We start from the raw sequence: 57,671 nt of genomic DNA, 5'->3' as shown, positions 1-57,671 counted from the left end.
GCATGACGCACGCCCCGGCACAGGCGGGGCTGACGCACGGTCCCGCCTGTGCGGACGGACGGACGGGGCCGTGGCGCTGGGCTCAGGGGGTCGGGTCGGGGTCCCCGCCCCGGGGCGGGCCGTCCTGCGGCGGGGTGGGGTCCTTCGGGGCGCCGCCCGAGGCGAAGCCGCCGAAGCCGCGCCGCACCCGGCCGCCCAGATCTCCCGCACCGCCCGCGAGGTCGCTGACCAGCTTCATCAGCGGGTCCTTGGAGTTCTTCACATCGCTGGCGTAGCTGGCCGCCGACTGCCGGAAGGAGTCCGACACCGAGGTGTCCTTGTCCTCGGTGCGCCGCGCGTAGTGGCCGTCCATGATCCGCTGGTAGTCGCGGGACTCCGCCCACTTCTTCAGCTCGGCCGCGCGCACCGTGGTGAACGGGTGGGACCGGGGCAGGGCGTTCAGGATCTTGAGCACGGAGTCGCGCAGGTCGCCGCCCGCCTCGTACTCCTCGGCCTGTGCGAGGAACGCGTCCACGTTCATCTCGTGCAGGTGGTTGCCGCCCGCGATCTTCATGAGGCCGCGCATCGACGCCCGCAGGTCCTGGCCGACGAGGAGTCCGGCGCGGTCGGCCGAGAGCTCCGACTTGCGGAACCACTCGCGCAGCGCGGTGACGATCGCCATGATCGCGAGATTCCCGAGCGGGATCCAGGCGACCCGGAGCGCCAGGCTGGTCAGGAACAGCAATATCGTGCGGTACACGGAGTGGCCGGACAGCGCGTGGCCCACCTCGTGGCCGACGACCGCCCGCATCTCCTCCTCGTCCAGCAGCTCCACCAGGCCGGTGGTGACGACGATGATCGGCTCGTCGAGGCCGATGCACATCGCGTTCGGCTGCGGGTCCTGGGTGACGTACATCGGCGGGACCTTCGCCAGGTCCAGGATGTAGCAGGCGTCCCGCAGCATGTCGTTCAGGTGCGCGAACTGCGCGTCCGAGACCCGTACCGAGTCGGACAGGAACAGCAGCCGCAGACTGCGCTCGGGGAGCAGCCCGCTGAGCGCCTTGAAGACCGTGTCGAAGCCGCTGAGCCGGCGCAGCGCCACCAGCGCCGAACGGTCTGCCGGGTGCTCGTACGCCCGGGAGGAGATCTCCGGGAAACGCCTGCGCGACCTGCTCGGCACGCTCTCGTGCCCGTTCCGCTCGTGGCTGTCGTCGGACATGTGGTCCCCCATGCGTCTGATTGCCCTGTGTGCCCCCGAAGCGGTGCCCAGCCTAGGCGGAGATACGGTGGCAGGGCAGCACACCGTGAGGAGCAAGCCATGGAGCACATCCCCGCAGCCGACTGGCTCACCGAGGCCGCGAGCGCGGCGGACCAGCAGGGACCGGGCAATCTGCTGCGGGTCGTGCTGATCGTCTGCGTGGTCGGGATCGTCCTGCTGGCCTGGTTCCTGCTCCGCGGATACAAGCGGGACGACGACTGACCCCGGCGGGCGGCCACCCGGACCCGTGCGCGCGACCGGGCCTCCCCAACGGCGGAGTCGGGGTGATGGGGGCCGGAGCCCCCGCATACGATGGCCCGGACGTCTTTATCCCGCCCACACCGGATAGGTCCTGCCGAAGATGAGCTTCCACAGCACCGCTGCCCAGTTGGTCACCCTTGCCGCAGAGGGCGAGGAGCACGGCGGCAACCACGAGAGCCTCAGCCCGTACCTGACCGGTGGCGGCGCCTTCGTCGTCCTGCTTCTCCTGCTGTGGATCACCACCCGCTTCAACCGGGACCGCTGAGTCCCCCGCGGGCTTCCGGGCCGGGGCCGGGGGGCCTGTCGGCCGAAGCCCGTCGGCCGGGCCGGTAGGGTCTGCACGCATGGGAGAGCAGGACATGCCTACCGGTCCGGCGGATGACACGGTGAGCGGCACCGCACACCGCGCGGCCGGCCGCCTGGTGCCGGGCACGGACAACGGCCCGTCGAGTCCGGGCAAGCGCCGCCTCGGCGTCATGGGCGGGACGTTCGACCCGATCCACCACGGACACCTCGTGGCGGCCAGCGAGGTCGCCGCTCAGTTCCACCTCGACGAGGTGGTGTTCGTGCCGACCGGGCAGCCGTGGCAGAAGACCGCGCGCAAGGTCGCACCGGCCGAGGACCGCTATCTGATGACGGTCATCGCGACCGCCGAGAACCCCCAGTTCTCGGTGAGCCGCATCGACATCGACCGCGGCGGCCCGACCTACACCACCGACACCCTGCGCGACCTGCGGGCGCTGAACCCCGACACCGATCTGTTCTTCATCACGGGCGCCGACGCGCTCGGCCAGATCCTGACCTGGCGGTACACGGAGGAACTGTTCTCCCTCGCGCACTTCATCGGCGTCACCCGGCCCGGCCACACGCTGACCGACCCGGGTCTTCCGGAGGGCGGTGTCTCGCTCGTCGAGGTCCCCGCGCTCGCCATCTCGTCCACGGACTGCCGTGCCCGGGTCGCCAAGGGCGACCCCGTCTGGTACCTGGTGCCGGATGGTGTGGTGCGCTATATCGACAAGCGCGAGCTGTACCGCGGCGAGTGAGCCGAGAGGGGCACCGGTGAACGACCGATACGACGGATACGCGGGCGGCGACCAGTACGAACTCGTCGGCTACGACGAGTTCGGGCAGCCTGTGTACCGGCAGGTCCCGCAGCAGCAGGGCTACGACCCCTACGCGCAGCAGCAACAGCAACAGCAGGGGTACGGCTACGACCCCTACGCGAGCGGCCAGGAGCCGCCCGCCCCCTCGTACGACACCGGCTCCCAGCAGCCGGTGAGCCCCTACGACACGGGCACGCAGCAGCCGGTCCCGCCGTACGACCCGGGGAGCGGCTACGACACGGGCACACAGCAGCCCGTCCAGCCCTACGACACCGGCACGCAGCAGCCGGTGACCTCCTACGACGCGTACGACTCCTACGGAGCCTCGTCCACGGGGACCGCGTACGACGCCTATGGACACAGCCAAGGCCAGGGCCAGGGCACCGGGCGGCAGCCGCGTGTCGTCGAGCAGACCGCGTACATCCCGCAGCAGTCGAGGTCCGCCGAGGAGAACGAACCGCGGGCCGACCGCGACTACCGCACCGAGCAGTTCGCCTTCGTCGAGGACCCGGACGGGGACTCCGAAGACGTCATCGACTGGCTGAAGTTCACCGAGAACCGCACCGAGCGACGCGAGGAGGCCAAGCGGCGGGCCCGCAGCCGCGTCGTCACGCTGGTCGTGGTCCTCGCGCTGGTCGCCGTCGGCGGCGTCGGCTACCTCTGGTACGCGAACAAGCTGCCGGGCACGATCTCGGACGGCGGTACCGGCACCACCACGGCCGCCGGCGCGCAGAACCGCGACGTGATCGTCGTCCACCTGCACAACACCAAGAAGGGCGGCACCTCCACGGCGCTGCTCGTCGACAACACCACCACGAAGCAGGGCGCGACCGTCCTGCTGCCCAACTCCCTCGCCCTGACGGACGACGACGGCACCACGACCACCCTCGCCAAGTCCGTGGACGACGACGGCTCGTCGGGTACGCGCGACGCGATCGACACGGTCCTGGGCACCGACATCGAGGGCACCTGGCGCCTGGACACCCCCTACCTGAACAACCTCGTCGAACTCGTCGGCAACATCGACATCGACACCGACGCGGACGTGCCGGACCCCGACGCCAAGTCGGCCAAGAAGGGCGCCGCACCCCTCGTGCACAAGGGCGAGGACCAGACCCTCAGCGGCAAGATGGCCGTCGCCTACGCCACCTACCGCGCCCCCGGCGAGGCCCCGAACGCGCAGCTGGAGCGGTTCGGCCAGGTGATGCAGGGCGTGCTGCGGAAGCTGACCTCGGACCCGCAGGCCGCCACGACCACCGTGCAGACGCTCGCCCAGATCCTCGACCCCTCGCTGAACGACAAGGACCTCGGCACCTTCCTCGCCAAGCTCGCCGAACACGCCAAGGGCGGCGACTTCAGGACCTCGATGCTCCCGGTGCAGTCCGACGGCACCCTCACGGCGAAGACGAGCGACAGCGTCGTGAAGAACGTCCTCGGCGGGTCCGCCCGGAGCCCTCAGCAGGGCGACGCCGTCCGCGTCGGCATCACCAACGCCACCGGCACCAAGGAAGGCACCGAGAAGGCCCGCGTGGTCCTCATCAACGGCGGCTACACCTTCGTGGACGGCGGCACCGCCGAAGCCACCGAGAGCGTGTCCCGGATCACCTACGCCGACGCGAAGAGCAAGGACGACGCGGTCGAGGTCGCCAAGACCCTCGGCCTGCCCACCGGCTCGGTGAAGAAGGGCAAGGTCACGTCCAACGCGGACGTGTCGGTCGTGCTGGGGCAGAACTACCGCACCTCTTCGTGACGGGGAGCACGTCCCGGCAGGTCCGGGGCGTGATCCCGCCATCACGTGGGGTGCCGTCGGCGGGCCGTGAGACCCTTGAGGAGACCCGTGAGGGTTCCTGACCGCCGACGGGCTGCGACATGCGGGGGCGACCCCGCACCCAGCCGACCCCTGTTCCCGACCGAAAGCTTCGTAGTGACCGCCACTGACCGTTCGATCGAGCTCATCACCACCGCCTCCCAGGCGGCCGCCGACAAGCTCGCGCACGACATCATCGCCTACGACGTCAGCGACGTGCTGTCGATCACGGACGCCTTCCTGCTGGCCTCCGCACCCAACGACCGCCAGGTCAAGTCGATCGTCGACGAGATCGAGGAGCGGCTGAACAAGGAGCTCGGCGCCAAGCCGGTCCGCCGCGAAGGCGACCGCGAGGCCCGCTGGGTGCTCCTCGACTACGTCGACATCGTCGTCCACGTCCAGCACAGCGAGGAGCGCGTCTTCTACGCGCTGGAGCGCCTCTGGAAGGACTGCCCCGAGCTGGAGCTGCCCGCCGACGCCAAGGCCACCCGCGGCAAGGCCGAGGAGCACGCCAAGCTGCAGGCCGAGGAGGACTCCGCCGACTTCGGGGAGCTGCGGTGAGCGGCCCCGCCGGAACCGCCGAGCGCAAGAAGGGCCGGGGCCGCCGCGTCATCCTGTGGCGGCACGGCCAGACCTCCTGGAACGTGGAGCGCCGCTTCCAGGGCACCACGGACGTCGAGCTCACCGAGACCGGCATCGGCCAGGCACGCCGCGCCGCCCGGCTGCTGGCCTCGCTGCGCCCGGACGCCATCGTCGCCTCGGACCTCAGGCGCGCCGCCGACACGGCCGCCGAACTCGCCGCGCTCACCGGCCTGGAGGTCACGCACGACGAGGGTCTGCGCGAGACCTACGCCGGCGTCTGGCAGGGACTGACGCACACCGAGATCATCGCCCGGCACGGCGAGGAGTACGCCGCCTGGAAGCGCGGTGAGCCGGTCCGCCGTGGTGGCGGGGAGCTGGAGACCGAGGTCGCCGACCGGGCCGCCCCGGTCGTGCTCCGGCACGCCGACAAGCTTCCCGAGGACGGCACCCTCGTGGTGGTGAGCCACGGGGGCACCATCCGCACGACCATCGGCCGCCTCCTCGGTCTCGAATCGCGGCACTGGGAGAGCCTCGGCGGGCTCTCCAACTGCTGCTGGTCCGTCCTCGGACAGGGCGCGCGCGGCTGGCGCCTGCTCGAGCACAACGCGGGCACGCTGCCCGAACCCGTGCTCGGCGACGACGACTGAGCACCCCTTTCCGCACCCGCTCGAGGGGTCGGGACCCGGATTTCACTTTCCGGCAGGTCACCGGTTAAAGTTCTTCTTGTTCGCCCGCCGAGCGGGAAGAACGCAAGGGGCTATAGCTCAGTTGGTAGAGCGCCTGCATGGCATGCAGGAGGTCAGGAGTTCAATTCTCCTTAGCTCCACAGATCGACTCTCTGTTGAGTTGTCAAAGATCGGTGATGAAGATCCCGTTCCCGTGAGGGGACGGGATTTTTCGTGTCCCCGCCGGTCCCGGGCGGGTGCGTCAGGCGTCGGCCCCCACCGGCCCGGCGTCCATCGCGTCGGCCGGTGGCCAGAGCCGCTCCCGCCACTCCCGCAGCAGCGCCACCCCCTCGCGCGCCGACGCGTCCTCCGGCGTGTACGCCACGATCCGGCACTCCGGCATGCCGTCGACGGACAGCGACAGCGAGGTCATGCGCAGCTCACCCACCACCGGGTGCCGGAACGTCTTCACGCGGGGTCCCGGCGGTATGACCTCGCCACCGGCCCACAGCTCCACGAAGTAGGGGCTCGCGTCGGACAGCCGGCGGATGAAGTCCTCCCAGGCGGGCTCGCCGACGTGTCTTCCGTACGCCGCGCGCAGGGTGGCCACCATCACCGGCAGCTCACGGTCCGGGTGCACCAGGGGACAGGACTCGTCGGAGACCGTGAACAGCGTCCACAGCACGTTCGGTACGCCGATCTGCGCGCTCGTCGGCACCATGAACAGGTCCCGGTAGGCCGGGTTCGTGGCGAGCACGTCGTACCGCGAGGTGTAGACGACCGCCGGATGCGGGTCGAGGGCGTCGATGATGTCCTGCACGTCCGGCCCGACGGTCTGCGCGAGGCTCTCCGGACCGGACTCGTAGGGCACCTCCGCCAGGTGGTACAGGTGCTCCCGCTCGGCCCGGTCCAGTCGCAGCGTGCGCGACACCGCGTCCAGGACCTGCGGGGACGCGTTGATCGGCCGTCCCTGCTCCAGCCAGGTGTACCAGGTGACGCCCACGCCCGAGAGCTGGGCGACCTCCTCGCGGCGCAACCCCGGCGTGCGGCGCCGGAAGCCCGGTGGCATCCCCACGTCGGCCGGTGTCACACGGGCCCGCCGGCTGCGCAGAAAGGCGGCCAGCTCCGGCCGGCGCCGCTGTGTCGTGACCATCGTCATCACATCCCCCCGCTCCATCGTCGGTGCCGGAGCCCTCGGCTGCCAGGTGCTGTCAGTACCAGCATCGGCGGGCTCTCGTCACCCGGATCCGCTCCTCGCCAGGCTCGGCGCATGACGACCACAAGCCCGGCAGGGCCCGCCCCGCAAGCGGGTCCGAGTCCTGCGACCAGTAAAAGCCCAGGCACTGACAACGGCTCCGGACGGCTGCTCGCCGTCGTGCTCGCCACCCAGTTCATGGCACTGCTCGACGTCTTCATCGTGAACGTCGCCGTGCCCACGATCGGTTCCGATCTCCACGCGTCCGGCGCCGGCCTGCAGCTGGTGGTCGCCGGCTACTCCGTCGCGTACGCCGTCCTGCTGATCACCGGCGCGCGCCTCGGCGACCGGCTCGGTCACCGCCGCGTCTGGCTCACCGGACTCGCCGTCTTCACCGTCGCCTCGCTGGCCTGCGGACTCGCCCAGGGCACCGGCGAGTTGATCGCCTTCCGGGTGGTGCAGGGCGCCGGATCCGCCGTGATGATCCCGCAGGTGCTCAGCCTGATCCAGCGCCACTTCGCCGGCGAGGGCCGGGCGCGGGCGCTCGGTGCCTACTCCGCGGTCCTCGCGACCGGCGCCGCGGCGGGCCAGGTGCTCGGCGGGGTTCTCGTCAGCGCCGATCTGTTCGGCACCGGCTGGCGGCCGGTGTTCCTCGTGAACGTGCCGGTGGGCGTCGTCCTCCTCGCCGTCGGAAGCCGGGTGCTGCCGCGCGACGACACCCGGGCGCTGGAGCGTACGCGCGGCCTCGACCTGCCCGGGTTGGTGCTGCTGGGCGCCGCCGTCTCCCTGCTCACGGTGCCGCTCGTGCTCGGTCAGGAGGAGGGCTGGCCGCTGTGGTCCTGGCTGTCGCTCGCCGGGGCCGCCGTCCTCTTCGGTCTCTTCTGCGCCTACGAGTCCCGGCTCGCCCGCCGCGGCGGGGCCCCGCTGATCGCGCCGCGGGTGCTGCGCCATCCCGGCATGGGTCTCGCGGTGTTCCGGATCACCGCCGTGATGGCCGTCAACGGCGGGTTCCTGTTCGTCCTCACCCTCCACATCCAGGGTGGCCTCGGCTACAGCGCCCTGCGCGCGGGGCTGACCTTCGCGCCGACCGCCGTGGTCTTCGGCCTGGTCGGCCTGACCTGGCGAAGCTGGCCCGCGAGGTGGCAACGGGCCCTCGTCCCGGCCGGGTTCGCGCTCGCCGGGGCCGGCGTGGCGGGCGTAGGGTGGGCGCTGCGGGACGGCGGTGACGGCGGCCTGTGGCTGTACGCGGCGTTCACCGGCGTGGGCATGGGCCTGGCGCTCGGCTTCAGTCCGACGCTCACCGGGGCCCTGGCGACGGTGCGGGCCGAGGACGCGGCGGACGCCGGCGGACTGCTCGCGACGGTCACGCAGCTCGGTCAGCTGATCGGTGTCGCGGGCTTCGGCGCACTCTTCCTGGATCGGCTTGAGTCACTTGGGGCTCCCGGGGCGTATACCTCAGCGGACGGGCTTCTGGCGTGCACGTACGCCCTGGCGGCCACGGCCGCGCTGGGTGCCGTGGCCGGACTGGTACGCGGGCGTCGCTGACCGTATCGGCCCGGCCGTGGCAGAATCAGACGGCCGGAAGGGGGCGCGGCCCGACGGGAGGGAGTAGCGATGCCTGCGAGCATCCTCGAGGAGACCGACCGGCTCCTCGAAGCGTCGACGACCCGGAAGACAGCCACCCTCCTCGACTGCCCGTCCTGCGGTTCCGTCCATGTCGCCCAGGTCCTCGGGGACAACGGCGGGATCTCCTACGTGTGCACGGCCTGCGGCCACAGCTGGAGCTGATCGATGGGTGCACACAGGCGGAAGTGCGATTGGTGCGGCAGCGGCACGCCGATCGTCCGCGACATGGAGCCGCTCAACCACGACTACCAGTACTGGTGCGAGGAGTGCGCGCGGGCGCTGATCATAAAAGGCGACCCGATCGAGACGTACCGGGAGCTGGAGGGCGAGCCGATCTACGGACGGCTGCTCGACGAGCACTGCACACTGAAGCGGTTCTACTCGTTCGCGACGGCCTGAGCGCATCGAAGCGCCCGGACCGTCCCGTCCGGGCCACGGCAAGGGCGAGGACGGCGAGAGCGGTCACCCCGTAGAGGGCCGACAGCGTCAACTCGGCGCCTCCCTGACGCAGTTCGGGCCGGCCGGGGCCGTGCGGCACCCACCACAGCGCGTACGAGCAGAAGACCAGCGCCGAACACCCCGCCGAGGCCCGGTGTCCGGTGGCCAGGACCAGGGCGAACGGCACGCACCACACCCAGTGGTGCGACCAGGAGACCGGACTGACCAGCAGTGCCGTGGCCGCGCAGGCCACCGTCGCCCAGGCCCGGCTGCCGCGCAGCTCGGCGGCGACCGACACGGCGAGGCCCACGGCGCCCGCCGCCACCGCGGCGGCCACCCACCACAGCCCCGGGTCGGGGGTGTGCAGCAGCCGGGCCAGGATCCCGCGCAGCGACTGGTTCGCGGTGTCCTCCGCCCGTCCGACCCGTCCCGCGTCGAACACCACCCGGGTCCAGAACCGCCAGGAGTCCTCCGGCAGGACGGCCGCCGCCGACAGCGTGGCACCGGCGAAGGCGGCGGCCGCCCGCCGCGCGTGCCGCGTCCACGGCTCCGCAGAACCCCCACGCGCGCGTGCCACCACTCCGGTGACCAGCAGGAAGAGTGCGAACAGAGCGGGCGTCAGCTTGATCGCGGCGGCGAGTCCGATGCCGAGACCGGCCCACCGGTGGCCGGGTCTGCGGGTCAGGTCCCACAGCACCAGCACGGCGATCAGCAGGTTGACCTGCCCGTACCGCAGCGTCGTCCACACCGGCTCGCACCACACGGCGACGGCCGCCAGCCACCAGACGCCCTCCACGCGCGCGTGCCCCGCCAGCCGCAGCGAGAGACCGGCGAACGCCACCAGGAGGAGGAGGTTTCCGGCCGTCGCCAGGGTGCGCGCGGCATCCGTGCCCGGCAGGGTCAGCGGGACGAACAGCAGGGCCCCGAAGGGCGGGTACGTGCCGGGCAGGCGGGCCTCGGTCGTGCGCAGCGCGTACAGGTCGCCGCCGTCGAGGACCGTCGCGCCCTCCGCGCGGTAGACCATCAGGTCGATCATCGACACGTGCGCGGCCCGCTGGGCCGCCCAGAACACCGCGAAGGACAGCAGGCACGTCCCCAGGGCGAGGCGCGCGCGGCGGTCACGGGGCAGGGCGATCAGAGTCACGAAGGCCGACACTATCCGCCGTATCCGTACAGAACGGAAACGATTTGGTGGTGCACCCGGGAGACCGTGTAATGTTGGCGTCGCCGCCGGGGAAACCGGGCGGAACACCGCAAGGGGCTATAGCTCAGTTGGTAGAGCGCCTGCATGGCATGCAGGAGGTCAGGAGTTCAATTCTCCTTAGCTCCACAGCAGTTGAAGGCGGGCCACTCGATTCGAGTGGCCCGCCTTCTTCGCGTTCAGCGTCCGCTGCCCAGTGCCCGCCGCCCGCGGCCCTGGGAGAGGACGGGCAGGTTGTTGCGGGCCGGGGCGGAGGACCTGGTGTCCTCCTCGATGCGCAGCGCGAGTGCCGGGCAGCGCCGGACCGCGCGCAGGGCCTTGGCCTCCGCGTACCGGGGCACCTGCGCCTGCGCGACGGTCGGGAAGCCGTCGGCGCCCAGCTCGAAGACCTCGGGCAGGATGTCCGCGCACAGGCCGTGCCCGCGGCACAGGGTCCAGTCGACGAAGATCTTCTGGCGGCTGGGACCGGCCTCCAGCTGCCCCTGGCCGCCCGGGATGCCGGTGGGGGTCTGGCCGCCCTCGAAGAGCGGCAGGACGCCCTCCACGGGCCTTCCGCAGCCGTTGCCGAGGACGTGGGCGGCGAGGTCGTCGGTGAAGGCCTTGATCGTGGACTCGATGAACATCGCCGAGCCGTCCGGGTGCGAGCACGCACCGCGCCGCTTCACGGCCTTGGCGACCTGCTTGACGGCCTCCAGCGCGGCCGGGCCGCCGCCGTTGAGTATGTCCTCCAGGCCGCGCGCGGCGGCGGGCAGGCCGAGGTAGCAGGGGCCGCACTGCCCCGCGCTCTCCTCGGCGAGCCACTGCGCCACGCGCAGCGATTCGCCGAGCGGGCAGGTCGCCTGGCTGATCGGGAGGATCGCGCCGGCGCCGAGGGAACCGCCCACGGCGTCCAGGGAGTTGCGCGAGACGATCGCCCCGTCGAGTGCCGCCGCGTCCAGCCACTTGCCGTGGTAGCCGCCGGTCAGCACGCCCTGCGGCATGGGCGGGGCGCCGGCCAGCTGGAGCACGTACCGCAGGGGCACTCCGGTGGGCACCTCGATCACCATGGGGCGCGCGACGGCGCCCGAGACGGTGAGCATGACGGTGCCGGGCTCGTCGTACAGGCCGGTGTTGCGGTAGCGGTCGGGGCCGATGCGGGCCGCGATGGCCAGCTGGGCGAACGTCTCGGCGTTGGACAGCAGGGTGGGGGCGCCGCCGACCCCGCTCTGCGACGCGCTGATCTTGCGGCCGGGCGGGATCGCCGGGCCGCCGTCGATGGAGCGGATCAGGGAGGCGGCCGCTCCGGTGACCATCCGTACCGGGTTGCGCTGCACGCGCGCGCGGAGGGCCGATCCACGGCGGTTGCTCAGACCGCGTTCGGCCAGGGCTGCCTCCATGGAGGCCTGCGTCGACGCCCGGGTCACACCGATGACCAGGGTGCGGGCGCCCATCGCCTCGGCGGCCAGGAGGGCGCCGTCCAGGATGAGGTGCGGGGCGCGGTTGATGAGCACCGTGTCCTTGCGGCAGGCGGGTTCGTCCTCGCTGCCGTTGACGACCACGACGGGCCGGATGCCTTTCTTGATGGCCGACTCCGCGACCGAACGCAGTTTCTTGGCGAAGGGGAAACCCGCGCCGCCGCGGCCCTTCAGGGAGATCGCTTCGGCGAGGCCCGCGAGTTGTTCGCCGCCCATCGGTTCGAGCGGTCCGTGCACCTTGAGGTGCATCGGCAGGTCGAGTCGTTCAACCAGGTCGAAGCCCGACGTGAGCTGCGGAAGTCCGACCACGCGGACTTCCGGGACGTCGGGCAGGGCCTCGTTCACTTAAAAGCCTCCGGAAGGGGCGTTCCATGGTTCACCGGAGCCAGGAGCGTCGAAGGCGCCCGGCAGTACGTCAGGCGTGGGACCGCTGTCGTACGTGTCGTTGGTGTTGTACGTGCCGTAGAGGGGGTTCGTCTCACCGGTGTCGTACACATCACTCGCGACGTATCCGTTGTCGCCCGGATTGCCATAGACAGGGATGGTGTATCCCGTGTCGTTGAGCGGGTCGTACGCGGAACGGGGGGCCTCGCCGACGGGCGGCGGGGACGGGATGGGCCAGTCGCCGGAGGTGCTGCCGTCGAAGCGGGGCATGGCCTGCGTGGGCTGCGTGTCCAGGGGGACCTGGATGCGCTCCGTCGGGTCGATCAGCGGGTCGCCGGTGGGCGAACTGCCTCCCACGGCGCGGTAGGCGGCGGCGAAACCGCCGCTCGCGGCCTCGGCGGCCTGGGGCGGAGTGGCGTAGAGCGACTGCGCGGCGGACGGCATGCGCTGCGGCGGCACGAACGTGTCCGGCGGGGACTGCCGGGACCCGCGGGAGGCGAAGCCGGGCAGGGAGCCCGCGGCACGGGGTGCCTCGCGGTCCTCGCGGGGCGTCCGGGCGCCGGGGCCGCCGGCCTCGCCCATGATCAGCAGGATCCGGTCCGCGACCTTGCGCTTGAGGGGTCCGGAGGCCGAGCGCAGGGCCAGCGCGGCCATGACGGCGACCAGGCAGAGGCTGTAGAGCACCGTGACGTAGGTCTTCGCGGGGCGTCCCGCGTACAGGCCGTGCACCAGGGCCGAGCACCAGGCGGGGTAGGCCAGCATGTGCACGGCGCGCCAGCGCGCGGCGATCGGCGCGGGGGAGGCGAACGCGCTGCGCAGCGCGCCGGTGACGGCGGTGAAGATCATCAGCAGGCCGGCCAGGGAGCCGAAGCCGATGAGCCCTGCGGTGCCGGTGACGCCGAGGCCGAAGGGGACGACGGCGGCGATCAGCGTGGTGTGGTCCAGCGCCAGCTTGACCGTGACGTGCAGCAGGAGGAAGGCGACCGAGGAGACGGCGGTCGTCCGGTGCACGGCCTGGGCGATCAGGCGCTGTCGCGTGTTGAGGAACAGGCGGTCGGTCGCGACCAGTCCCCACACCACGGAGCAGGTGAGGGCGACCAGTGACAGCACGCCGGCACCGAAGTTGAGGAAGTCCCTGACTCCGTCACCTCCGAGCAGGACGATCAGGGGTATGAGAAGCAGAGCGGCAGCCGATGCCGCCCCATAGACCGACCGGCCCGGTTGGGGGAGCGAGCTGTTGTTGCGACGAGGGTTCATGGGGGTACTCCCAAGGAGTTTCGGGGAAGCGGTCCCGAAGCGGCACTCTAAGTCGAGCCATACCTATGGATACGGGGTTTCAGTTATTGCGTCGTTATCCAAGGGCCGCGAGAGGCTTGTGTTGTCCCTTAGCGGCCGTTACGCGAAGTAATCTTTGAACTTTGTTCAGCTTTTTCGGTCTTCGTGGGGGTGGCACGGCGTGCCCTGAGGTGGCCGGAAGGCCGTCGCGACGCGCGTCGGGCCTGGGGTACCCTGGCGCCATGCGTGCCGTACGCCTTCTGCTTAGCGAGCCGCGCTGATCAGTCCCGGCCACTGAAGAATCGTGGTCGGCATCGGCGCGGCGTCCCCTCCTGTGCGAGGGGCTTTTTCATTTCCCCAGCGCTGGCAGAGACGACCGATGGAGCTTTGAGATCATGAGCGAGACGAACGCCTCCCCCGCCGCCGAAGGCGCGGGCGGTGCCCCCGCCGCCTCCGAGGTGGCCGCGCCGCACCGCTACACGGCCGCCATGGCCGCGGACATCGAGGCACGCTGGCAGGACTTCTGGGACGCGGAGGGCACCTACGCGGCGCCGAACCCGACCGGTGACCTGGCCGGCGACCCCGCTCTGGTCGCCAGGCCCAAGAAGTTCATCATGGACATGTTCCCGTACCCCTCGGGTGCGGGACTGCACGTCGGGCACCCCCTGGGGTACATCGCCACCGACGTGTTCGCCCGGTTCCAGCGGATGACCGGCCACAACGTCCTGCACACCCTGGGCTTCGACGCCTTCGGCCTGCCCGCCGAGCAGTACGCGGTGCAGACCGGCACGCACCCGCGTGTCTCCACCGAGGCCAACATCGAGAACATGAAGGTCCAGCTGCGCAGGCTGGGCCTGGGCCACGACAAGCGCCGGTCGTTCGCGACGATCGACCCGGAGTACTACAAGTGGACCCAGTGGATCTTCCTGCAGATCTTCAACTCCTGGTACGACCAGGAGGCCGGCAGGGCCCGCCCGATCTCCGAACTGGTCGCGCAGTTCGAGTCCGGTGAGCGCGCCGTCCCCGCCGCCGACGGCTCCACGCGCGCGTGGAGCGAGCTGACCGCAGCGGAGCGCGCCGACCTGCTGGGCGAGTACCGCCTGGCGTACGCCTCCGACGCGCCCGTCAACTGGTGCCCCGGCCTGGGCACCGTGCTGGCCAACGAGGAGGTCACCGCGGACGGCCGCTCCGAGCGCGGCAACTTCCCCGTCTTCAAGGCCAAGCTGCGCCAGTGGAACATGCGCATCACCGCCTACGCCGACCGGCTGCTGGACGACCTGGACGCGCTGGACTGGCCCGAGGCCATCAAGCTGCAGCAGCGCAACTGGATCGGCCGCTCCGAGGGCGCCCGGGTCGACTTCCCCGTCGACGGCCAGGCGATCACGGTCTTCACGACCCGCCAGGACACCCTGTTCGGCGCCACCTACATGGTGCTGGCCCCCGAACACCCCCTGGTCGACACCTTCGTGCCCGACGCATGGCCCGAGGGCACCCACGACGTGTGGACGGGCGGCCACGCCACCCCCGCCGAGGCCGTCGCCGCCTACCGCGCGCAGGCCGCCTCCAAGTCCGACGTCGAGCGGCAGGCCGAGGCCAAGGACAAGACCGGCGTCTTCACCGGCGTGTACGCGACCAACCCGGTCAGCGGCGAGCGCATCCCGGTCTTCATCGCCGACTACGTCCTGATGGGCTACGGCACTGGCGCGATCATGGCCGTCCCCGCGCACGACAGCCGCGACTTCGCGTTCGCGCGCGCCTTCGAGCTGCCGATGCGCTGCGTCGTCGAGCCCTCGGACGACCGGGGCACCGACCCCTCGACGTGGGACGACGCCTTCGCCTCGTACGACGCGAAGATCGTCAACTCCACGGGTGAGGACATCACCCTGGACGGCCTGGGCGTCACCGAGGCCAAGGCGCGCATCACCGAGTGGCTGTCCGGCAAGGGCATCGGCGAGGGCACCGTCAACTTCCGGCTGCGCGACTGGCTGTTCAGCCGCCAGCGCTACTGGGGCGAGCCCTTCCCGATCGTCTACGACGAGGACGGCATCGCCCACCCGCTGCCCGAGTCCATGCTGCCGCTGGAGCTGCCCGAGGTCGAGGACTACTCGCCGCGCACCTTCGACCCGGACGACGCGGACACCTCCCCGGAGACCCCGCTGTCCCGCAACGAGGACTGGGTCAACGTCACCCTGGACCTGGGCGACGGGCCGAAGAAGTACCGCCGCGAGACCAACACCATGCCCAACTGGGCCGGTTCCTGCTGGTACGAGCTGCGCTACCTGGACCCGCACAACGACCGGAAGCTGGTCGACCCCGAGATCGAGCGGTACTGGATGGGCCCTCGCGAGGGTCAGCCGCACGGCGGAGTCGACCTGTACGTGGGCGGCGCCGAGCACGCCGTGCTGCACCTGCTGTACGCGCGCTTCTGGTCGAAGGTCCTGTACGACCTGGGCCACATCTCCTCCGCCGAGCCGTTCCACAAGCTGTTCAACCAGGGCATGATCCAGGCGTACGTCTACCGCGACGCGCGCGGGATCGCCGTACCCGCCGCCGAGGTGGAGGAGCGCGACGGCGCGTTCTACTTCGAGGGCGAGAAGGTCTCCCGGCTGCTGGGCAAGATGGGCAAGTCCCTGAAGAACGCGGTGACCCCGGACGAGATCTGCGCCGAGTACGGGGCGGACACCCTGCGCCTGTACGAGATGGCGATGGGCCCCCTGGACGTGTCGCGGCCGTGGGACACGCGCGCGGTGGTGGGACAGTTCCGGCTGCTGCAGCGGCTGTGGCGCAACGTCGTCGACGAGACCACGGGCGAGGTCACGGTCGTCGACACCGAGCCGGACGAGGCCACGCTGCGTGCCCTGCACAAGGCGATCGACGGCGTCCGCCAGGACCTGGAGGGCCTGCGCTTCAACACCGCCATCGCCAAGGTCACCGAGCTGAACAACCACCTGACCAAGGCGGGCGGCCCGCTGGCGCGCACGGTCGCCGAGTCCCTGGTGCTGCTGGTCGCCCCGCTGGCCCCGCACATCGCCGAGGAACTGTGGCGCAAGCTGGGCCGCACCGGCTCGGTCGTCCACCAGGACTTCCCGGTCGCCGACCCCGCCTACGTGGTCGACGAGGCCGTGACCTGCGTCGTGCAGATCAAGGGCAAGGTCAAGGCGCGCCTGGAGGTCTCCCCGGCGATCTCCGACGAGGAGCTGGAGAAGGTCGCGCTGGCCGACGAGCGGGTCGTCGCCGCCCTGGACGGCGCCGGTATCCGCAAGGTCATCGTGCGGGCGCCGAAGCTGGTGAACATCGTCCCGGCGTAGTCGAACGACGCCGGCCGGGCACCTTCGTGTCCGGCCGTCGGGGTAGTCCCCTACGGGCAGGTTCGGGGTTCTTGTGGAACTCCGGACCTGCCCGTTGCGTTTACCGTTGAAGAGCCGCGGCAGCCGCCGCGCCGGACGGAGGAGGAGCGTGGTGGAAGCCGTGGTCGCAGTGATGGCACTGCTCTTCCTGCTGTTCGTGGTCCTCGGCGCGTACGCCACCGTGAAGGTCGTCGGCGCCGCCAAGCGCGGCGTGGACCGCACGCTGACCCAGGCGCGCCGCACCGTCGAGGACACCACCCTGCGCGCCAGGACCCTCGCCCAGCCGGGCCCCACCGGCGAGCTGGCCCAGCTCCGGCTCAAGCTGCGGACGTCGATGCGCGCCACCCAGGACGCCCTGCACGCGGGCGTGACCCACGACGAGTCCCTGAAGGAGTCGCTGGGCCTCTTCGAGCGGCTCAGCGCTCACGGACACGAACTGGACGGCGAGCTCAAGCGCCTGGAGACCGAACCAGACCGGGGCACGCTCGTCTCCCGCCTGCCCGGTCTCCGCGAGCGCACCGAGCAGATCACGCGCTCGGCCGACGCCCTGCGCTGGGCGGCCCGCGACCGGGCCCGCCGCTTCGCCGACGACGACCTCGACTCGCTGAGCACGCAGATAGACATGGAGGCGGGCGCGCTGCGCCACTGGACGACGGAGCCGACCGGCACCTCGTCCTGGCCCCAGGCGCCGGCACCCGAGGACGCGACGTCCGGCCGCCAGACGTGGCCCGAGACACCCGGGGCCCGCGCGGCCGAGGAGCCCACCCGGTCGGCCATCACCCCGCCGGCACCGCGGCCCGTCCACCCCTGGCAGAAGAAGCCCCGCCCCGAGAGCACCACTTGATCCGGTCGGCCCCGCTCCCGGCGCCCGGGGCCGGACTGCCGCTCGCCCGCCCCGACAGGTAACCTCCAGCTCATGTCCCGCCATGTCGCGATCGTCACCGATTCAACGGCCTACCTGCCGCCACGGACGATGGAGCGCCACGGCATCACGGCGGTGCCCCTCACCGTGGTCCTCGGTGACCGGGCCCTCGAAGAGGGCACCGAGATCTCGGCCCGCTCCCTGGCCCAGGCCCTGCAGAAGCGGCGGTCCGTCACCACCTCCCGGCCCAGCCCCGAGGTCTTCGCCGAGACCTACCGCAAGGTCGCCGAGTCGGGCGCCCCGGGCATCGTCTCCCTCCACCTGTCCGCCGAGTTCTCCGGCACGTACGACGCCGCCGTCCTCGCGGCGCGTGAGGCGCCGGTGCCCGTGCGCGTGGTGGACACCGGCATGGTCGCGATGGCCCTCGGCTTCTGCGCACTGGCCGCCGCCGCGTCCGCCGAGGCGGGCGGCACCGTCGACGACGCGGTCACGGCAGCGGAGAAACGGGCCGCGGGCACCTCCGCCTTCTTCTACGTCGACACCCTCGACTATCTGCGCCGAGGTGGCCGGATCGGTGCCGCCCAGGCCCTGCTGGGCTCCGCCCTGGCGGTGAAGCCCCTGCTCCAGCTGGACGGCGGGCGCATCGAACTCCTGGAGAAGGTCCGGACCGCGTCCAAGGCGATCGCCCGCCTGGAGGAGATCGTGGCCGACCGCGCGGGGGCCGCGCAGGTGGACATCGCGGTCCACCATCTCGCCGCCCCCGAGCGGGCGTCGGCGCTGGCCGACCGGCTGCGGGCACGGGTGCCGGGCCTCGCGGATCTCCATGTCAGTGAGGTCGGAGCGGTCATCGGGGCGCACACGGGACCGGGGTTGCTGGGAGCGGTCGTCTCCCCTCGGTGAGACGGCCGACGGGGTGGGATTTCCCCCGTACGAGTGAGCGAGTTATCCACAACGGGGCCGTCGTCCACGGGAATTGACCAAGATCATCGCGGGAGCCGTGGGTTGGCTCATCCTCGGCGCATGGCACTTCGATCACGCTCACGTACAGCCATCGCGACCAGCGGCCCGGGCAGGGGTCCCGTCTCCGACGGGCGCACCCGTCATCGGCGGCACCACGCCCGCGGCCGGGGCGGACGACATCAGACATCGGCGGAGGTGCTCCGCCGACGGGCGGAGGCGCTCTTCGCCGAAAGAGCAGGGGAACCGGGGGGTTCGGGGGTTGGGCCGTCGGTCGGTTCGGATGGGCCGCCGGCGGATTCAGAGGTTGGGCCGTCCGTTGATTCGGACGGGCTGCTGGTCGGTTCGGAGTTTGGGCCGCCTGGAGGGTGGGCCGGGGAGGTCCGTGGGAGCGAGGGGCGTCGCGGTGGTGCATCTCGTCGCGGCGATGTCAGTGCGGGTCCGGGTGCTGGCGGTGGTGCTTATGAGGGTGCGGTCGCGGGGGTTGGCTCGGGGACGGGTGCCGATATCGGCGGAGTGCCCGGTGCGTGGCGCGAGCGGGTGGGGCCCGCGGTGCGGGAGCGTCTGCCGCTGTGGCTCCAGTCGCGGTGCGGACTGGAACGGCGGAGTGTGGTCGCACTCACCGTCGTGCTCGTCGTCGCCGCGGTCTTCGCCGCCCAGCACTTCTGGACGGGACGCACTCAGCAGGTCCGCGCACCGGAAGTCGTACGGGCGGCGGTTCCCTACGGGGAGGAGAGCGGACGGGAGGGCACGAAGCCCGAGTCCTCGACCGGCGCGCCGACTCCGGGCGGAGGCCCCGGCAGGGCGATCTTCGTGGACGTCAGCGGCAAGGTGCGCAGTCCCGGTGTCCAACGGCTGCCGGCCGGTTCACGGGTCGCCGACGCTCTGCGGGCGGCCGGCGGGGTGCGTCCCGGCACGAAGACCGAGGGCCTGAACCGGGCACGCCTCCTGGTCGACGGCGAGCAGGTGGTCGTCGGCGGCCCCGCGCCCCCGGCCGGTGTCGGCTCCGGCCAGGCGGGGACTTCGGGCGGCGCTGGGTCCGTCACCGGGTCGGTGCCCGGTGGGCCTCCCGCGGCGCCGGTCTCCCTGAACGCCGCCACGGCGGAGCAGTTGGACACCCTGCCGGGAGTCGGGCCCGTTCTGGCCCAGCACATCATCGACTACCGCGCCCAGCACGGGGGTTTCCGCTCGGTCGACGAACTGCGCGAGGTCAACGGCATCGGTGACCGCCGCTTCGCCGATCTGCGAAATCTCGTACGCCCATGAGCGGGGCAGGGACCACGGAACCCGGGGCACCCGACCGCCCGGCGGTGCACGCCGTCTCCGGCAAGCGGCTGGGGGCGTCGCACCCCCGCCAGGAAGGGGCGACGGACCTGAGGTTGGTGCCGCCCGCCCTGGCGGCCTGGGCGACGGCGGCGCTGACGGTGCACGTGTCCGGCGCGTGGGTGACGGGCCTGGTCGTGGTCTGCCTCGCGGGGGCGGCCGTGCTGTTGCTGATGCGGTGGCGAGGGGCGCATGGGGTGCAAAGGGGAGCACCGTCGGACGGGGGAGTGGGCGGCGAGGGGGCGGTGGTCGGGGCGCCTGTTGCATCGCCGGGGCGGCGACGAGGAGACGGCGTCCGGGGTCCGTCGGGGGCGTGGCCGCAGGTTTCGGCGGCCGCCGTGCTGTTGTGTGTCGCCGCGGCCGCCACCTCCGCCGGAGTGCACGGGGCGGATCTGCGCCGGGGCCCCGTGCCTGACCTGGCACGGCAGTACGCGCGGATCACGGCCGAGGTGCAGCTCACCTCCGACCCCCGGCTCACCCGGCCCCGCGTCAGGGGAGATCAAGCGGCTCCCACGGCGGTGCTGCTCGACGCGGAGGTGCGGCGGGTGAGGAAGCCGGACGGGACGGTCGTGGCGACCCGCACGCCGGTGCTGGTGATCGTGGACGCGAGCGGCTACCGGAAGCGGGGAGGCGCGGGGCGCTCACGATGGCTGGAGCTGCTGCCGTCCACGCGGGTACGGGTGTCCGCCCAGGTCGTGCCCGCCCTGACCGGCGGTGACCGGATCGCGGGTGTCCTACGTGTCCGCGGCGGAGGGGCACCCGACGTCGTGGGGGAGCCGTCGGGGGTGCAGCGCCTCGCGGGCCGGCTGCGCGGCGGGCTGCGGGAGGCGACCGAGGGGCTGGACCCGGACGCGCGGGCGTTGCTGCCGGGCCTGGTCGTCGGCGACACCTCACGCGTCTCCCCGGAGCTGGACGAGGCGTTCAAGGCGACCGACCTCGCCCATCTGCTGGCGGTCAGCGGCGGCAACCTCGCTATTCTGCTCGTCCTGTTCATCGGACCACCGGGGCTGGCGCAGCGGGCCGAGCGCCGTGGTCTGGCGGCCGGACTCGGAATGTCGTTGCGGACGACCGCGCTGTTCGGCGGTGCGCTCACGGTCGGCTTCGTGATCGTGTGCCGACCGGACCCCAGTGTGCTGCGGGCCGCGGCGTGCGGTGCGATCGTGCTGCTCGCCATCGCGACCGGACGACGCAGGTCCCTGATCCCGGCGCTGGCCACCGCGGTCCTGGTGCTGGTGCTCTACGACCCCTGGCTGGCGCGGAGTTACGGCTTTCTGCTCTCCGTGCTGGCGACCGGCGCGCTGCTCACCATCGCCCCGCGCTGGAGCGCCGCGCTCCAGAGGCGCCGGGTCCCGCCCAGGGTGTCCGAGGCGCTGGCCGCGGCGGCGGCCGCCCAGGTCCTGTGCGCGCCGGTGGTGGCGGTGCTGTCCGCCCGGGTGAGCCTCGTGGCGGTGCCGTGCAACCTCCTGGCCGAGTTCGCGGTCGCGCCGGCCACGGTGCTGGGTTTCGCCGCCCTCGCGACGGCGCCGGCGGCGATGCCGGTCGCCAAGGCACTCGCCTGGTGCGCGAGTTGGCCCGTCGGGTGGATCGCGGACATCGCCCGCACCGGGGCGGCGCTGCCGGGCGCGGGGGTGGACTGGCCGGGTAGTTGGACGGGCGCGTTGCTGCTCGCCCTGGTCACGGCGGTCGTCGTACTGGTGGGGCGCAGGCTGGTGAGACACCCCTGGCTGTGCGGAGTCTGTGCCGTGCTGTTCCTGCTGGCCGTGGTGCAGCCGCCGCCGCTGACCCGGGTTATCACGGGCTGGCCGCCGCCGGGCTGGCGCTTCGCGGTCTGCGATGTGGGACAGGGCGACGCGACCGTACTCGCGGCGGGCGACGGTACGGGCGTGGTGGTGGACGCGGGACCGGACCCGGTGCTCGTCGACCGGTGCCTCAGCGAGCTCGGCATCACGAGGATCCCGCTGGTCTTGCTGACCCACTTCCACGCCGACCACGTGGCGGGGCTGCCGGGCGTGCTGCGGGGGCGTTCGGTGGGCGCCATCGAGACGACCGGCCTGGAAGAGCCGCCCGAGCAGGCAAGGTTCGTGCGGTCCCAGGCGGCGGCGCGGCACATCCCCGTGACCCGTGCCGCGGCGGGGGAGCGGAGGCGTACCGGAGACCTCGACTGGCGGGTGGTGTGGCCGCCACCGGGTCCCGCCCCGCCGGCCGAGGGCCCGAACGACGCCAGTGTCGCCCTGCTCGTGCGGTCGGCGGGACTGTCCCTCCTGCTGCTCGGCGACCTGGAACCCGTCGCCCAGCAGGCCCTGCTGAGGTCGCCCGGCGGCGCGGGCCTGGGCGCCGTGGACGTGCTCAAGGTCGCCCACCACGGCTCGGCCTACCAGGATCCGGAGCTCATACGCAGGGTGGCTCCGAGGCTCGCGTTGATCTCGTGCGGCGAGGACAACCCGTACGGACACCCGGCACCCAGCACGGTCGCCGCGCTGCGTTCCGGGGGTGCGGCGGTGATGCGCACGGACAAGGACGGGGCCATCGCGGTCACGGGCTCGGGTGAGGGACTGCGGGTGGCCAGGGGGTGAGGGGCCGGGAGGGGAGGGCGCAGCCGAGGGTGGGGCGGGCCGGAAGGAGGGAATCAGTCGGAACGGTGGTTCGGGACGGGGTGTCCGGTGGTCGCGGAGGGAGACTGGGCTCATGAATTCCGCACAGATCGACGCCTATCTCCGTCGTATCGGGGCCGCCCGCCCCGAGCGGCCCACCGCCGAAGCGCTGCGTGAGCTCCAGGTGCGGCATCTGCGAACCGTTCCGTTCGAGAACCTGTCGATCCACCTCGGTGAGGAGATCGTGCTGGAGGAGAAGCGGTTGCTGGACAAGGTGGTGGGGGCCCGCAGGGGCGGCTTCTGCTACGAACTGAACGGCGCCTTCGGGATGTTGCTGGCTGGTCTGGGATTCGACGTGACCCTGCTCGCGGCGCGGGTGCACGGGGCGGGCGGCCGGCTCGGGATCCCCTACGACCACCTCGCGCTGCGGGTGCGGACGTCGGACGGGGGCGACCTGCTGGCCGACGTGGGCTTCGGGGCGAACAGCCACTGGCCGCTGGCCTTCGGGGAGAGGGACGACCAGGTCGATCCGGCCGGCACGTTCCGTGTGGAAGAGGCGGAGGAGCCGGGCTTGGACGGTGCGCCGGAGTACGGGGATCTGGATGTGCTGCGGGACGGAACCGCGCAGTACCGCCTGGAGACGCGCCGGCGTGTGCTCGGGGACTTCGTGGCGGGGGCCTGGTGGCACAGCACGTCACCGGAGTCGCACTTCACGCAGTCGCTGGTGTGTTCGCGGGTCACGGAGGACGGAGGGCGGATCACGTTGAGCGGCCGGGTCTTCACGGTGACCGGAGTCGACGGCACGAAGGAGGTGTCGGAGCTGGGTACGGACGAGGAGGTGCTGGGGGTCTACCGGGAGCGGTTCGGGATGGAGCTGGGCCGGGTTCCGGTGGTGCGGGAGGCCTGATCGGCCGAGGTCGTCCCAGGTCGTCATGGCCACCCGGGGCAGCCCGCGATTGTTGAGGCTGTCCGGGATGCTCCGAGGCGCCCAGAGCGGTCCCGATGCCGCGCCAGGCTTTCGTGAGTTGCCGGGGGCGTCGGGGTCTTCCGGCGCTGTCCGGGGTCGTCCGACGTTGTCCGAGGCCATGCGGGGCCGGCGCCGGCGGCCGGTGAGGAGCGGCTGGGCGTCAGGTGCCGTCGGTCGGAGGGCCCGGCGAAGGGTGTTCCCGGCGTTGGGTGGGCCCGGCGTCCGGGGCCGATGGCCGTCGCGGAAAATGTCTCCGTGAGCGATGTGAGACATGTGCTGGTGCTGCCCGACCGCGATGCGGCGGAGGAGGCGCTGGAGGCACTCGGGGACCGGTTCGGCCTGGACGAGGAGCCGCAGCTCGTACGGGACGCGCTGGCCGGTGAGGACGATGCCGAGGACGCGCAGTGGCTGGTCGTGCTGCGGGACTTGGACGGGCGGCTCGTTCCCGCGGAGCTGGACGAGTTCGCGGGCGAGTGGGACGGCTGGCGGGAGGAGCCGTAAGCGGGGGCCGACGCCCGCTTACGTCCTGTGGACCGGCCGGTCGACGTCGCCGCGTATTGGTGACCAGGCGCCCTGTCGGAACTCCCTGGCCGCCTGCTCAGGGCTGCGTGGGTCCGCGATGCGGTGGGTTGTCAGTGGCGCGTGGGATGCTTGGCGCGATGGCCAGGAAGACTGCACAAGACGACCCCCTCGCCCCTGTCACGCTAGCCGTGGGACAGGAGGATCTCCTGCTCGACCGTGCCGTGCAGGAGGTGGTGGCCGCTGCCCGGGCCTCCGATGCCGACACGGACGTGCGGGATCTCACGCCGGACCAGTTGCAGCCGGGGACGCTCGCGGAGCTGACGAGTCCGTCGCTGTTCGCCGAGCGCAAGGTGGTCGTCGTACGGGATGCCCAGGATCTGTCGGCCGACACGATCAAGGACGTGAAGGCATACCTCGGGGCGCCCGCGGAGGAGATCACCCTGGTGCTGCTGCACGCGGGCGGGGCCAAGGGCAAGGGGCTGCTCGACGCCGCGCGCAAGGTGGGAGCGCGCGAGGTTGCCTGTCCGAAGATGACGAAGCCGGCGGACCGGCTGGCGTTCGTGCGCAGTGAGTTCCGGGCGCTCGGCCGGTCGGCGACGCCCGAGGCGTGTCAGGCGCTCGTCGACTCCATCGGGAGCGACCTGCGGGAGCTGGCGTCCGCGGTGTCGCAGCTGACCGCGGATGTCGAGGGCACGATCGACGAGGTCGTGGTCGGGCGGTACTACACCGGGCGGGCCGAGGCGTCGAGCTTCACCGTGGCCGACCGGGCCGTGGAGGGGCGGGCGGCGGAGGCGCTGGAGGCGTTGCGCTGGTCCCTGTCGACCGGGGTCGCGCCGGTGATGATCACCAGTGCGTTGGCGCAGGGCGTGCGGGCGATCGGCAAGCTGTCGTCCGCGCGGGGCGGGCGGCCCGCCGATCTGGCCCGGGAGCTGGGGATGCCACCGTGGAAGATCGACCGGGTGCGGCAGCAGATGCGGGGGTGGACTCCCGACGGGGTCGCCTATGCGTTGCGGGCTGTGGCCGATGCCGATGCGGGGGTGAAGGGGGGTGGGGATGATCCCGAGTACGCGCTCGAGAAGGCGGTCGTCGCCATCGCCCGGGCGGCTCGGTCCAGGCTGGGCTAGCCCCGAAACCGGGGTGACTTTCCCGACCCCTTCGGCTCGCGCTGCGGGTGCCGGATGCCGGGTGCCGCTGGCCGACGGTTGCCCCGGGTCCCGGGTCCCGGGTTCGTGCTGAGGGTTGGATTCTCAGCCCATCCAGCGTTTGAGGACCTACTAACTCCAGCTACCGCCTCGCCCCGCCCGCAGGCACTCGTGCCACCTCACCTCACACCTCTGCGCCGCCCCAGCGGACCCGCCTCTGGGCACCCGTCGCCCCAGGCGCTCGCGCCCAACGCCCGCACGGCGGCCCCCCCGGCACCCGTGGCCCACCCCGAAAACCCAAAAGCCCCAGCCACCCCTCCTGGGGAAGGAGGGGGTGCCGGGGTTCTTGGAGCAAGCTCTGTGGATCCACGCCCGCGTGGCGAACGCAGGTCGCGCGTGGGTCCGGGGGTGTCGGGTGGGAGCGGAGAGAGAGGGCCCGCTCGGGTCCAGCCGACGGTCAAGTCAGGGGTCGAGCCCGCGAGGGCTCAGCCGACTCAGCCCTTGAGGGAAGCGACCTTCGAAGCAAGCGCCGACTTCTTGTTGGCGGCCTGGTTCTTGTGGATGACGCCCTTCGAGACGGCCTTGTCGAGCGCGCGCGACGCGTCGCGCGTGTACTCCGTGGCCTTCTCGACGTCACCCGCGGCAGCGGCCTCGCGGGCCTTGCGGATCGCGGTCTTCAGAGAGGACTTGACGGCCTTGTTGCGCAGCCGGGCCTTCTCGTTGGTCTTGATCCGCTTGATCTGGGACTTGATGTTCGCCACTGATGAGCCTTTTCAGGTTCAGGCGCGCGAGGGCAGGCCTCACGCGCCGATGATTGATCTTCGAGTAGCTCCCCGGCGAACCGGCGGAACTGCTGCCCCGCTGGTAGCCCGGCGGAGCCGATACCCCTCCGGTCACCCGGTGGAGCCGTCTGTGCCTCGTGCAGAGAGGGCATGAGACACAGCCACCCAGGCTACCAGTCGTCGCGGGGGCGGCCCAAACCGGTCGCAGCTCCCCGCCCGTGGGACCATGGAGCCTACGTATCGATCCGACCCGAGGCGACAGGCGCCTCAAGAGACAGGACCCTGCGTGCCCGCGACCCCTAACAATGTGCCCGAGCCGAGCCGTACCGCCCCGGCTCTGATCCGCAATTTCTGCATCATCGCGCACATCGACCACGGCAAGTCCACGCTCGCCGACCGCATGCTCCAGCTGACCGGGGTGGTCGACCAGCGGCAGATGCGTGCTCAGTACCTCGACCGTATGGACATCGAGCGCGAGCGTGGCATCACGATCAAGTCCCAGGCGGTCCGGCTGCCCTGGGCTCCCACGGAGGACCCGGGCAGGACCCACATCCTCAACATGATCGACACCCCCGGGCACGTCGACTTCACGTACGAGGTGTCCCGGTCCCTCGCGGCCTGTGAGGGCACGGTCCTGCTGGTCGACGCGGCCCAGGGCATCGAGGCGCAGACTCTCGCCAATCTCTACCTGGCGATGGAGAACGACCTCAAGATCATCCCCGTACTGAACAAGATCGACCTGCCGGCGGCGCAGCCGGAGAAGTTCTCCGAGGAGCTGGCCAACCTCATCGGGTGCGACCCCGACGACGTGCTGAAGGTCTCCGCGAAGACCGGCATGGGTGTCGAGGCGCTGCTCGACCGGGTGGTCGCGGAGGTGCCGGCCCCGGTCGGTGTCGCCGACGCCCCGGCGCGCGCGATGATCTTCGACTCGGTCTACGACTCCTACCGCGGTGTCGTGACGTACGTGCGTGTCATCGACGGGCAGCTCAACAAGCGTGAGCGCATCCGGATGATGTCCACCAACGCCACGCACGAGCTGCTGGAGATCGGCACCAACTCGCCCGAGATGCTGTCGGCCGACGGCCTCGGTGTCGGCGAGGTGGGGTACATCATCACCGGCGTGAAGGACGTCCGTCAGTCCAAGGTCGGTGACACGATCACCACCCTGAACAAGGGTGCGACCGAGGCGCTCGGCGGTTACAAGGACCCGAAGCCGATGGTCTTCTCGGGGCTGTATCCGCTCGACGGGTCCGACTACCCCGAGCTGCGTGACGCGCTCGACAAGCTCCAGCTCAACGACGCCGCCCTGGTGTACGAGCCGGAGACCTCGGCGGCGCTGGGCTTCGGCTTCCGCGTCGGCTTCCTCGGACTACTGCACCTGGACGTCATCCGCGAGCGGCTGGAGCGCGAGTTCGGGCTCGACCTCATCGCCACGGCGCCCAACGTGGTCTACCGCGTCCTCATGGAGGACGGCAGCGAGCACACGGTCACCAACCCGAGCGAGTTCCCCGAGGGCAAGATCAGTGAGGTGTACGAGCCCGTCGTACGTGCCACGATCCTCGCGCCGTCGGAGTTCATCGGCTCGATCATGGAGCTGTGCCAGACCCGGCGCGGTGTGCTGCTCGGCATGGACTACCTGTCCGAGGACCGGGTGGAGATCCGGTACACGCTGCCGCTCGCGGAGATCGTCTTCGACTTCTTCGACCAGCTGAAGTCCAAGACGCGCGGTTACGCCTCGCTCGACTACGAGCCCACCGGCGAGCAGACGTCGAGCCTGGTCAAGGTCGACATCCTGCTGCACGGCGACAAGGTGGACGCCTTCTCGGCGATCACCCACAAGGACGCGGCGTACGCCTACGGCGTGCGGCTCGTGGCCAAGCTGCGCGAGCTGATCCCGCGGCAGGCCTTCGAGGTGCCGATCCAGGCCGCCATCGGCTCGCGCGTCATCGCCCGCGAGACCATCCGCGCCATCCGCAAGGACGTCCTCGCTAAGTGCTACGGCGGTGACATCTCCCGGAAGCGGAAGCTGCTGGAGAAGCAGAAGGAGGGCAAGAAGCGGATGAAGATGGTGGGTTCCGTGGAGGTCCCGCAGGAGGCCTTCATCGCCGTGCTCTCCAGTGACGACAACGCCGGCTCGGGCAAGGGCAAGAAGTAGCCACCCGGATCGAGAAGCAGCCGTCCGAAAGACGGACGACGCCCGGAAACGGACCGGGCGGCAGGGGCCCGTTCCGCTCGCCGGCGGCGGGCCCCCTGTGCATGCGGCCGGTTGCTCTCTGTAGGAAGTGACAGGCCGCTGCCTCTTACATACCAGGCGGTCGGGCCTTACTCTGATCTCTGCTCGGTAGTTACTCACGAGTTAAACAAGGCTTCGTGAGTGACGACAACACAGCCGCAACCAGCCAGCCGCACAGCAGTCGATCGAGCCAGTCGCACGCACTGTCGCGGGCCCCGGAGGATGTCGTGAGCGACACACAGACCCTGATCGAGAACCGTCCGCCCTCCGTGGCGGCCGTCTTCCTGGAGCGCGTGGCGGCCACGCCCGATGCCGAGGCCTACCGCTATCCCGTACCACCGGCCGCGGGCCAGGGCCCGGACGAGTGGAAGTCGCTGACCTGGGCGCAGGCCGCCGAGCGGGTCTACGCCATCGCGGCGGGCCTGATCGAGCTGGGGGTGCGGCCGGAGCAGCGTGTGGCGCTGGCCTCCTCCACCCGCGTCGAGTGGATCCTCGCGGACCTCGGCATCATGTGCGCCGGCGCGGCCACGACGACCGTGTACCCGCAGACGAACGCGGAGGAGTCCGCGTTCATCCTCTCCGACTCGGAGAGCAAGGTGCTGATCGCGGAGGACGCCGCGCAGCTCGCCAAGGCGCGCGCCAAGCGGGCCGACCTGCCCGAGCTGACCCATGTCGTGGTCGTCGACCCCTCCGGCCTGGACGCCGACGGGGACGAGGGCGACTGGGTGCTGTCGCTCGCCGAGCTGGAGGCGCGCGGCGCCAAGTACCTGGAGAAGAACCCCGACCTGATCAAGGAGAAGGTCGGCGCGATCACCGCCGCCCAGCTCGCCACGCTGATCTACACCTCGGGTACGACGGGGCGCCCCAAGGGTGTCCGGCTGCCGCACGACAACTGGTCGTACATGGCCAAGGCCACCGTCGCCACCGGTCTGATCAGCGCCGACGACGTGCAGTACCTGTGGCTGCCGCTCGCCCACGTGTTCGGCAAGGTGCTCACCTCGGGGCAGATCGAGGTCGGTCACGTCACCGCCGTGGACGGCCGGGTCGACAAGATCATCGAGAACCTGCCGGTGGTGCAGCCCACCTACATGGCGGCCGTGCCGCGCATCTTCGAGAAGGTCTACAACGGGGTCGCGGCCAAGGCGCGGTCCGGTGGCGGCGCCAAGTACAAGATCTTCCAGTGGGCCGCCGAGGTGGCCCGCGAGTACGCGAAGGTCAGCCAGGACAACTTCCGGCGCACCGGCGTCGCCTCCGTCCCCTTCGGGCTCGGGGCCAAGCACAAGGTCGCCGACACCCTGGTCTTCGCCAAGATCCGCGAGGCCTTCGGCGGCAACCTGCGCGCCTGTGTCTCCGGCAGCGCCGCGCTCGCGCCGGAGATCGGCTACTTCTTCGCGGGCGCCGGCATCCACATCCTGGAGGGCTACGGGCTCACCGAGTCCTCCGCCGCCTCCTTCGTGAACCCCGGCGAGGCGTACCGCACCGGCACGGTCGGCAAGCCGCTGCCCGGCACCGAGGTGCGCATCGCGGACGACGGCGAGATCCTGCTGCGCGGCCCCGGCATCATGGAGGGCTACCACGGGCTGCCCGAGAAGACCGCCGAGGTGCTGGAGTCCGACGGCTGGTTCCACACCGGTGACATCGGCGAGCTGTCCCCGGACGGCTACCTGCGGATCACCGACCGCAAGAAGGACCTCATCAAGACCTCCGGCGGCAAGTACGTCGCGCCCGCCGAGGTCGAGGGCCAGTTCAAGGCCGTGTGCCCGTACGTCTCCAACATCCTCGTGCACGGCGCCGACCGGAACTTCTGCACCGCGCTCATCGCCCTGGACGAGCCGTCCATCCTGGACTGGGCGAAGGAGAACGGCCTGGAGGGCAAGTCGTACGCCGAGGTCGTCGCCGCGCCGGTCACGGTCGAGATGGTCGAGGGCTACGTCAAGCAGCTCAACGACGGTCTCCAGCGCTGGCAGACCATCAAGAAGTTCCGGCTGCTGCCGCGGGACCTGGACGTGGAGCACGGGGAGATCACCCCGAGCCTGAAGCTGAAGCGCCCGGTCGTGGAGCGGGAGTACAAGCACCTCATCGAGGAGATGTACGCCGGCTCGCGCGAGGCGTAGCCGTACGGCGGTGCGAGGACCGGTGATCGCCGGCCCTCGCACCGCCAAGCCGTGAGGGCCGGCGGTTTCCGCACCGCCAAGCCGTGAGGGGTCGGCGGTCCCCGGCTCCCCGTACCCGCACGGCGTGACGGGCCGGACGGTCGACGTCTACAGGCCTCGCCCGCGTCGCATCTCCGTGAGCAGCTCCTCCATCTTCCGGATGTGGCCGCGCAGTTCGGCGACGTCCGGGGTGCCGCCGTCCACCATGTGGGTCTCGACCGTGTGCAGGCGCTCGGCCAGCTCGTCGAACTGGGCCTGCTCGCGGGCCAGCATCCGCTCCAGCTGACGGCTCTTGCGGTGCAGGTCGAGGAAGACGGTCACCTTGGCACGCAGCACCCACGGGTCGAAGGGCTTCGTCAGGTAGTCCGCTGCGCCCGTCGCGTACCCGCGGAAGGCGTAGCCCGCGTCGGCGTCCGTGCCGGTCAGGAAGATGATCGGGACGTCCTTGGTCTGGTCGAGCCGCTTGATGTTCGCGGCGGTCTCGAAGCCGTCCATGCCCGGCATCCGGATGTCGAGCAGGACGACGGCGAACCGCTGCCGCAGCAGCGCCTTCATCGCCTCCTCGCCCGAACGCGCCCGCACCAGCGGCTCGTTGAGCGACCCCAGGACGGCCTCCAAGGCGACCAGGTTGTCCTCCATGTCGTCCACCAGGAGGATGCTCGCGCGCTCGTCGGTCCTTGCCTCAGCGCTCATGGTGACTGTGCCTCACTCGGTCAGCGGCGGGACGGCGGGCTCCTCCGAGAGGCCCGGTCCCGGGACGGCGGACCCGGCGGAGGGGTCCGGCGCACCGCCGGGGTCCGTGCCCGCGGGGTCGAGCAGCGCGCAGACGACGGTCAGCAGCTGATCGACGTCCACCGGCTTGGGTACGTAGTCGTTGGCGCCCCGCGCGATGGACTTCTCGCGGTCTCCCGGCATCGCCTTCGCGGTCAGCGCGACGATGGGCAGCCCCGTCCAGCGGGGGGTGCGGCGGATGGCGGCGATCGTCTCGTAGCCGTCCATCTCCGGCATCATGATGTCCATCAGGACGAGTTCGACGTCCGGATTGCGTTCCAGTGTCTCTATGCCCTCGCGCCCGTTCTCCGCGTACAGGACCGGCATGCCGACCCGGCCGAGGACGTGGGTGAGGGCGAAGACGTTGCGGATGTCGTCGTCCACGATCAGTACGCGCCGGCCGGGCAGGACCTGGCCGGCCCGGCCCGCCTTCCACGCCTCCAGCTTGGTGAGCGTCGGCCAGGAGTCCTCGGTGTCGTGCGCCGTGTAGGGCTCCGTCGACAGCTGCTCGGGCACGGGCGGCCTGCGGTCCTCGGCGACCGCCCCGGTGGCGGCGTGCCCGGGGCTGATGACCGGGACGTACAGCGTGAAGGTGGAGCCCTGGCCGGGGGCGCTCTCGGCGATGATGCGGCCGCCGAGCAGCCCGGCGATCTCGCGGCTGATGGAGAGTCCGAGGCCGGTGCCGCCGTACTTGCGGTTGGTGGTGCCGTCGGCCTGCTGGAACGCCTCGAAGATCACCGGGAGTTTCTCCGGGGCGATGCCGATGCCGGTGTCGGAGACCGCGAAGGCGATCACGTCGTCGCTGTTCTCGCGGGTGAAGACGTGCTCGGGGTCCTTGAGCCGGCTGACCCGCAGCTCGACGCGCCCGTTCGCGGTGAACTTGATCGCGTTCGAGAGGAGGTTGCGCAGGATCTGCTGGAGCCGCTGCTCGTCCGAGTACATCTCCCGCGGTACGTCCTCGCCGACCGTGACCTCGAAGGCGAGCCCCCGGTCGATGGTGAGCGGGCGGAAGGTGGCGTGCACGTAGTCGAGCAGTTTGATCAGCGGCAGCTTCTTCGGGCGTACGTCCATCCGCCCGGCCTCGATCTTCGACAGGTCGAGGATGTCGTTGATCAGCTGGAGCAGGTCGGACCCCGAGCGGTGGATGGTGGTCGCGAACTGCACCTCCTGGTCGGAGAGATGGCCGTCCGGGTTGTCGGACAGCAGCCGGGCCAGGATGAGCAGGGAGTTCAGCGGGGTCCGCAGCTCGTGGGACATGTTCGCCAGGAACTCGGACTTGTACTGCGAGGAGGTCGCCAGTAGTGCGGCCTTCTCCTCCAGTTCGGCGTTGGAGCGCTGCAACTCGCCCTGCTGGCGCTGGAGTTCGTCCGAGCGTTCCTGGAGCTGGGTGGCGAGCCGCTGGGACTCGCCGAGCAGCGACTCCGTGCGGGAGTTGGCGATGATGGTGTTGATCGCGACGCCGATGGTGTTCACGAACTGGTCGAAGAAGGCCAGGTGGACGTCGGAGAAGCGGGAGAACGACGCCAGCTCGATCACGCCGAGCAGCTTGTCCTCGAAGAGGATCGGGATGATCACGACGCTGGCCGGCGCGGCCTCGCCCAGCCCGCTGTTGATCTTGATGTAGTCCGGCGGGGCCTCGTCCACGAGGATGCGCTTCTTCTCCCGCGCCGCCTGCCGCACCAGCCCGTGCACCGGCATACCGCCCGTGTCGACCGTCGCGCCCTGCGCCGAGCCGTACCCGGCGATGAACGCCAGCCCCTTCGCGGGGATGGCGGTCCGCAGGGACTCGTCCTCGGGGTCGGCCAGGAAGAACGCGCCGTACTGCGCGTTCACCAGCGGCGTCAGCTCGCGCAGGATCAGGTCGGCGACCTCCATCAGGTCGCGGTGCCCCTGCATCAGCGCCGCGAGACGGGCGAGGTTGGACTCCAGCCAGTCCTTCGCGCGGGTGGTCTCGCGGAGGTTGGCCACCATCAGGTTGATGTTGTCCTTGAGCTCGGTGACCTCGCCCTGCGTCTCCACCGTGATCGAGCGGGACATGTCGCCCTGGGCCACGGCCGAGGCCACCTCGGCGATGGCGCGGACCTGCGTGGTCAGGTTCAGGGCGAGTTCGTTGACGTTCGTCGTCAGCCGCTTCCAGGTGCCGTACACGCCCTCCACCCGGGCCTGGCCGCCCAGTTGGCCCTCGCTGCCCACCTCGCGGGCCACGCGCGTGACCTCGGAGGAGAAGGACGACAGCGTGTCCACCATGGTGTTGATGGTGGTCTTCAGCTCCAGGATCTCGCCGCGGGCGTCCACGTCGATCTTCTTGGACAGGTCGCCCTGCGCGACCGCGGTGGCGACCTGCGCGATGTTGCGCACCTGCGAGGTCAGGTTGTCCGCCATGTAGTTCACGTTGTCCGTCAGGTCGCGCCAGACCCCGGAGACGCCGAGCACCTGGGCCCGTCCGCCCAGCCGGCCGTCGGTGCCGACCTCGCGCGCCACCCGCGTCACCTCGTCGGCGAACGCGCGCAGCTGCTCCACCATCGTGTTGACGGTGTCCTTCAGCTCCAGGATCTCGCCGCGCGCGTCCACGGTGATCTTCTTGGAGAGGTCGCCGTTGGCGACGGCGGTGGTGACCTGCGCGATGTTGCGGACCTGCGAGGTCAGGTTCAGCGCCATGAAGTTGACGTTGTCGGTGAGGTCCTTCCAGACGCCCGAGACGCCGCGCACCTGGGCCTGGCCGCCGAGGTTGCCCTCGGTGCCGACCTCGCGGGCGACGCGGGTCACCTCGTCGGCGAACGCGGAGAGCTGGTCCACCATCGTGTTGATGGTCGACTTGAGTTCGAGGATCTCGCCCTTCGCCTCGACCGTGATCTTCTTGCCGAGGTCGCCCTGCGCCACCGCCGTGGACACCAGCGCGATGTTGCGGACCTGCGAGGTCAGGTTGTCCGCCATGAAGTTGACGTTGTCGGTGAGGTCCTTCCAGACGCCCGACACCCCGCGCACCTGGGCCCGCCCGCCGAGGTTGCCCTCGGTGCCGACCTCGCGGGCCACGCGGGTCACCTCGTCGGCGAACGCCGAGAGCTGGTCCACCATCGTGTTGATCGTCGACTTCAGTTCGAGGATCTCGCCCTGGGCGTCGACGGTGATCTTCTGGCTGAGGTCGCCGTTGGCGACGGCCGTGGTCACCTGGGCGATGTTGCGGACCTGCGAGGTCAGGTTCGACGCCATGAAGTTGACGTTGTCCGTGAGGTCCTTCCAGACCCCGGAAACCCCGCGCACCTGGGCCCGGCCGCCCAACTGGCCCTCGGTGCCCACCTCGCGGGCCACGCGGGTCACCTCGTCGGCGAACGCGGAGAGCTGGTCCACCATCGTGTTCACGGTGAGCTTGAGTTCGAGCAGCTCGCCGGTCGCCTCGACCGTCACCGTCCGGGTCAGGTCCCCGCGTGCCACCGCCGTGGTCACCAGCGCGATGTCCCGTACCTGGGCGGTCAGCCGGGAGGCCATGGTGTTGACCGCCTCCGTCACGTCCCGCCAGCTCCCCGACAGGCCCTGCGCCTTGGCCCGGCCGCCGAGCCGCCCCTCGGTGCCGACCTCGCGGGCGACCCGGGTCACCTCGCCGGTGAAGAGCGACAGCTGGTCCACCATCTTGTTGACCGCCCGGCCCAGCCGGCGCAGATCGCCCCGCAGCTGCCGGTTGCCGTCGTGCAGGTCGACCCGCTGGGTCAGATCGCCGCCCGCCACCGCGTCCAGGACCCGGGTCGCGTTCGCCGCCGGCGCCACCAGGGCGTCCAGCAGCTGGTTCACGTCGTCGACCCGGGACGTCCAGCTGCCCTGCCCCGGGCTCGCCGACAGCCGCTCGTCCAGCCGGCCGTGGCGCACCAACTCGCGGCGGACCCGCTGCACTTCGGTGTTGAAGTGCATGTTCCGGTCCATCACCTGGTTGAAGGCGGTGCTCAGCTCGGCCACCAGCCCGTGCCCGGTCTCCGGCACCTTCGTGAAGTAGCCGTCCCTGACCGCGGTCAGCGCGGCGAGCAGCGGACGAAGATCCGACGCCCGGATCCGACCGTCTTCGGGCACATCACCGGCACTGTTCTCACTCATGGCGGCCCACTTCGGTAACTCGGCGCTTATGGGCACGGTCAGTCTGTCACCCTGTCCGCATCGGCTGAGGTGATTCGTCCGAACTGCTCAGGGAGACGCACAGTGGGGCCCATACCGACGCGACGGGAGACCCTGTCCCGGGCCCGCGGTGCGCCCGAGCACCCCGGCGCGGGCCGGCGCGCGGTGGCCCGCACGACCCTGCCCGGCGGTCCGCTCGCCCCCGGCGCTGCCCGCCGCTTCGTCCGGGCCGCGCTCACCGACTGGGCCGAACGCGCCCTGACCGGCACTGTCGCGGTCACCGACCGGCTGCTCGACGACGCCACCGTGGTCGTCAGCGAGCTCGTCACCAACGCCGTCGTGCACGCCGGCACCGACGTGGAGCTGCTCTGCCGCCTCGACCAGGACGACCCGCGGGAGCCGGACGCCGACGAGGACGAACCGGACACCCTCGGCGGCCACGGCACGGCGGGGCTCGTCCTGGAGGTCGCCGACCACCACCCCTCCCGCGGGGTACGGGACGACGGCACCGAACGCCCGTACGGCACCCCGGAGTACGGGCGCGGCCTCCGCCTGGTCGCCGCGCTCTCCGGCGAATGGGGCGTCTCGTACCGCACCGGCGTCAAGACCGTCTGGGCGCGGCTGCCCGTCGGCGCGGCCCCGGCCGACGGCGTGGGCGACCCGCACGTCCCCGCACCGGCCGCCGAGCACCGTACGGCCGCCGCCGGTCCGCCCGGCCCCGCACCGGGCCGCACGGCCCGGCGGGACCACGACTGGGTCAGCCGCGGCGCGCTCTCCTTCCTCGCCGAGGCCTCCGACCTGCTCGCCGGACAGCTCGACGAGGAGCTGGTCGCGGCCCTCGCCGGACAGCTCCTCGTGCCCCGCATCGCCGACTGGTGCGCCGTCTGGCTGGAGGACGAGGCCACCGGCTGGCGGGGCTCCGACCGGCCGGGCGCCACGGGGCCACGGCTGGCCCGGGTCTGGCACGGCAGCGAGAACCGCATCGAGGAGCTGCGCCGCGCCCTGGAGAACGACCCGCCGCGGCTGCCCGACTCGGTGCGCTCCCGGGCCGTCCCGGTGCCCTGGCCCGGCGAGGACCGGGGTCCGCACGGAGCGCCCGGCGCGGCACTGGCGTACCGGCTGATCGCCGGCGGCCGGCCGCTGGGCACCCTCGTCATCGGACGCGCCGGTCTGACCGGCTTCCCCGACGAGGTCACCGGACTCGTCGAGGACCTCAGCCGCCGCATCGCCCTCGCCATCGGCGCCGCCCGCCAGTACGCGCGCCAGGCCACCATCAGCCGGGTGCTCCAGCGCGGCCTGCTGCCCGGCGCCGTCGCCGAGATCCCCGGCGTGCGCAGCGCGCTCGTGTACGAGCCGTGTGACAAGGGCGGCCCGAGCGGCGACTTCTACGACCTGTTCCCGGCCGGCGACGGGCGCTGGTGCTTCGCCGTCGGCGACGTCCAGGGCAAGGGCCCCGAAGCCGCCGTCGTCATCGGGCTCGCCCGGCCCTGGCTGCGGCTGCTGGCCCGCGAGGGCTACGCCGTCGCCGACGTCCTGGACCGCCTCAACCAGCTGCTGCTCGACGACGCGACCGAGGCGGCCGACGCCGCGGCCCGCGCCCTGGTCGCGACCGGCGGGCCCGGTCTGGTCGACGCCGAGGGCCCGCAGACGCGGTTCCTGTCCCTGCTCTACGGCGAGCTGGTGCCCTTCGACGGAGGCGTGCGCTGCACCCTCGCCTCCGCCGGGCACCCGCTGCCGCTCCTCCTCGGACCCGACGGCTCCGTCCGGGAGGTGGCCGCCCCGCAGACCCTGCTCGGCGTCGTGGAGGACGCGGGCTACACCGCCGAGACCTTCGAGCTGTACCCGGGCGACACCGTGCTGTGCGTCACGGACGGGGTGACCGAGCGCCGCGACGGCGCCCGCCAGTTCGACGACCACGACGGACTCGCGACCGCCCTCGCGGGCTGCGTCGGACTGAGCGCCCAGCTGATCGCGGAGCGCGTCCGGCGGCTCGTGCACGCCTTCGGCGGCAAGCCGCCCGAGGACGACCTCGCCCTCCTGGTCCTCCAGGCGGAGCAGCCGGACCGGCCGCCCCGCCCCCGCCTCCCGGACCACGCGGACCGGGACGGGTGAGCCGTGCTGGACAATGGAGGGCATGCCTTCCGCACTCCCCGACGGTGAGCCCGTCCCCGACGACGGGGCGCTGCCCGAGCACGCCCTGGCCGGGGCCGCCGAGCGCGCCCTCGGGTTCTACCTCCACGTCCCGTACTGCGCGACCCGCTGCGGCTACTGCGACTTCAACACCTACACGGCCACCGAGCTGCGGGGCACCGGAGGCGTGCTCGCCTCCCGCGACAACTACGCGTCGACCCTGATCGACGAGGTCCGGCTGGCCCGCAAGGTGCTGGGCGACGACCCTCGCCCGGTCCGCACGGTCTTCGTCGGAGGCGGCACGCCCACACTGCTGGCCGCCGACGACCTGGTACGGATGCTGGCCGCCGTCCGCGACGAGTTCGGGCTCGCGGACGACGCCGAGATCACCACGGAGGCGAACCCGGAGTCCGTCGACCCCGCCTACCTCGCCACCCTGCGGGCCGGGGGCTTCAACCGGATCTCGTTCGGCATGCAGAGCGCACGGCAGCACGTCCTGAAGGTGCTCGACCGCACCCATACCCCGGGCCGGCCCGAGGCGTGCGTCGCCGAGGCCCGCGCCGCCGGCTTCGACCACGTCAACCTGGACCTGATCTACGGCACCCCGGGGGAGACCGACGACGACTGGCGGGCCTCCCTGGACGCCGCCCTCGGCGCCGGTCCCGACCACGTCTCCGCGTACGCGCTGATCGTGGAGGAGGGCACGCAGCTCGCCCGCCGTATCCGCCGCGGCGAGGTCCCCATGACCGACGACGACGTGCACGCCGACCGGTACCTCATCGCCGACGAGGTGCTCGCGGCGGCGGGTTTCGACTGGTACGAGGTCTCGAACTGGGCGACCTCGGACGCGGGACGCTGCCTGCACAACGAGCTGTACTGGCGCGGCGCCGACTGGTGGGGTGCCGGGCCCGGTGCCCACAGCCACGTCGGCGGCGTGCGGTGGTGGAACGTGAAGCATCCCGGGGCGTACGCCGCCGCGCTGGCCGCCGGCCGTTCGCCGGGCGCCGGACGCGAGCTGCTCGCCGACGAGGACCGGCGGGTCGAGCGCATCCTGCTCGAGCTGCGGCTGCGTGAGGGCTGCCCGCTGTCGTTGCTCAGGCCCGAGGGCCTGGCTGCCTCCCGTCGCGCCCTCTCCGAGGGTCTCCTCGAAGCGGGCCCGTACGAGGCCGGGCGGGCCGTGCTCACCCTGCGGGGGCGGTTGCTCGCGGACGCGGTGGTACGGGACCTGGTGGACTGAGGTCCGCCCGCTTTCCTCCGTGCCTTGGGGTTCCGTCCCCGGGACCCGGGACCCGGGACCCGGGACCCGGGACGGCGAGTCGCGCTGACGCGCTTGTCCTCAAACGCCGGACGGGCTGAATTTTCCCCCGGGACCCGGGTGCCCTTGTTCTGAGCGCCCCGCGGGCTGATGTCGCCCTCGTGTCGCGCTGACGCGCTCGTCCTCAAGCGCCGGACGGGCTGAAATTCGCCCCCCGGGTCCTCGGGTGTCGCGCTCGTCCTCGAACGCCGGGCGGCTGAGGTCTGCCCCCGTCCTCCAGCCGTCGGCCGGGCTGGCGTCTGCCTTCGGACCCCTTGCCGTGCCGTGCCGTGCCGGGCGCGGCGCTACTCCGGTGCCGTGACGAAGTCGATCAGTTCCTCGACGCGGCCGAGGAGTTCCGGTTCCAGGTCCTTGTAGGAGCGGACCCGGGACAGGATGTGCTGCCAGGCGGCGCCCGTGTTCTCGGGCCAGCCGAGGGCGCGGCAGACGCCGGTCTTCCAGTCCTGCCCGCGCGGTACCCGGGGCCAGGCGGCGATGCCGACGGAGGACGGCTTCACGGCCTCCCAGATGTCGATGTAGGGGTGGCCCACGACGAGCGCGTACTCGCTCGTGACCCCTTCGGCGATCCGGAACTCCTTCGAACCGGGCACCAGGTGGTCGACCAGGACCCCGAGCCGGGCGTCCGGACCGGGCCCGAACTCCTCCACCACCGCGGGGAGGTCGTCGACGCCCTCCAGGTACTCGACGACGACGCCCTCGATACGCAGGTCGTCGCCCCAGACCCGCTCGACGAGCTCGGCGTCGTGCCGGCCCTCGACGTAGATGCGGCCGGCCCGGGCCACGCGGGCGCGGGCGCCGGGCACGGCGACCGAACCGGAGGCGGTGCGGCTGGGGCGGGCCGGTCCGGCGGCGGGCCGCACCAGGGTGACCACCCTGCCCTCCAGCAGGAAGCCGCGCGGCTCCATCGGGAACACCCGGTGCTTGCCGAAGCGGTCCTCCAGCGTCACCGTGCCCGCCTCGCAGCGGATCACCGCGCCGCAGAAACCGGTGCCGGGCTCCTCCACCACCAGACCGGGGTCGGCCGGGACCTCGGGCACGGGCTTGGGCTTCTTCCACGGCGGGGTCAGGTCCGGAGAGTACTGGCGCATTCGGATGACGATAGGAGAAGACGCGCGCCGAAGTGCCCGCCCGCGCCTACGACACGCCGAAGCGGGCGGCCAGCGCGTCCCGCTGGGCCCGGACGAACGCCGCGTCCACCGCCGCCCCGTGGCCCGGCACGTACACCGCGTCCTCGCCGCCGAGGTCCAGCAGCCGGTCCAGCGCCGCCGGCCAGTGGGACGGGACGGCGTCCGGACCGGCCTGCGGCTCGCCCGACTCCTCCACGAGGTCGCCGCAGAACACCACCTCCCGTCCGTCGGTGCCGGGCACGAGCACCACGAGGTCGTACGCCGTGTGCCCGGGGCCCACGTTCGCCAGCAGGACCTGCGTGCCGCCGCCGAGACCCAGCGTCCACTCGCCGGAGACGAGGTGGCGGGGCCGGACGAGCAGGTCCGCCGCCTCCGCCGCCGCCCGCGGGTCCAGGCCGTTGCTCACGGCGTCGGCGCGCAGTTCCTCGCGTCCGTGGGCGAGGGCGGTGTCCAGGCCCACCGCGCCGAACACCTCCACCCCGGAGAAGGCGGCGGCCCCGAGGACGTGGTCGAAGTGCGGATGCGTCAGTGCGAGGTGCGTCACACGCCGCTCAGGTCCCAGGAGCCGGCCCGCCTCGGCGCGCAGCCGCGCGCCCTCCGCGAGGCTCGACCCCGCGTCGATCATGAGGGCCGCCCCCTCGCCCACCACGAGCCCCGCGGTGCAGTCCCAGCCCGGGAGCCGGCACCGCCCGGCGTGCGGGGCGAGTTGCTCCCATCCCGCCTCTTCCCAAGTCACCGTCACACGGAGACGCTAGCGGCAAGGGGGTACGACGGCGCGACATGGCGGGACACGTCCGTACACCGTGGCGGGGCGTCACGGGCCCGCCCTTGCCGGGGCCGTACCTCACCGCCGTACACTGGCCCGGGGAACGCTGGCACTCGCACGCGCTGAGTGCCAGGACGAAGACCGCGACGACCAAGGTGCCGACAGCTGGAGGTGTGCGCGATGCTCAGTGAACGCAGGCTCGAGGTGCTGCGCGCCATCGTCCAGGACTACGTCGGGACGGAGGAGCCGGTCGGCTCCAAGGCGCTGACCGAGCGCCACCGGCTGGGCGTCTCCCCGGCCACCGTCCGCAACGACATGGCCGCCCTGGAGGACGAGGGGTACATCGCCCAGCCGCACACCAGTGCCGGGCGCATCCCCACCGACAAGGGCTACCGGCTGTTCGTGGACAAGCTCGCCGGCGTCAAGCCGATGACCGCGCCCGAGCGCCGCGCCATCCAGAACTTCCTCGACGGCGCCGTCGACCTCGACGACGTCGTGGGGCGCACGGTGCGGCTGCTCGCGCAGCTCACCCGGCAGGTCGCCGTCGTCCAGTACCCCTCGCTGACCCGTTCGACGGTGCGGCACGTGGAACTGCTCTCGCTGGCCCCGGCCCGCGTCATGCTGGTGCTCATCACGGACACCGGCCGGGTCGAGCAGCGCATGATCGACTGCCCCGCGCCCTTCGGCGAGACGTCCCTGGCGGATCTGCGGGCCCGGCTCAACAGCCGGATCGCGGGCCGCCGTTTCGCGGACGTGCCGCAATTGGTGCAGGATCTGCCGGAGGCCTTCGAGACGGAGGACCGCGGTACGGTCGCGACGGTGCTCTCCACTTTGCTGGAGACGCTCGTCGAGGAGAACGAGGAGCGGCTGATGATCGGCGGCACCGCCAATCTCACCCGCTTCGGACACGACTTCCCCCTCACGATCCGGCCGGTCCTCGAAGCCCTGGAGGAGCAGGTCGTGCTCCTCAAGCTGCTCGGCGAGTCGACGGATTCGGGCATGACCGTACGGATCGGTCACGAGAACGTCCACGAGGGGCTCAACTCCACGTCCGTGGTCTCGGTCGGCTACGGTTCGGGCGGCGAGGCAGTCGCAAAACTCGGCGTGGTCGGACCGACCCGCATGGATTACCCGGGAACGATGGGAGCGGTACGCGCAGTGGCACGGTACGTCGGACAGATCCTGGCGGAGTCGTAAGTGGCCACGGACTACTACGCCGTACTCGGCGTGCGCCGCGACGCGTCCCAGGACGAGATCAAGAAGGCGTTCCGGAGGCTCGCGCGCGAGCTGCACCCGGACGTCAATCCCGATCCGAAGACGCAGGAGCGCTTCAAGGAGATCAACGCCGCCTACGAGGTGTTGTCGGACCCGCAGAAGAAGCAGGTCTACGACCTCGGCGGTGACCCGCTCTCGCAGAGTGGCGGCGGGGGCGCGGGCGGCTTCGGCGCCGGCGGGTTCGGGAACTTCTCGGACATCATGGACGCGTTCTTCGGCACCGCGTCGCAGCGGGGCCCCCGGTCGCGCACGCGCCGCGGCCAGGACGCCATGATCCGGCTGGAGATCGACCTCGACGAGGCGGCCTTCGGCACCACCAAGGACATCCAGGTCGACACGGCCGTGGTGTGCACCACCTGCAGCGGCGAGGGCGCGGCCCCCGGGACCTCCGCGCAGACCTGTGACATGTGCCGCGGTCGCGGCGAGGTGTCCCAGGTCACGCGGTCCTTCCTGGGCCAGGTCATGACCTCCCGCCCCTGCCCCCAGTGCCAGGGCTTCGGCACGGTCGTGCCGACGCCGTGCCCGGAGTGCGCGGGCGACGGGCGCGTGCGCTCGCGCCGCACCCTCACGGTGAAGATCCCGGCCGGTGTCGACAACGGCACCCGGATCCAGCTCGCGGGCGAGGGCGAGGTCGGCCCCGGCGGCGGCCCCGCCGGTGACCTCTACGTCGAGATCCACGAGCTGCCGCACGCGCAGTTCCAGCGGCGCGGCGACGACCTGCACTGCACGGTCACCCTCCCCATGACCGCAGCCTCCCTCGGCACGAAGGTGCCCCTGGAGACCCTGGACGGGCTGGAGGAGGTCGACATCCGACCGGGCACCCAGTCCGGCCAGTCGATCCCGCTGCACGGCCGCGGCATCACGCACCTGCGGGGCGGCGGCCGGGGCGACCTCATCGTCCACGTCGAGGTCATGACCCCCTCCAAGCTGGACCCGGAGCAGGAGCGTCTGCTGCGCGAACTGGCCAAGCTGCGCGGCGAGGAGCGGCCCACCGGCCAGTTCCAGCCCGGCCAGCAGGGCCTGTTCTCCCGGCTGAAGGACGCCTTCAACGGACGCTGACGCCGGAGCGCGCGGGCTGCCCGGACCGGGCGCCCGCGGTGCCCGCGCGGGCCGCCCGGAGAGGCACATTCCGGTGGCCTGTGCCCGGCGGACGGCCGGATTCGGACTTGTACGGAGGACGTGACAACATGCCGTCATGTCCTCCGCGCTGACCGATCTCCTTCGGTGTCCGATCGTGCAGGCCCCCATGGCGGGCGGTGTCTCCGTGCCGCTGCTGGCCGCCGCCGTTTCCGAGGCCGGCGGGCTCGGCTTCCTCGCCGCCGGGTACAAGACGGCCGACGGCATGTACCAGGAGATCAAGCAGCTGCGCGGCCTCACCGGCCGTCCCTTCGGCGTGAACCTCTTCATGCCGCAGCAGGAGCACACGGACCCGGCCGCCGTCGACGTCTACGCCCACCAGCTCGCCGGTGAGGCCGGCTGGTACGACACCGAGCTGGGCGATCCCGACAGCGGACGCGACGACGGCTACGACACCAAACTCGCGGTCCTGCTCGACAACCCCGTGCCCGCGGTCTCCTTCCACTTCGGCTGCCCCACCCCCGAGGTACTCGCCTCCTTCGCCCGCGTCGGCACGCTGACCATGGTCACGGCGACCACGGCCGACGAGGCGCAGGCAGTGGAGCGGGCGGGCGCCGACGTGGTGATCGTGCAGGGCGTCGAGGCGGGCGGCCACCAGGGCACCCACCGGGACGACCCGGAGACGGACGGCGCCGGCATCGGGCTGCTGTCGCTGGTCGCCCAGGTCCGCGAGAGCGTCCGGCTGCCGATCGTCGCGGCCGGCGGCATCATGCGCGGCTCGCAGATCGCCGCGGTGCTCGCGGCCGGCGCTAGCGCGGCCCAGCTCGGCACCGCGTTCGTCGCCACCCCCGAGTCCGGCGCCGCCCCCGTGCACAAGGAGGCGCTGACCAACCCGCTGTTCGTCCGGACCGAGCTGACGCGGGCGTTCTCCGGCCGGCCCGCCCGCGGCCTCGTGAACCGCTTCATGCGCGAGCACGGCCCCTACGCCCCCGCCGCCTACCCCGAGGTCCACCACCTGACCTCGCCGCTGCGCAAGGCGGCGGCCAAGGCGGGGGACCCGCAGGGCATGGCGCTGTGGGCGGGCCAGGGCCACCGCATGGCCCGCGACCTGCCCGCCGGCCGGCTGGTCGAGGTGCTGGCCGCCGAACTCGACGCGGCTAAGACAGCGTTGTCGTCGTACCCGTCCGGAGGCACGGCCCGATGACCGCGCCGGTGTTCGTGGTCGAGGACCTCCGCGCCGACGGCGGCGGGCAGTACGTGCTCGACGGCGCCGAGGGACGGCACGCGGTCTCCGTGAAGCGGCTGCGGTCCGGCGAGGACGTCGTCCTCACCGACGGCGTGGGCCGGTGGGCCGAGTGCGTCGTGACCGGCACCGAGGGCAAGGACCGGCTGATCGTCCGGATGGACACGGTCGCCGAGGAACCGCCCGAGTCGCCGCGCATCACCGTCGTCCAGGCCCTCCCGAAGGGCGACCGGGGCGAACTCGCCGTCGAGACCATGACGGAGACCGGCGTCGACCGCGTCGTGCCCTGGGCCGCCTCCCGCTGCATCACCCAGTGGAAGGGCGACCGGGGCCTGAAGGCGCTCGCCAGGTGGCGGGCCACCGCCCGGGAGGCCGGCAAGCAGTCCCGCCGCGTGCGCTTCCCCGAGGTCACCGACGCCATGACCAGCCGCCAGGTCGCCGCACTTCTGGCCACCGCCGACCTCGCCGCCGTCCTGCACGAGGACCGCGCGTACGGCAGCGAACCCCTCGCCACCGCCCAACTCCCCGCCGACGGCGACATCGTGCTCGTCGTGGGCCCCGAAGGCGGCGTCTCGCCGGACGAGTTGGCGCTGTTCGCCGAGGCCGGGGCGAAGGCGTACCGGCTGGGGCGCAGCGTGCTGCGCACCTCCACCGCCGGAACCGCCGCGACGGCCCTGCTGCTGGGCCGCACCGGACGCTGGTCCTGACCCGTCGTTCCCGCAGGTCGCACCGGAAATCGCGGTTCCCGGGGGCGACTTCGCGCAGCCGCGCGGAAGCGGCCGGCGCCGCGAAGTCGGCGGTCACACTGGCCGCATGCGGTCTACCGCCGGGCCCGGGACGGTGGCACGCTGCCCTCCATGGGGGTTTTGAGGCATTCAAGGCGGCGGACGGGTCGCGGGAGGCTGTACGCACTGGCCGCGCTGGGCGCGGTCGCCGTGTTCGGCGTGGCCGCGTGCGAACCGGGTGACGGGCTGAACTCCGCGTCGGTCGCGTACACGACGGACCAGGCGGGCACCAAGGAGCTGGAGCGGCGGGGCGTCGACGTGCAGTGGCTGAGCTGCACCGCGAACTACGGCGACCGCGACAAGGTGTCCACGCCCGGGAAGTCGCAGTCGCCCACCGTACGGACCGTGGCGGACGTCGACTGTCAGGGCGAGACGAAGAACGGGCAGGACATCACCATCAACGGCGAGGTCACCCGCGAGGTCAACGGCAAGTGCGTACGCGGCGACCTCACCGCCAAGGTGGGCGGCAAGCAGCGCTTCCACCTCAGCGTGCTCGGCAACTGCGACGCCGCCGGCACCCCGCCCGTCTCCTACGATCCGCAGCGGCCCGGGGCGACCGTCACGGTCACCGAGACGCAGACCATCTGGTGCGAGAACTACCCGTCCTGCCGTCCCGTCGAGGGCAAGTGAGGCGCGGGCGCGGGGGCACCAAGTGATCCAAACCCCTGTCCGGGCGGCCGGGCGCTGCATAGGGTGACCGGGTGACACAGTCCGTACCCCCCGCATATCTCCGGTTCCCGCACCTGCACGGCGACCTCGTCGTCTTCACGGCCGAGGACGACGTCTGGGCCGCCCCGCTCGACGGCGCCGGCCGCGCCTGGCGGGTCAGCGCCGACAACGTCCCGGTGAACCATCCGCGCATCTCCCCGGACGGCACCACCGTCGCCTGGACCTCCACCCGCGACGGCGCCCCCGAGGTGCACGCCGCCCCCCTCGACGGCGGCCCCGCCAAGCGGCTGACCTACTGGGGGAGCGGGCGGACCCAGGTCCGCGGCTGGACCCCGGAAGGACGCGTCCTCGCCCTCAGCACGGTCGGCCAGGCCTCCTTGCGGCGCAGCTGGGCCCGTGCCGTCCCGCTCGACGGCGGCCCCGCGGACACCCTGCCGTACGGGCCCGTCGGCGACGTCGCCCACGGCGGCCCCGGCACCGTGCTGCTGTCCGCGCCCATGGGCCGCGAGGCCGCCTGGTGGAAGCGCTACCGCGGCGGCACGGCGGGCAAGCTGTGGATCGACCGCGAGGGCGAGGGCGAGTTCGTCCGGCTGCACGAGGACCTCGACGGGAACATCGAATACCCGATGTGGGTGGGCCAGCGCGTCGCGTTCCTCTCCGACCACGAGGGCGTCGGCGCCGTGTACTCCTCCCTCGCCGACGGTTCCGACCTGCGCCGGCACACGGGAGTCGACGCCTCCTACGCCCGCCACGCCGCCACCGACGGCACCCGGGTCGTCTACGCCTCCGCCGGTGAACTGTGGCTCCTCGACGACCTGGACGGCGCCGAACCGCGCCGGCTGGACGTCCGGCTCGGCGGCCAGCGCGTCGACCTCCAGCCCCATCCCGTCAGCGCCGCCCGCTGGTTCGGCGCGGGCGCGCCCGACCACACCGGCCGCGGCAGCGCGATCTCCGTGCGCGGCGCCGTCCACTGGGTCACCCACCGCGCGGGCCCGGCCCGCGCGCTCGCCGCCGAGCCCGGCGTACGCGCCCGGCTGCCCCGCACCTTCCGCGCCGACGGCGAGGAGTACGTGGTGTGGGTGACCGACGCCGAGGGCGACGACGCCCTGGAGTTCGCGCCCGCCACCGGTGTCGCCCCCGGCGCCACCCCGCGCCGGCTCGCCGCCGGACAGCTCGGCCGGGTCCTCGGGCTCGCCATGGCACCCGACGGCAGCCGCGCCGCCGTCGCCACGCACGACGGGCGCGTCCTGCTCGTCGAGCGGGAGACCGGCGAGGTCCGGGAGGTCGACCGCAGCGAGGACGGCGAGGTCTCCGGCCTCGTCTTCTCGCCCGACTCCGCCTGGCTCGCCTGGTCGCACCCCGGCCCGCGCCCGCTGCGCCAGCTCAAGCTCGCCAACACCGCCGACCTGTCGGTGACCGAGGCGACCCCGCTGCGCTTCCGGGACTACGCACCGGCGTTCACCCTCGACGGCAAGCACCTCGCCTTCCTGTCGGCGCGTTCCTTCGACCCCGTCTACGACGAGCACGTCTTCGACCTCGCCTTCGTCGGCGGCTCGCGGCCCCACCTCATCACGCTGGCCGCGACCACCCCCTCGCCGTTCGGACCGCAGCGCCACGGCCGCCCCTTCGAGGCCCCCGACAAGGACGAGACCCCCGACAGCGAGGGCACCCCGACCACCCGTATCGACCTCGACGGACTCGGCGACCGCATCGTGGCGTTCCCCGTCGAGGCCGCCCGCTACTCCGGGCTGCGGGCCGCCAAGGACGGCCTGCTGTGGCTGCGCCACCCGGTGCGCGGGGTCCTCGGTTCGTCCCGCGCCACCCCGGACGACCCGGACCCGAGGACCGAGCTGGAGCGCTACGACCTCGTCCAGCAGCGCATCGAGCATCTCGCCGCCGACGCCGACCACTTCGCCGTCAGCGGCGACGGCAAGCGGGTCCTGCTGTGGACCGACGGCAAGCTCAAGGTCGTACCCAGCGACCGCCGCGCCTCCGGCGACGACGACAGCGACAGCAACATCACCGTCGACCTCTCCCGCGTCCACCAGAGCGTGGACCCGGCCGCCGAGTGGCGGCAGATGTACGAGGAGACGGGCCGCCTCATGCGGGACAACTTCTGGCGGCCCGACCTCGGCGGAGTCGACTGGGACGGTGTCCTCGACAAGTACCGGCCCGTCCTGGAGCGCGTCGCCACCCACGACGACCTGGTGGACCTCCTCTGGGAGGTGCAGGGCGAACTCGGCACCTCGCACGCCTACGTCACCCCGCGCGGCGGACGCGGCGGCTCCCACGCCCAGGGGCTGCTCGGAGCGGACATCTCCCGTCACGAGGACGGCAGTTGGCGCATCGACCGGATCCTCCCCTCGGAGACCTCCGACCCCGACGCGCAGGCCCCCCTCGCCGCACCCGGGGTCGCCGTCCGCGCCGGCGACGCCGTCGTCGCGGTCGGCGGGCGCCCGGTCGACCCGGTGACCGGACCCGGACCGCTCCTCGTCGGCACCGCGGGCAGGCCCGTCGAGCTGACCGTCTCCCCGTCCGGCGGCGGCGACCTGCGGCACGCCGTGGTCGTCCCCACCGACAACGAGGAACCGCTGCGCTACCACGCCTGGGTCGCGGACCGCCGGGCCTACGTCCACGAGAAGTCCGGCGGGCGCCTCGGTTATCTACACGTACCGGACATGCAGGCGCCCGGCTGGGCCCAGATCCACCGGGACCTGCGCATCGAGGTGGCCCGCGACGGACTCGTCGTGGACGTCCGCGAGAACCGCGGCGGTCACACCTCCCAGCTGGTCGTCGAGAAGCTCGCCCGCCGCATCGTCGGCTGGGACGTGCCCCGCGGCATGCGCCCCTTCAGCTACCCCGAGGACGCGCCGCGCGGGCCCGTAGTCGCCGTCGCCAACGAGTTCTCCGGCTCGGACGGCGACATCGTCAACGCCGCCATCAAGGCCCTCGGCATCGGCCCCGTGGTCGGCACCCGGACCTGGGGCGGCGTGGTCGGCATCGACAGCCGCTACCGGCTCGTCGACGGGACCCTCGTCACCCAGCCCAAGTACGCGATCTGGCTGGAGGGCCACGAGTGGGCCGTGGAGAACCACGGCGTCGACCCCGACGTCGAGGTCGTCCAGGCACCCCAGGACCACGCCGCCGGCCGCGACGTCCAGCTCGACGAGGCGATCCGTATCGCGCTGGCCGCGCTCGCCGAGAACCCGGCGAAGACCGCGCCCACCCTGCCCGGACTCTGATCCGCGCGGACCTCACCGGCCCCGGGGCGGGACTCGGGCGCCGGTCGAGGTCCGCCGGAGGGCGGGGGCCCGGGCCCGGCGGGCCGATACGATGCCGACGAGAAGTGATCAACGCGCGCGAGGAGGCACACGCATGTCGGGAGAACCGCAGGACGACTGCCTGTTCTGCAAGATCGTCGCGGGGCAGATCCCGGCGACCGTGGTACGGGAGACGGAGACCACCCTCGCCTTCCGCGACATAAACCCGCAGGCGCCGACGCACGTCCTGGTCATCCCCCGGGCCCACCACGCCGACGCGGCGGCGCTCGCCGCGGCCGAACCGGCGCTCGCCGCCGACGTGTTGCGCGAGGCCGGCCAGGTCGCCGTCCAAGAGGGCCTGGACAGCTACCGGATCGTCTTCAACACCGGCAGCGGCGCAGGCCAGACCGTCTTCCACGCGCACGCCCACGTCCTGGGCGGACGCGGCCTGCAGTGGCCTCCCGGGTAAGGACGGCACCCCGCTTTGTCCGTACGCGAACTGGTGGTCCTCGGCACCGCCAGCCAGGTCCCGACCCGGCACCGCAACCACAACGGCTACCTGCTGCGCTGGGACGGCGAGGGCCTGCTCTTCGACCCCGGCGAGGGCACCCAGCGGCAGATGCTGCGCGCCGGGGTCGCCGCGCACGACCTGCACCGGATCTGCGTCACGCACTTCCACGGCGACCACTCGCTCGGGCTCGCCGGTGTCATCCAGCGGATCAACCTCGACCGGGTGCCGCACGAGGTGACCGCGCACTATCCGCGTTCCGGACAGCGGTTCTTCGACCGGCTGCGGTACGCCACCGCGTACCGCGAGACCGTCGCGCTGACCGAGGCCCCCGTCGACACCGACGGGGTGCTCGCCACCGGCGCCTCCTACACCCTGGAGGCCCGGCTGCTCTCCCATCCCGTGGAGTCCTACGGCTACCGGCTGGTCGAGCCCGACGGCCGCCGCATGCTGCCCGCACTCCTCGCCGAACGCGGGATCAGGGGCCCGGACGTCGGGCGCCTGCAACGCGAGGGCTCGGTCGGCGGGGTCACCCTCGACGAGGTCAGCGAGGTGCGGCGCGGGCAGCGGTTCGCGTTCGTCATGGACACCCGGCTCTGCGACGGCGTGCACGCGCTCGCCGAGGGCTGCGACATGCTCGTCATCGAGTCCACGTTTCTCGACGAGGACGAGCGACTCGCCCTCGACCACGGCCATCTGACGGCCGCTCAGGCCGGACGGGTCGCCGCGGACGCGGGCGTACGGCATCTCGTGCTCACGCACTTCAGCCAGCGGTACTCCGAGCCCGCCGAGTTCGAACGGCAGGCCCGCGCCGCCGGCTTCGAGGGCGAGCTGACCGTGGCCCACGACCTGATCAGGGTGCCGCTGCCGAAGCGGGGGTAGGCCGGGGCGGGGGCCCCGGCCGGGGCGCGGCGGCGCGGCGCGGTGCGCGAGTGGGGTGCGGTGCGCGTGGGCTGCGGGTGGCGCGTGTGCGCGTGGGGGTGCGCCGCGGGTGGCGCGGCGCGCACGTGGGGTGCGGGGTCGGGTTCGTGTGGATGTGCGGGGTTCGTTTCGTACGATGTTTCGATGCCCCTCCCCAAAGCCGAACTGCACCTGCACATCGAAGGCACCCTGGAGCCCGAACTCGCCTTCACGCTCGCCGCGCGCAACGGCGTCACGCTGCCCTACGCCGACACCGAGGAGCTCCGCAAGGCGTACCTCTTCGACGACCTCCAGTCGTTCCTGAACCTGTACTACGGGCTCATGGCCGTCCTGCGGACCGAACAGGACTTCGCCGACCTGGCCGACGCCTACCTCGCCCGCGCCGCCGCCCAGGGCGTACGGCACGCCGAGATCTTCTTCGACCCGCAGGCCCACATCGCCCGCGGCGTCGACATGGGGACGGTCGTCCGGGGTCTGTCCCTCGCCCTCGGCCGCAGCGAGGAGACCCACGGCGTCTCCACCCAGCTGATCATGTGCTTCCTGCGCGACGAGTCCGCCGAGTCCGCGCTGGAGACCCTGGACGCCGCCCGGCCCTACCTCGACCGGATCGTCGGCGTCGGCCTCGACTCCGCCGAGGTGGGGCATCCGCCGGCCAAGTTCCGCGAGGTGTACGAGGCCGCCGCCGAGCTCGGGCTGCGGCGCGTCGCGCACGCGGGCGAGGAGGGGCCGCCCGCCTACATCACCGAGGCGCTCGACGTGCTCGGCGTGGAGCGCGTCGACCACGGGCTGCGCTGCATGGAGGACGAGGCGCTCGTCGAGCGGCTGGTCCGGGAGCGGGTGCCGCTGACGCTGTGCCCGCTGTCCAACGTACGGCTGCGCGCCGTGGACGTCCTGGCGCACCACCCGCTGCCCGCCATGATGGACGCCGGGCTGCTGTGCACCGTCAACTCCGACGACCCCGCCTACTTCGGCGGCTACGTCGGCGACACCTTTGGCGCCGTGCACGAGGCGCTCGGCCTCGGTCACGAGCGGCTGCGGGAGCTCGCCCGCAACTCCTTCGAGGCCGCGTTCCTCGACCACGACGAGGAGCGGCGGGCCCGGTACCTCGCCGAGGTCGACGCCTACGAGTTCGGGCCCGCGGCGGCCGGGGCCGAGTAGGCGCCCCCTGCGGCGGGGTCAGCCCGGGCCGGGGCCCGGGGCGGCCGCCTGCCTCGGGCCCGCCGTGTCGTACGCCGTGCGCTGGGCCGGGATGCCGTCCAGCGCGATCTCCACGACCGGGTGCTCGGGAGCGGGGTGCGTGCGGACTGCGAATGTGTGGGGGGTGCGTGCACGGCCCGCGGGTGTGCGGGTGGTGAGGGCACGGGCCGCGTGCGTGCGCAGGACCGTGCTCGGGAGGATGCGGCGGCCGCTCGTGTGCAGGGCGACGGCCGTCATCGGGGCGGCGATGACGAGCAGACCGAGCGCGAGGACCCGGCCCATAGCCGGATAGCCCGCCGACGCCGACAGCAGACTGCCCGCGAGCGGGCCGCACGCCGTGCCGAGCGAGGACGCCGAGCCGACCAGGACCGCCCACCGGCCCCGCGGGTCCATCGTCGCGGCCAGGCCGATCAGGTACGACAGCACGATCGGGTAGACCGTGTTCCACGCGATCTCGCCCGCCGCGAAGGACGTCAGGTCGTCGGCCGCCGCGCTGACCGCGATGCAGCACGCGATCACCGCCGTGCCCGCGCCGATCGGCAGCGCCCGGCCGAGGCGCGGGCCCAGGGCGCCCGCGCCGATCACGCCGAGCAGGCCCGCGCCGAGCGCGATCGCGAAGACCGCGCCTACGGTGACCTCGCTCAGGCCCGCCTGGGCGGTGCCGATGCGGCCGCTCACGCCCCACAGGGAGTTCTGGGCGAGCGACCACAGGAGCATGGTTCCGGCCAGGACGAGGCCCGCCCTCGGGTAGGGGCGGTGGGCCGACGTCCGTGCCGTCGCCGTCGCCGTCGCCGTCGCCGTCGCCGTGGCGGTGGTGCCGTTGGTGCCGGCGGGCGCGTTCGTGTTCAGGCGGTTGGTCGCGGGCCAGACCAGCAGGGCGACCAGGGCGATCGCCAGCAGCGGGAAGCCGTGGCCCGGGCCCAGGTGGGGGACCGTCAGGTACACCGCCCCGGCGAGCGCGGAGACGCCGAGCAGGCCCAGCGTGGAGGCGCGGTGGGGGTCGCGCTGGGCGGCGATGCCGGTCGCGGCGACGGTGGTGGCGGTGCCGGAGCCGAAGCCGCCGGCCAGTGCGCCGGCGACCACCACGGGGACGGTGGTCGTCAGGGCGGCGGTGCCGTAACCGACGGCGGCGAGGAGGAGGCCGGCGCGGGCGACTCTGCGGGGGCCGAGGCGGTCCACGCGCGAGGCGAGGACGAAGCCCGCCGCGGCCGAACTCAGCAGCAGGGCGCTGCCGATGGAACCGGCCTGGGTGGCGGAGAGGGGGAGCCCCGCGTCCAGTCGGCCGACGGTCGTCGGGAGGAGGTAGGGGGCGAGGTAGCCCGCCGTGAAAAGGGCGACGAGGGGCCAGGGAGGGGTGGTGCGGGCGGACACGGGCGTTCCCAGGGCATGCGAAAGGAGCGGCTCAATGAGGGGGTTGGGCGGCTGTCGATGGACAGGAACGCGCGGGCAATTTGTATCAAGGCGGCGGGCCCCGGAAGAAGGCGGTCCGGTGTGATCTGGGCCACGTCGCGTTTGCGGTGGGCCAGGTCGGGTAGTCGCGCTTGTTTGCGCTGGTGGGCGTCGGTGCGCAGTGGGTCCGATGGGTGGGTCGGGTCCGTGCCGGTACATCGGGCCGTCGGTAGTTGTTGTGGGCGTCCGTTACCAGCGTTCCTCGGTTGCGTACGTCCCCGTCTCGACGGCCATTTGATGTACCGGCACGGCCCCTTCGGTCGCAGGGCGACTGCGGGCCGTGGGGGCTGAGCCGCGGGGGCGCGGGCCCGGTGGCTCCGGTGCGGGCCGGCGGGCGGCGCCCACCCTGGCCGGGGGCGGCGGTCCGTCCGTCCGCTCTAGCTGCGGGCATGCGTGCCGCTCGGGGCGATGGGGGTCCCCCCGCTCGAGCGGAGCCGAGAGTGGGCGCAGGCGGCTCCCCGTTGGCGCCGGGTTCGCCGACCCGCCGTGGCCTCAGCTGTGGCGCCGGGTGCTGGATGTACGTGGGGGAGTTGGCCCACCCGGGGGGCTCCCCATTGGCGCCGGGTTCGCCGACTCACCTCGACGCCAACTGCATTGCGGGGCGCCGTGTTCGTGGGGGAGTGGGGCCACGTCGATGGGGGCCCCTTGCTCGGGGTGGCGGTGTGGCCTACGCTCCATTTTCATACGTGTATAGCGTCTACATATGGAGATGGCATGCGTACGGACTCAGAGTCCGGAGCCGTCGGCAGGCTCCGGAGCGGCATGGCCCGGGGCGTGCTGTCGTTCCCGCTGACGAGCTTTCACGCCGACGGCTCCCTCGACCTCGACGGCTTTCGCACGCACCTGGAGACCCAGCTGGCCACCGGTCCCGGCGCCGTCTTCCCGGCCTGCGGCACCGGCGAGTTCTTCTCCCTGGACGAGGACGAGTACCGCCAGGTCGTCACCGCGGCGGTGGAGGTGACGGCGGGCCGCGTCCCCGTCGTCGCGGGCACCGGCTACGGCTGGGCACAGGCGGCCCGGTTCGCCCGAGTCGCCGAGGACGCCGGCGCCGACGCCCTGCTCGTCCTGCCGCACTACCTCGTCGCCGCCCCGCAGGACGGGCTCGTCGCGCAGTTGGAGCAGTTGGCCGCGCGCACCCGGCTGCCGCTCATCGCCTATCAGCGCGGCCAGGTCGCCTTCACTCCCGGCGCCCTGCGGCGCGTCGCCCGCATCCCGGGAGTGGTCGGCCTCAAGGACGGGCACAGCGACCTCGACCGGCTCCAGCGGCTCACACTGGCCGCGCCCGAGGGCTTCCTGTTCTTCAACGGCGCCGCCACCGCGGAGATCCAGGCCCGCGCCTACGCGACGGTCGGCGTACCCGCGTACTCGTCGGCGGTGCACGCCTTCGCCCCCGAGATCGCCGGCGCCTTCTTCGCCGCCCACCGGCGCGGCGACGACGCCGTGATGGACCGGCTGCTGCGCGAGTTCTACGTCCCGTTCGTGGAACTGCGGGACCGCGGAACCGGCTACGCCGTCTCGCTCGTGAAGGCCGCGGCCCGGCTGCGCGGCCGCCCCGTCGGCCCCGTACGTGCCCCGCTCACCGAACCCTCGCCGGCCGACCTCGCCGACCTGGAGGCGCTGCTCGCCGCCGGGCTCGCCCTCGCCTCCGGCCTCACCCCCGTAGGAGCCGCCCTGTGACCCGCGACCTGACCGTCACCGAGGTCCGGCTGACCCCGATCCTGGTCGCCGACCCGCCCCTGCTCAACACCCAGGGGGTGCACCAGCCGTACACGCCCCGGCTGATCGTGGAGGTCGTCACGGCGGGCGGTGTGACGGGGATCGGGGAGACGTACGGCGATGGCAAGTACCTGGAACTCGCCCAGCCCCTGGCCGACCGTCTGGTGGGGCACTCGGTCACGGATGTGAACGGTCTGTTCGCCGCCGCCGACGCGGTCGCCGTCGACCGGGGGCACATCGACCACCAGGTCGACGTGGGCGGGCTGCGCGGGGTGCAGACCGCCGACAAGCTGCGGCTGTCCGTCGTCTCCGGCTTCGAGGTGGCCTTCCTGGACGCTCTCGGCAAGAGCCTCGGGCTGCCCGTGCACGCGCTGCTCGGCGGCAAGGTGCGGGACGCGGTGGAGTACAGCGCCTACCTGTTCTACAAGTGGGCCGGCCATCCCGAAGGGGTCGCGGGGGAGAAGGACGACTGGGGAGCCGCCCTCGACCCGGCCGGAGTCGTCGAGCAGGCGCGGAGGTTCACCGAGCGGTACGGGTTCACCTCCTACAAGCTCAAGGGCGGGGTCTTCCCGCCCGACGAGGAGATCGCCGCCGTACGCGCCCTGGCGGCGGCGTTCCCGGGACGTCCGCTGCGGCTCGACCCCAACGGCGCCTGGTCGGTGGCCACGTCGCTGCGGGTCGCGCGGGAGCTGGGGGAGGTGCTGGAGTACCTGGAGGACCCCGCTCTCGGCACCCCCGCCATGGCCGAGGTCGCGGCGGGGACGGACGTGCCGCTGGCCACCAACATGTGCGTGACCACCTTCGCGGAGATCCCGGAGGCCTTCACCCGGGGGGCCGTGCGGGTCGTGCTGTCCGACCACCACTACTGGGGCGGTCTGCGCAACACCCGTGAACTGGCCGCCGTATGCCGCACCTTCGGGGTCGGGATCTCGATGCACTCCAACACGCATCTGGGCATCTCGCTCGCCGCCATGACCCACGTCGCGTCGACCGTCCCCGACCTCCACCACGCCTGCGACACCCACTACCCCTGGCAGTCCGAGGACGTCCTCACCGAGCGCCTGACCTTCGAGAACGGCCGCGTCGCCGTGTCCGACGCACCCGGCCTCGGCGTCGAACTCGACCACTCCCGGCTGGAGTTCCTGCACCGGCGCTGGCTCGACGACGACGGCACGCTGCGCGACCGCGACGACGCGGCCGCCATGCGCGCCGCCGACCCGCAGTGGGTGACCCCCGCCGTCCCGCGCTGGTAGTCCCGGGCGAGGGGTTCCGGACACGTCCCGGCGGGCCCGGAACCGGTGCCCGACACGGGCACACCCGCCCCGGCGGTGAACCCCGGCCCCGGCGGAGCGGGTGGCACACTGGCCTGAATCCGCACCACGCCAGGGAGCCCACCGTGATCGACCCCGACGGAGAGGAACCGCGCCGGCCGGCCCAGATCGACCCGCTCGCCGGGCTGCGCACCCCGCACGATCCGCCGTTCGACGTCTACCTCACGGGCCCCGTCTTCCTCGACATCGTCTTCACCGGGCTCGACTCGGCCCCGGTGCGCGGGACCGAGTCCTGGGCGCGCGGGATGGGGTCGAGCCCCGGCGGCGTCGCCAACATGGCCACGGCACTCGCCCGGCTCGGACTGCGCACGTCGCTCGCGGCGGCCTTCGGCGACGACCACTACGGGGAGTACTGCTGGGACGCCCTGGAGCAGGGCGAGGGCATCGACCTCGGGCCGTCGCGCACCGTACCGGGCTGGCACTCCCCGGTCACCGTGTCGATGGCCTACGAGGGCGAGCGGACGATGGTCAGCCACGGGCACGAGCCGCCCCCCGAGGAGCCCGCCCCCGAACACGCCCCCCGCGCGCGTGCCGCCGTCGCCTCCCTGACGCCCGGCGTCCGCGCGCCCTGGATCGCCGAGGCGGCGGCCGCCGGCACCCGCGTCTTCGCGGACGTCGGCTGGGACGACACCGGCCGTTGGGACCTGGCGGGACTCGCCGACCTGGAACACTGCGAGGCCTTCCTGCCCAACGCGGAGGAGGCCATGCGCTACACCGGCGCCGACTGCCCGCGGGCGGCGGCGCACGCCCTGGCCGAGCACGTGCCGCTCGCCGTCGTCACCCTCGGCGCGGAGGGCGCGTACGCCGTGGACGGCCGGACCGGCGAGAGCGCCGTGGTCCCGGCGATCGCCGTCGAGGCCCTGGACCCCACCGGCGCCGGTGACGTCTTCGTCGCCGGGTTCGTCACGGGCACGCTCGCCGACTGGCCGCTGGCCGACCGGCTCGCCTTCGCCGGGCTGACCGCCGCGCTCTCCGTCCAGGAGTTCGGCGGCTCCCTCTCGGCGCCCGGCTGGTCCGAGATCGCCGCCTGGTGGCGCCGCGTCCAGTCCGTCGACGACCAGGACCCCGCCGCGCTCGCCCGGTACGCCTTCCTGGAGGGACTCGTCCCCGAGGCGGGCAGGCCCTGGCCGCTGCGCCGGGCGGTCCCGACGATCGGTTTCCGCCGCTCCGCCTGACACGGGTGCGACGGGTGTGGAAAAGCCCTACGGCGTTGTCGGTGCACCGACGTACCCTTGGCAGTGCGAGGGCGGCCCACGCCGAGCGGCCCCGGTACGAGGAGGACGAGCAAGGCCTACAGAGCCGGCCCATGACTGACACACCCACAGTGCAGGACCCCGCACAGGGGCAGGCGAGAGCGCAGTTCACCGTTCCGGCCGCGCACCCCATGGTGACCGTGCTGGGCTCCGGGGACGCGCTGCTGCGCGTGATCGAGAAGGCCTTCCCGGCGGCCGACATCCATGTCCGGGGCAATGAGATCAGTGCGGTCGGCGACGCCGGTGAAGTCGCGCTCGTCCAGCGCCTGTTCGACGAGATGATGCTCGTGCTCCGCACGGGGCAGCCGATGACGGAGGACGCAGTGGAACGCTCGATCGCCATGCTCAGGGCGAGCGAGAACGGGGAGGGCGACGGCCAGGAGACCCCGGCCGAGGTGCTCACACAGAACATCCTGTCCTCGCGCGGGCGCACCATCCGCCCCAAGACGCTCAACCAGAAGCGCTACGTCGACGCCATCGACAAGCACACCGTCGTCTTCGGCATCGGACCCGCGGGCACCGGCAAGACCTACCTGGCCATGGCCAAGGCGGTCCAGGCGCTCCAGTCCAAGCAGGTCAACCGCATCATCCTCACCCGCCCGGCCGTCGAGGCCGGCGAGCGCCTCGGCTTCCTGCCGGGCACGCTCTACGAGAAGATCGACCCGTACCT

General features: G+C 72.3%; 44 protein-coding genes, 2 tRNA genes and 1 pseudogene (1 of these 47 only partly in view). 36 read left to right on the top strand and 11 right to left on the bottom strand.

Annotated elements, in window-relative coordinates:
* Positions 1-82: 82 nt before the first annotated feature.
* Positions 83-1,198: a M48 family metallopeptidase gene (locus ACFYQQ_RS06650; RefSeq protein ID WP_355779269.1), complete on the bottom strand. Its 1,116-nt coding sequence runs from the start codon at positions 1,196-1,198 to the stop codon at positions 83-85.
* A 99-nt stretch (positions 1,199-1,297) separates the two neighbouring features.
* On the opposite strand from ACFYQQ_RS06650, the gene ACFYQQ_RS06645 reads away from it, so the two are divergent.
* The 7 genes from ACFYQQ_RS06645 (at position 1,298) to ACFYQQ_RS06615 (ending at position 5,816) form a co-directional block, all read left to right on the top strand.
* Positions 1,298-1,459, top strand: a complete 162-nt coding sequence (locus ACFYQQ_RS06645) for a hypothetical protein (RefSeq protein ID WP_355779266.1) — start codon at positions 1,298-1,300, stop codon at positions 1,457-1,459.
* Positions 1,460-1,598: 139 nt separating this feature from the next.
* Positions 1,599-1,763, top strand: coding sequence for a hypothetical protein (locus tag ACFYQQ_RS06640; protein ID WP_097263999.1), 165 nt, complete (start codon positions 1,599-1,601; stop codon positions 1,761-1,763).
* Positions 1,764-1,842: 79 nt separating this feature from the next.
* The gene (gene nadD, locus ACFYQQ_RS06635) at positions 1,843-2,541 is read left to right on the top strand and encodes a nicotinate-nucleotide adenylyltransferase (RefSeq protein ID WP_355779262.1); all 699 of its coding nucleotides are present in this window, start codon (positions 1,843-1,845) and stop codon (positions 2,539-2,541) included.
* A 16-nt stretch (positions 2,542-2,557) separates the two neighbouring features.
* The gene (locus ACFYQQ_RS06630; protein WP_355779259.1) at positions 2,558-4,351 is read left to right on the top strand and encodes a LytR C-terminal domain-containing protein; all 1,794 of its coding nucleotides are present in this window, start codon (positions 2,558-2,560) and stop codon (positions 4,349-4,351) included.
* A gap of 174 nt (positions 4,352-4,525) precedes the next feature.
* Positions 4,526-4,969, top strand: a complete 444-nt coding sequence (gene rsfS, locus ACFYQQ_RS06625; RefSeq protein WP_355779256.1) for a ribosome silencing factor — start codon at positions 4,526-4,528, stop codon at positions 4,967-4,969.
* Complete coding sequence (locus ACFYQQ_RS06620) at positions 4,966-5,637, top strand: histidine phosphatase family protein (protein ID WP_355779253.1); 672 nt, start codon at positions 4,966-4,968, stop codon at positions 5,635-5,637. The genes rsfS and ACFYQQ_RS06620 overlap by 4 nt, the downstream gene beginning before the upstream one ends.
* Positions 5,638-5,743: 106 nt before the next feature.
* Positions 5,744-5,816 (top strand) — tRNA-Ala (locus tag ACFYQQ_RS06615).
* Positions 5,817-5,917: 101 nt separating this feature from the next.
* Here the strand turns inward: ACFYQQ_RS06615 and ACFYQQ_RS06610 are convergent.
* Positions 5,918-6,814 (bottom strand): helix-turn-helix transcriptional regulator, encoded by an 897-nt coding sequence (locus tag ACFYQQ_RS06610; protein WP_388903747.1) that lies wholly within the window; start codon positions 6,812-6,814, stop codon positions 5,918-5,920.
* A gap of 216 nt (positions 6,815-7,030) precedes the next feature.
* Here ACFYQQ_RS06610 and ACFYQQ_RS06605 point away from each other — a divergent pair, with 216 nt between their 5' ends.
* The 3 genes from ACFYQQ_RS06605 (at position 7,031) to ACFYQQ_RS06595 (ending at position 8,875) form a co-directional block, all read left to right on the top strand.
* Positions 7,031-8,395 (top strand): MFS transporter, encoded by a 1,365-nt coding sequence (locus tag ACFYQQ_RS06605; RefSeq protein WP_355779251.1) that lies wholly within the window; start codon positions 7,031-7,033, stop codon positions 8,393-8,395.
* A 69-nt stretch (positions 8,396-8,464) separates the two neighbouring features.
* On the top strand, positions 8,465-8,638 hold the full coding sequence (locus ACFYQQ_RS06600) for a hypothetical protein (RefSeq protein WP_355779248.1): 174 nt from the start codon (positions 8,465-8,467) through the stop codon (positions 8,636-8,638).
* Positions 8,639-8,641: 3 nt separating this feature from the next.
* On the top strand, positions 8,642-8,875 hold the full coding sequence (locus ACFYQQ_RS06595; protein ID WP_121403099.1) for a hypothetical protein: 234 nt from the start codon (positions 8,642-8,644) through the stop codon (positions 8,873-8,875).
* A gap of 13 nt (positions 8,876-8,888) precedes the next feature.
* Here the strand turns inward: ACFYQQ_RS06595 and ACFYQQ_RS06590 are convergent.
* A pseudogene (locus tag ACFYQQ_RS06590) lies at positions 8,889-10,058 on the bottom strand (glycosyltransferase 87 family protein); the annotation flags it as partial.
* A gap of 113 nt (positions 10,059-10,171) precedes the next feature.
* Between ACFYQQ_RS06590 and ACFYQQ_RS06585 the strand changes: the two are divergent.
* Positions 10,172-10,244: transfer RNA gene (locus ACFYQQ_RS06585), tRNA-Ala, on the top strand.
* 50 nt (positions 10,245-10,294) lie between these two features.
* Here the strand turns inward: ACFYQQ_RS06585 and ACFYQQ_RS06580 are convergent.
* Both ACFYQQ_RS06580 and ACFYQQ_RS06575 read right to left on the bottom strand, forming a co-directional pair.
* Entirely contained in the window at positions 10,295-11,914 is a 1,620-nt protein-coding gene (locus tag ACFYQQ_RS06580; RefSeq protein ID WP_356168834.1) for an NADH-ubiquinone oxidoreductase-F iron-sulfur binding region domain-containing protein, read from the bottom strand.
* Positions 11,915-13,210 (bottom strand): cytochrome b/b6 domain-containing protein, encoded by a 1,296-nt coding sequence (locus tag ACFYQQ_RS06575; protein WP_355792208.1) that lies wholly within the window; start codon positions 13,208-13,210, stop codon positions 11,915-11,917.
* A gap of 413 nt (positions 13,211-13,623) precedes the next feature.
* Between ACFYQQ_RS06575 and leuS the strand changes: the two genes are divergently transcribed.
* The 8 genes from leuS (at position 13,624) to holA (ending at position 24,921) form a co-directional block, all read left to right on the top strand.
* Positions 13,624-16,536 carry a leucine--tRNA ligase gene (leuS, locus tag ACFYQQ_RS06570; RefSeq protein WP_356168830.1) on the top strand — a complete coding sequence of 971 codons (2,913 nt, stop codon included), beginning with the start codon at positions 13,624-13,626 and terminating at the stop codon, positions 16,534-16,536.
* Positions 16,537-16,687: 151 nt separating this feature from the next.
* The gene (locus tag ACFYQQ_RS06565; protein ID WP_356168900.1) at positions 16,688-17,419 is read left to right on the top strand and encodes a hypothetical protein; all 732 of its coding nucleotides are present in this window, start codon (positions 16,688-16,690) and stop codon (positions 17,417-17,419) included.
* Positions 17,420-17,491: 72 nt separating this feature from the next.
* Positions 17,492-18,337: a DegV family protein gene (locus ACFYQQ_RS06560; protein WP_355793849.1), complete on the top strand. Its 846-nt coding sequence runs from the start codon at positions 17,492-17,494 to the stop codon at positions 18,335-18,337.
* Between the two features lie 120 nt (positions 18,338-18,457).
* Complete coding sequence (locus tag ACFYQQ_RS06555) at positions 18,458-19,660, top strand: ComEA family DNA-binding protein (RefSeq protein ID WP_355793848.1); 1,203 nt, start codon at positions 18,458-18,460, stop codon at positions 19,658-19,660.
* Complete coding sequence (locus ACFYQQ_RS06550) at positions 19,657-22,290, top strand: ComEC/Rec2 family competence protein (RefSeq protein WP_388903743.1); 2,634 nt, start codon at positions 19,657-19,659, stop codon at positions 22,288-22,290. Before ACFYQQ_RS06555 ends, ACFYQQ_RS06550 begins: the two co-directional genes overlap by 4 nt.
* Positions 22,291-22,402: 112 nt before the next feature.
* The gene (locus ACFYQQ_RS06545) at positions 22,403-23,215 is read left to right on the top strand and encodes an arylamine N-acetyltransferase (protein ID WP_355780561.1); all 813 of its coding nucleotides are present in this window, start codon (positions 22,403-22,405) and stop codon (positions 23,213-23,215) included.
* 315 nt (positions 23,216-23,530) lie between these two features.
* Positions 23,531-23,776 carry a hypothetical protein gene (locus tag ACFYQQ_RS06540; RefSeq protein WP_355780564.1) on the top strand — a complete coding sequence of 82 codons (246 nt, stop codon included), beginning with the start codon at positions 23,531-23,533 and terminating at the stop codon, positions 23,774-23,776.
* Positions 23,777-23,934: 158 nt separating this feature from the next.
* A complete protein-coding gene (gene holA / locus ACFYQQ_RS06535; protein ID WP_355780584.1) occupies positions 23,935-24,921 on the top strand; it encodes a DNA polymerase III subunit delta in 987 nt (328 codons plus the stop codon).
* A gap of 512 nt (positions 24,922-25,433) precedes the next feature.
* On the opposite strand, the gene rpsT is transcribed toward holA, so the two are convergent.
* A complete protein-coding gene (gene rpsT / locus ACFYQQ_RS06530) occupies positions 25,434-25,700 on the bottom strand; it encodes a 30S ribosomal protein S20 (protein WP_121403109.1) in 267 nt (88 codons plus the stop codon).
* A gap of 307 nt (positions 25,701-26,007) precedes the next feature.
* Between rpsT and lepA the strand changes: the two genes are divergently transcribed.
* Positions 26,008-27,876, top strand: a complete 1,869-nt coding sequence (gene lepA, locus ACFYQQ_RS06525; protein WP_355780567.1) for a translation elongation factor 4 — start codon at positions 26,008-26,010, stop codon at positions 27,874-27,876.
* A gap of 305 nt (positions 27,877-28,181) precedes the next feature.
* Positions 28,182-30,068: an AMP-dependent synthetase/ligase gene (locus ACFYQQ_RS06520; protein WP_355780569.1), complete on the top strand. Its 1,887-nt coding sequence runs from the start codon at positions 28,182-28,184 to the stop codon at positions 30,066-30,068.
* Positions 30,069-30,215: 147 nt separating this feature from the next.
* On the opposite strand, the gene ACFYQQ_RS06515 is transcribed toward ACFYQQ_RS06520, so the two are convergent.
* Both ACFYQQ_RS06515 and ACFYQQ_RS06510 read right to left on the bottom strand, forming a co-directional pair.
* Positions 30,216-30,800 (bottom strand): response regulator, encoded by a 585-nt coding sequence (locus tag ACFYQQ_RS06515; RefSeq protein WP_355780572.1) that lies wholly within the window; start codon positions 30,798-30,800, stop codon positions 30,216-30,218.
* A 12-nt stretch (positions 30,801-30,812) separates the two neighbouring features.
* Positions 30,813-34,961 carry a HAMP domain-containing protein gene (locus ACFYQQ_RS06510; RefSeq protein ID WP_356237727.1) on the bottom strand — a complete coding sequence of 1,383 codons (4,149 nt, stop codon included), beginning with the start codon at positions 34,959-34,961 and terminating at the stop codon, positions 30,813-30,815.
* 102 nt (positions 34,962-35,063) lie between these two features.
* On the opposite strand from ACFYQQ_RS06510, the gene ACFYQQ_RS06505 reads away from it, so the two are divergent.
* A complete protein-coding gene (locus ACFYQQ_RS06505) occupies positions 35,064-37,091 on the top strand; it encodes a SpoIIE family protein phosphatase (RefSeq protein ID WP_388903739.1) in 2,028 nt (675 codons plus the stop codon).
* 22 nt (positions 37,092-37,113) lie between these two features.
* Positions 37,114-38,346 (top strand): radical SAM family heme chaperone HemW, encoded by a 1,233-nt coding sequence (gene hemW, locus ACFYQQ_RS06500; RefSeq protein ID WP_355793124.1) that lies wholly within the window; start codon positions 37,114-37,116, stop codon positions 38,344-38,346.
* 362 nt (positions 38,347-38,708) lie between these two features.
* Here hemW and ACFYQQ_RS06495 read toward each other — a convergent pair whose 3' ends face one another.
* Together ACFYQQ_RS06495 and ACFYQQ_RS06490 are read right to left on the bottom strand one after the other, a co-directional pair.
* Positions 38,709-39,512: a DUF3097 domain-containing protein gene (locus tag ACFYQQ_RS06495; RefSeq protein ID WP_356168806.1), complete on the bottom strand. Its 804-nt coding sequence runs from the start codon at positions 39,510-39,512 to the stop codon at positions 38,709-38,711.
* A 46-nt stretch (positions 39,513-39,558) separates the two neighbouring features.
* Positions 39,559-40,293: an MBL fold metallo-hydrolase gene (locus ACFYQQ_RS06490; protein ID WP_356237730.1), complete on the bottom strand. Its 735-nt coding sequence runs from the start codon at positions 40,291-40,293 to the stop codon at positions 39,559-39,561.
* Between the two features lie 204 nt (positions 40,294-40,497).
* On the opposite strand from ACFYQQ_RS06490, the gene hrcA reads away from it, so the two are divergent.
* From hrcA to ACFYQQ_RS06445, 9 genes are all read left to right on the top strand, one after another.
* Positions 40,498-41,514, top strand: a complete 1,017-nt coding sequence (gene hrcA, locus ACFYQQ_RS06485; RefSeq protein WP_121404740.1) for a heat-inducible transcriptional repressor HrcA — start codon at positions 40,498-40,500, stop codon at positions 41,512-41,514.
* A complete protein-coding gene (dnaJ, locus tag ACFYQQ_RS06480; protein WP_355792408.1) occupies positions 41,515-42,651 on the top strand; it encodes a molecular chaperone DnaJ in 1,137 nt (378 codons plus the stop codon).
* 136 nt (positions 42,652-42,787) lie between these two features.
* On the top strand, positions 42,788-43,873 hold the full coding sequence (locus ACFYQQ_RS06475) for a nitronate monooxygenase (RefSeq protein ID WP_388903735.1): 1,086 nt from the start codon (positions 42,788-42,790) through the stop codon (positions 43,871-43,873).
* Complete coding sequence (locus tag ACFYQQ_RS06470) at positions 43,870-44,619, top strand: 16S rRNA (uracil(1498)-N(3))-methyltransferase (RefSeq protein ID WP_355789224.1); 750 nt, start codon at positions 43,870-43,872, stop codon at positions 44,617-44,619. Before ACFYQQ_RS06475 ends, ACFYQQ_RS06470 begins: the two co-directional genes overlap by 4 nt.
* Positions 44,620-44,769: 150 nt before the next feature.
* Positions 44,770-45,327 carry a hypothetical protein gene (locus ACFYQQ_RS06465; RefSeq protein WP_355789226.1) on the top strand — a complete coding sequence of 186 codons (558 nt, stop codon included), beginning with the start codon at positions 44,770-44,772 and terminating at the stop codon, positions 45,325-45,327.
* A 71-nt stretch (positions 45,328-45,398) separates the two neighbouring features.
* Entirely contained in the window at positions 45,399-48,608 is a 3,210-nt protein-coding gene (locus ACFYQQ_RS06460; RefSeq protein WP_388903732.1) for a S41 family peptidase, read from the top strand.
* Between the two features lie 133 nt (positions 48,609-48,741).
* Positions 48,742-49,095: a histidine triad nucleotide-binding protein gene (locus tag ACFYQQ_RS06455; protein WP_355793333.1), complete on the top strand. Its 354-nt coding sequence runs from the start codon at positions 48,742-48,744 to the stop codon at positions 49,093-49,095.
* 15 nt (positions 49,096-49,110) lie between these two features.
* A complete protein-coding gene (locus ACFYQQ_RS06450; protein ID WP_388903730.1) occupies positions 49,111-50,016 on the top strand; it encodes a ribonuclease Z in 906 nt (301 codons plus the stop codon).
* A gap of 183 nt (positions 50,017-50,199) precedes the next feature.
* The gene (locus ACFYQQ_RS06445; RefSeq protein WP_356168781.1) at positions 50,200-51,213 is read left to right on the top strand and encodes an adenosine deaminase; all 1,014 of its coding nucleotides are present in this window, start codon (positions 50,200-50,202) and stop codon (positions 51,211-51,213) included.
* Positions 51,214-51,231: 18 nt separating this feature from the next.
* On the opposite strand, the gene ACFYQQ_RS06440 is transcribed toward ACFYQQ_RS06445, so the two are convergent.
* Positions 51,232-52,623, bottom strand: coding sequence for an MFS transporter (locus tag ACFYQQ_RS06440; RefSeq protein WP_356168778.1), 1,392 nt, complete (start codon positions 52,621-52,623; stop codon positions 51,232-51,234).
* A gap of 792 nt (positions 52,624-53,415) precedes the next feature.
* On the opposite strand from ACFYQQ_RS06440, the gene ACFYQQ_RS06435 reads away from it, so the two are divergent.
* From ACFYQQ_RS06435 to ACFYQQ_RS06420, 4 genes are all read left to right on the top strand, one after another.
* Positions 53,416-54,378, top strand: coding sequence for a 5-dehydro-4-deoxyglucarate dehydratase (locus tag ACFYQQ_RS06435; RefSeq protein ID WP_355793859.1), 963 nt, complete (start codon positions 53,416-53,418; stop codon positions 54,376-54,378).
* Positions 54,375-55,670 (top strand): glucarate dehydratase family protein, encoded by a 1,296-nt coding sequence (locus tag ACFYQQ_RS06430; protein WP_356168775.1) that lies wholly within the window; start codon positions 54,375-54,377, stop codon positions 55,668-55,670. The genes ACFYQQ_RS06435 and ACFYQQ_RS06430 overlap by 4 nt, the downstream gene beginning before the upstream one ends.
* Positions 55,671-55,813: 143 nt before the next feature.
* The gene (locus ACFYQQ_RS06425; RefSeq protein ID WP_356168773.1) at positions 55,814-56,923 is read left to right on the top strand and encodes a PfkB family carbohydrate kinase; all 1,110 of its coding nucleotides are present in this window, start codon (positions 55,814-55,816) and stop codon (positions 56,921-56,923) included.
* Positions 56,924-57,054: 131 nt separating this feature from the next.
* Positions 57,055-57,671: the 5' portion of a PhoH family protein gene (locus ACFYQQ_RS06420; protein ID WP_355788368.1), read on the top strand. The gene runs 442 nt beyond the window's last position; the window shows 617 of its 1,059 coding nt (coding positions 1-617); its start codon is at positions 57,055-57,057; its stop codon lies off the right edge, out of view.

It is taken from the genome of Streptomyces sp. NPDC005496, from assembly GCF_042872045.1.
GTDB lineage: Bacteria > Actinomycetota > Actinomycetes > Streptomycetales > Streptomycetaceae > Streptomyces.
This window is presented reverse-complemented; position numbering and strand designations above follow the sequence as displayed.

Coding starts and splice junctions, on each gene's coding strand:
- ACFYQQ_RS06555 (WP_355793848.1), top strand. CDS start 18,458: ATGGCACTTCGATCACGCTCACGTACAGCCATCGCGACCAGCGGCCCG.
- ACFYQQ_RS06455 (WP_355793333.1), top strand. CDS start 48,742: ATGTCGGGAGAACCGCAGGACGACTGCCTGTTCTGCAAGATCGTCGCG.
- ACFYQQ_RS06495 (WP_356168806.1), bottom strand. CDS start 39,512: ATGCGCCAGTACTCTCCGGACCTGACCCCGCCGTGGAAGAAGCCCAAG.
- ACFYQQ_RS06470 (WP_355789224.1), top strand. CDS start 43,870: ATGACCGCGCCGGTGTTCGTGGTCGAGGACCTCCGCGCCGACGGCGGC.
- ACFYQQ_RS06650 (WP_355779269.1), bottom strand. CDS start 1,198: ATGTCCGACGACAGCCACGAGCGGAACGGGCACGAGAGCGTGCCGAGC.
- ACFYQQ_RS06610 (WP_388903747.1), bottom strand. CDS start 6,814: ATGACGATGGTCACGACACAGCGGCGCCGGCCGGAGCTGGCCGCCTTT.
- ACFYQQ_RS06560 (WP_355793849.1), top strand. CDS start 17,492: ATGTCCCGCCATGTCGCGATCGTCACCGATTCAACGGCCTACCTGCCG.
- ACFYQQ_RS06510 (WP_356237727.1), bottom strand. CDS start 34,961: ATGAGTGAGAACAGTGCCGGTGATGTGCCCGAAGACGGTCGGATCCGG.
- ACFYQQ_RS06600 (WP_355779248.1), top strand. CDS start 8,465: ATGCCTGCGAGCATCCTCGAGGAGACCGACCGGCTCCTCGAAGCGTCG.
- ACFYQQ_RS06515 (WP_355780572.1), bottom strand. CDS start 30,800: ATGAGCGCTGAGGCAAGGACCGACGAGCGCGCGAGCATCCTCCTGGTG.
- hemW (WP_355793124.1), top strand. CDS start 37,114: ATGCCTTCCGCACTCCCCGACGGTGAGCCCGTCCCCGACGACGGGGCG.
- ACFYQQ_RS06445 (WP_356168781.1), top strand. CDS start 50,200: ATGCCCCTCCCCAAAGCCGAACTGCACCTGCACATCGAAGGCACCCTG.
- ACFYQQ_RS06465 (WP_355789226.1), top strand. CDS start 44,770: ATGGGGGTTTTGAGGCATTCAAGGCGGCGGACGGGTCGCGGGAGGCTG.
- nadD (WP_355779262.1), top strand. CDS start 1,843: ATGGGAGAGCAGGACATGCCTACCGGTCCGGCGGATGACACGGTGAGC.
- ACFYQQ_RS06435 (WP_355793859.1), top strand. CDS start 53,416: ATGCGTACGGACTCAGAGTCCGGAGCCGTCGGCAGGCTCCGGAGCGGC.
- hrcA (WP_121404740.1), top strand. CDS start 40,498: ATGCTCAGTGAACGCAGGCTCGAGGTGCTGCGCGCCATCGTCCAGGAC.
- ACFYQQ_RS06545 (WP_355780561.1), top strand. CDS start 22,403: ATGAATTCCGCACAGATCGACGCCTATCTCCGTCGTATCGGGGCCGCC.
- leuS (WP_356168830.1), top strand. CDS start 13,624: ATGAGCGAGACGAACGCCTCCCCCGCCGCCGAAGGCGCGGGCGGTGCC.
- ACFYQQ_RS06595 (WP_121403099.1), top strand. CDS start 8,642: ATGGGTGCACACAGGCGGAAGTGCGATTGGTGCGGCAGCGGCACGCCG.
- holA (WP_355780584.1), top strand. CDS start 23,935: ATGGCCAGGAAGACTGCACAAGACGACCCCCTCGCCCCTGTCACGCTA.
- ACFYQQ_RS06640 (WP_097263999.1), top strand. CDS start 1,599: ATGAGCTTCCACAGCACCGCTGCCCAGTTGGTCACCCTTGCCGCAGAG.
- ACFYQQ_RS06550 (WP_388903743.1), top strand. CDS start 19,657: ATGAGCGGGGCAGGGACCACGGAACCCGGGGCACCCGACCGCCCGGCG.
- ACFYQQ_RS06475 (WP_388903735.1), top strand. CDS start 42,788: ATGTCCTCCGCGCTGACCGATCTCCTTCGGTGTCCGATCGTGCAGGCC.
- ACFYQQ_RS06575 (WP_355792208.1), bottom strand. CDS start 13,210: ATGAACCCTCGTCGCAACAACAGCTCGCTCCCCCAACCGGGCCGGTCG.
- ACFYQQ_RS06645 (WP_355779266.1), top strand. CDS start 1,298: ATGGAGCACATCCCCGCAGCCGACTGGCTCACCGAGGCCGCGAGCGCG.